Source organism: Paenibacillus sp. NPDC057886, from assembly GCF_042796655.1.
Lineage (GTDB): Bacteria > Bacillota > Bacilli > Paenibacillales > Paenibacillaceae > Paenibacillus.
Map to the genome: position 1 here is coordinate 461,371 of NZ_JBHVMZ010000003.1, position 57,671 is coordinate 519,041.

Here is a 57,671-nt window from a genome sequence, read left to right on the forward strand (position 1 = left end):
GTTTATCAAAAACCAAGCTATGACGACCCATCTGCCTATACAGAGCAAGATATTACCGTTGGTCAGGGTGATTTAGCTTTGCCAGGGACATTAACTTTGCCCAAGGGAGAGGGACCTTTTCCAGTTGTCATTCTGGTACACGGATCTGGGCCTAGCAATCAAGATGCTGCCATTGGTGGTGCAAAGCCATTTCGCGATCTTGCGGTAGGGTTAGCTTCACAAGGAGTTGCTGTATTAAGATACGATAAGGTCACATATGAGCATACCTATAAGGTCGCTTCTCAGCCCAAATTCACATTAAAACAAGAAAGCGTAGATCAGGTAACCGATGCAGTAGAATTACTCAAAAAGAATGAACATATTGATTCTACAGCGATTTTTGTAGCTGGACATAGTCAAGGCGGGTTTGCAGTGCCGTTAATCATGGCTGAGGATAAACAACATGATATTGCAGGAAGTATTCTACTTGCTGCACCAAGTAGTAGCTTTGTGGATGTGCTTACCGAGCAGCAGGACGAATTGGTCGATCGGATGAAGCAGCTTGGATTGGACACGGAGATCATTCAAGGACAAGCTGACTTTTATAAAAATGTTGCTGCGATTGTTAAAGATTCTAAATTTTCTGTAGATCATCTTCCTGAGGCGTTTCCACTTCAACCTGCTTATTGGTGGTTTGAGCAGAGAGATTATGTGCCTGCTGAACTGGCTAAAACACAAAACACCCCTATGCTTATTATCCAAGGCGAAAATGATGTGCAAGTGTCTATGAATCAATTCGAAAACTGGAAATCGGCTCTTCAAGATCATTCCAATGTAACGTACAATAGCTATCCAAAGGTAAATCATCTTTTATCTAGCTATGACGGACTTTCGATTGGTCAAGAATACGCTGAGCCATCTAATGTCTCCAAAGCCATTATCGATGATATTGCGAAGTGGGTATTAAAATAACATGGAGAAGAGTAACACATTGAGCCAGAAATAATAAGAAGAGGAGCACTTACCAATATAGGCAAGTGCTCCTCTTCTTATTTATAAAGTTGCTTTATTTAGCCCAATTGGATTCTTTCTCGTCTTCATCGGTGTAGTCGGACATGGTCAGTGGTTCCTTAGGAACAACGGCGACTTTGTAGAAGCGATTTTTGTCTTTTTCCAGCAAAACGAAGGTCAGATTCTCGAACTCATATTCTTCCTGTTCATTCATCTCTGGACGATGGCTATAAAGCCATCCGCCAATGGTATCCCATTCGTCAGCATCCAGGTTTGACGTGAACATGTCGTTAACCTTGGACAAGGACACCTTGCCATCCATAATGACATAGTTTTCATTGATGACCTGAATATCCTCGACTTCGTCTGCGTCGAACTCATCCCGGATTTCACCGACAATCTGTTCAAGCACATCCTCAATCGTTACAATCCCGGAAGTACCTCCATACTCATCGACCAGCACGGCAATATGCACGCCATCCTTCTGCATTTTCTTGAGCAGATCCTTGACCGGGGTCGTTTCGTGGACAGCCGATACCGGCTGAATGAGGGAAGACAGATCGACAGGTTCGTCGTTTCCGTACAACTCCAGGAAAAATTGTTTGGTATTAATGATACCGATAATATCGTCTTTGCTCTCATTTACCACTGGAAAACGGGTGTATTGTTCTTGACGGATAATATCCAGGTTTTCCTCGTTCGATCTATTGACATAAAGGCAGACCATATCAGTCCGGGGTACCATGATTTCTTTGGCAAGCATCTCATCAAAAGCAAAAATCCGGCTTACATATCCGAACTCAGCTTGGTTGATTTTGCCGCTCTCAAAGCTTTCATTGATGATAATCTGTAATTCTTCTTCGGAGTGCGCATCTTCATGCTCCGATGCAGGTTTGATTCCGAACAACTTGACCAGTTGATTCGCTGAGCTGTTTAACAGCCAGATAAAAGGATACATAATTCGGTTAAACCAGATGATAGGTGTAGACGTCAGCAGAGCAACGGCTTCGGCTTTACGGATTGCAATCGTTTTAGGAGCAAGTTCACCAACTACCACATGCAAATACGTGATGGCAACAAATGCAATAACAAACGATAAGAATGAAGAAACTGCCTCTGGCATGCTCATGCTTTCGAACACAGGGTGGAGAATTTTCTCAACCGTTGGTTCTCCCAACCAGCCCAGTCCCAGGGATGTAATCGTGATACCCAACTGACAGGCGGACAAATATCCATCCAGGTTGGCAACGGCTTGTTTGACAGCCAGGGCACGCTTGTTTCCTTCTGCAATCATTTGGTCAATCCGGCTCGGGCGAATCCTTACGAGTGCAAATTCCACCGCTACAAAAAACGCCGAAAGTCCTATCAAAAACGCAACCAATAGTAAATTTAACGCATACCTCTCACTGTCCATTAACTAGTCTTCTCCTTTAAGTAATAAGTTTTTAACGAATATTATATCTAATTTTACGTAAGAAGACCACCTGCTGGTCAAGAAAAGAGGAAGAGTCTGGAAGGCTGTGTGTTCGAAATGGCGATGGAATGCTGATCCTCAGACTGGAATGAATCATATGTAGAGAGGAACACAGTCAGAATATACAACGCCGAAGTATGGAGTGAACTGGTTGAGCGCCGCTGCAGATAAATGTTGTATGTAAAGTTTTATCTAAGCAAACGTTACGAACAGTGCATACATTGGGTATCTAATGATTAGCTAAAGGTTTTATCGTCAAAGCTTGTACAATGAGAGAGAACGGCAAGGTTACACCTTGCCATGAGGAGGAAGCCGAATGTTTTGGCTGGTCATTATATTGCTCGTATTTACTTTTCAGGCAGCCACCATTCTGTTACTGGAATTCCGCAATCCGGCGAAAGCTGTGGCATGGCTTTTTATTTTATTCTGTGTACCCTTGATCGGTTTTGTTGTGTATTACTTTGTCGCTCAGGATTACAGCAAACGTAAGAAGGTCCGTAAAGGCGGTTCGCGAATCTTTCGGGAAATAAGGGAAACAATCTGGGAACAGGCTCATATTGTGGATCATGCCGATCAGATGTCGGGCAGTCGATATAACCATCAGCATCGTTTGTTTAACCTGCTGTCACACCTGTCTGAGAGCCCAATTACAGGCTGCAACCGGAGTGAAGTACTAACAAATGGTGAAGAGACATTTGAAGCCATGTTGAGGGCAATGGAACAGGCAGAGCACCATCTGCATGTTGAATTTTATATTTTTCGGGATGATGTCATCAGTACGAAGTTTCAGGACGTGATGATTCGCAAGGCGAAAGAAGGCGTCAAAGTGCGTTTGATCTGTGATGGACTCGGCAGTCACAAGATGAGTTGGAGCTTTATCCGCAAATTTCAGGACGCAGGCGTTGAGTTTCATTATTTTCTGCCGCCGCTCATTGCAACGATTGATCGAAGAGTGAACTACCGGAATCATCGTAAAATTGTTGTGGTGGATGGAATGATTGGATTTGTAGGTGGGATTAATGTAGGTGATGATTATCTCGGAAAATATCCAGAGGTTGGATTCTGGCGCGATACCCATGTACAGATCGAGGGAGATGCCGTATATTTCCTGCAAAATACGTTCTTGAACGACTGGAAGCTGGCTTCCGGCGAGCAGATTACAGAACCTCAACTCACAGAACTGTTCCCGCCACATATTTGCAGCGGGGAAGAGCGGATTCAGATTCTGGCCAGCGGGCCGGATCAGGACTGGGATGCCATTCAAGAAATGTGCTTTGGGGCGATTTCCGTGGCATGTGAACGCATATACATCACAACACCCTATTTCATTCCGGATCCCGCATTGTACGAAGCAATCAAAACGGCTGCCGTCAGTGGGGTGGATGTGAAAATCATCATTCCGTATCAATCGGATTCCCGGCTTGTGCATTTGGCTTCTATGTCCTATGTGGAAGAATTGTTGCGAGCGGGGGTGAAGTTCTATCAATATCGCAAAGGTTTTGTGCATGCCAAGGTCCTGATTGTGGATGATTTGCTTGGGACGGTAGGTACAGCCAATATGGATATGCGCAGCTTTTTTTGCAATTTCGAGTTGACCGCCGTGTTGTTCGAGACATCATCCATGGAACAGCTGACCGAGGATTTTGAGCGTGATCTGGATGAATGCAGCCAGATTGATGTGAAGGTGTTTCAGCAGCGTTCACGGTGGCAAAAAGGGGCAGAAATGCTTTCTCGCATGCTTTCTCCGCTGCTTTAGCCGTTATAGGGCGGATTTCTCAAGATAAGTTCACTTTTTGTGAATTTATCTTCTTTTTGCTAACTATTTTGCTCAAATTTGATCTTTTATGATATAATGTTTATATAAATTATGTCTTGGCGAAGGAGGGGAGTCTGCGGGAAAACAGGCTCCCTTTTGCTCTCTTTTGGAAGTGTCAACCGGAATTAAGACATACTTGAATACATTTCATATAGCCTTTAGGTGCTTTTATAACGGGGTGCATATAGCGTTGGAACGGTGTAGTTCCTCTGTATGCAGGGTTCCTCTGGGGTACTTAAATGATTTATGAAATGGATTCACATATTGATCAAAACGGGGGGGATACCATGTCCAATGTATCGGTTAAAGAACTAACATCCAAGCCGGACCGCAATGTGAAGAGCTCGGTGTTTTCACTGAAGCTTCTGCAGCGCATTGTGATGATTCTGGTCGGTGCTGCACTGATGGCTGTGTCACTCGAAGTATTTCTCGTGCCGAATGGCGTTATTGATGGGGGAATAACAGGGATCTCGATTATGGTGTCAGAGCTTACACATCTGCCACTCGGAATTTTTCTGACCTTGCTTAACTTGCCTTTCCTGATTTTGGGGTATAAACAAATTGGTAAAACGTTTGCTTTGTCCACACTGCTCGGGATCGTTGTAATGTCCATTGGAACGTCATTGTTACACCACGTTCCTGCATTGACGCCAGGTGAACCACTACTTGGAGCTGTATTTGGCGGATTGATTTTGGGGGTTGGTGTTGGTCTCGTCATTCGTTCCGGCGGTTCACTCGATGGTACGGAGATTGTAGCCATTCTGTTAAGCGAGAAGTCACCATTGTCTGTAGGTCAAATCGTACTATTCATTAACGTATTTATTTTTGCTGGTGCAGGTTTTGTGTTTGGCTGGCCAAACGCCCTGTATTCCATGATTGCCTATTATATTGCAATGAAGATGATTGATATTGTGAATGAAGGATTGGATCAATCCAAATCGGTATGGATTATCAGTGAGAAGTACCGTGATATTGGTTCAGCTTTAACCGACCGTCTTGGTCGTGGCGTCACTTTCCTGGATGGAGAGGGCGGCTTTAGCGGAGACGAGAAGAAAATTATTTTCGTGGTTATTACCCGTTTGGAAGAAGCGAAGCTGAAGTCCATTGTTGAAGATTGGGACCCGCATGCCTTTGTGGCAATAGGTAACATTCACGATGTGAAGGGCGGACGTTTCAAGAAAAAAGGTATTCATTAGCGAATCTCATCGCTCATAAACGAAAAGATAGCCGGTACCCTTGGTTTGAGGGTGACCGGCTATTTTTGTTTTAAATGCTGGATGATCAGTTCAACAGGCTGGGGTTCGACAGCTGCGATCAGATCCCCGGTCTGCATCAGGCGCTCCACGATGTTCATCAAGTGGTAATCCTTGACCGAAACGTTGTTCCGAACCTCATCCCATGTAAGTGGAGTAGACACTGTACCTCCTGGTTTGGCGCGGGGAGTATAGGGAGCTGCGAGCGTTTTGCCACCGTAATGCTGGAGGTAATCAAAATAAATGCGATCCCCCCGGTCTTTTTTAAGACGTTCCAGTGTAAATAAATCTGGATGTTTTTGAGTGACGTATTTGCCTACAAAATAACCGATGTCCCTTAATTCATCGAAGGTTATACCTTGGCGGATCGGAACAATAATCTGTACACCTGTGGCACCGGAGGTTTTCGGTACAGATCTCAGCCCAAGCGAAGTCAGCGTTTCCCCCACGATCAAGGCAGCCTGCATGATGCGAGGTTCTTCTTCCTGCGAAGGGTCGAGATCAATCATCCACTCGCAAGGCAGATGGCTGCCTACGGCATGCAAGGAAGGATGAAACTCAAGAGCGGCCAGATTGCCAAGCCATAACAGATTAGGAAGGTCGTTCATCACCACATATCGTATTCCGTCATGCATCTCGGTTCGTACAAACTCCGGAACGGGCTCCGGGGCATTTTTCTGATAGAAAAACTCGCCGCCTGCACCATGTGGATAACGTATCGTGGTAAGCAGCCGATTGCGGGTGTACGTAAGTAGATAGGGAGCCAGTGCCGCCAACTTTTGCAAATAGATGGCCTTGGTTACACCTGCTTCCGGCCATAACAGCTTGTCCGGATTAGTCACGGTAAGCTCCATTCCATTAATCGTTATGGTTCCCTTTATTGAATGGGCCATGAAGAACACCTCCTCTGGTCTACAAGTATGTTATAAATGGAGAGTCTTTTTACTATATTCAGGCGGATGGAAAAGGTGGTTTATTGTTCTGGGATAAGATGACTGATCTGGCTGATCGGACACTCATCTCGCTTTACCGAAGCAAAAGCCTGGATACTTGGGTGACGTAGCGTGAAATGGTGGGTCAATTCCATGAATTGCACTTTGACGCCGATCCTTGGTTCGACCCATGTCGTCTCCGTGCTTCTCTCAGGAATGTTATGAAAGGGCCTATCCTTTCGGATGAGAGGCTGTACTTCTTCGGTTAGTTTACGCCAGGAGTCCGAGTTCAGTTTACCAGTGCCGACATGACCAATATAGACAAAGTTAGGCCCATCATATACACCGACTGCGATTGCATTGACGATACCACTGCGGTAGGTGACCCCGCCAATCCTCGCATATAGATCGTGGAAAATCTTGACCTTCTGCCAGCGTTGATCCTTACCGTTGATTCCATAGGTACTGGAAAGGTCTTTACATACAATTCCCTCCATCTGGTGCTGTCTCATTACAGTGAGCAGGGCGTCCGGATCTGACGTGTTGGTCACCTCCTGAACATGGGGAGCAGGATTCAGAACTTGATGCAGCAGACGCTGACGATCTGCAAGTGGTTGATCTGTGACCCATACCCCATCGCAGAAAAGAATATCAAATACCATATAAGTCACCGGAATCTGGTTTATAGCTTGGGCAATGCCATCCGGTCTGCTCATGCGATCTCGCCGCAGCACGTGATAGAAGGACGGTTTGCCCGTATCCGGGTCAAGGGCAATAATCTCTCCATCCAAAATATAAGAAGGAACGGAGCACAGATTGCGTGGCTGGACCAGCTCGGGATACTGTGCAGTTCGGTTGTGCAGTCTGCGGTTAATCAACTGAAGTCCCTGTCCGTCCTCGTAAGCAAGCATGCGGACCCCATCCCATTTGATTTGGGCAATCCAGTTTTGCCCGGTAGGGATCACATCTCGGGATATAGGTTCAAAAGGAACCAGCGGATTGAACATGTGCTTAAAACTCCTTTCCTCTTTCAAATCTGTCCGGAGGTTGCTCCCCTATGTTGAGTGGTGCAAGTTTAACCCTTCCGCAGCCGTGCCTTCAGTTTATGTACCACAATAAGCAGCAAAGGAATCCCGATGCCACAGGTCAGGTCCCAATCAATCCAATACGGAATAACAACTTTGAGATAGAAATTTTCGTTGGGAGCCAGAACAATGGACATGGCCAGAATCAGTAGGGCACCCGGCAAAATGAGTGGACGATAGCTGGACAGTTTGAAGAGATGAGTGATTCCAAGTATAAAGCTATAGAAGAACAGAATGCTCTTGAAAAAGACGGCAATAATCCAGACGGTAGCCATAAAGGCCTCAATACGCTGCAAAAAGTTGCCTATATTGATCTTCAGCGACAGATTAAATGCTGCGAACCAATGGTGCTGCGTCATATATGGCCCCATGACCAGCAGACAGATGGTTAGCGTTAGGGTAAGCATCAATCCCCCTATGATGGCTACCAGAAGGATATCCTTTTCCCAATGAGCTTCCTTTTTGGCATAAGGAAAGAGCATAAGAAAGATGCACAATTCACAATAAGGATAGGTAAGCACAGCGACAAAGCCTTTAAATGGATTCAGAAAGCCTTCCGCAAGAACGGGCTTGATGTTGTCCAGATGTGAATGAGGGAACAGACAGACGGTCAGAATGAGCAGAAACAGCACGATCAGGGGAAGAAGTACCTCGGCACTCCTGCCTATGGGTTCCAAACCGGAAAAGAGTCCCCAGACAAGAGTACAAACAAAGAGCAAACTTACAATGAAGAGGGGAGATTCAGGCAGGATCTGGGTCGTCATGAAGTCCCCAATTTCTCTTATGAACGCGGAGGTACCTATTAGAAAATAGAATAAATAAAAACAGCTGATAAAGGCACCGATCCAGGGCCCAAGAGTATGCAGTGCATGTTGAATCAGATTCATTCGGGGCTGCAGTTTGTATACAACGAGCATAATGGACAAAACCCCTGCTCCTCCAGCAACGCCCAATAGTGCGGACAACCATGCATCCTGATGCGCATATGAGGTGATCATCGAGGGGAAGACGATAATCTGTTCACCAATCGTGCATAAGAACATCAGTGAGCCCAGTTGTCTTACAGTTAAACGCCCCTTTTCAATCATGTGGGTTCTCCTTCGCATGTCGATCTAGATATTTGGTTAGGATGCGCCAATTGCACCAATTTTATTAGGAAATGGATAAAGGCATATGTGAACCTAAAAAAGGTAGGCAAAAAAGCCCGGACAACTTCATTTCCCCCTATGGAACGAGAAAAATTTGTGTCCGGGCTAGTCGGAAAACTCAATTCACAACATTACGTCACGGATTTCCCGTGTTAGCTCGATGTGGTTAAGCGAATGCGAATATTCTGTGGGTCTACAGTAAACCAGTCCTTACCTTGCTGTTCGATAGATGCGTTGGATTGACGCAGCTGCTCTACAGCTTGTTCCAATTGTTCTTTTCCGTCATAAATGATGGTGAAGTAGTCAATCCCTGTCGCATTGTCCGGATTCACAGGCGCGCCTGTACCAGCCCAAATGTTCAGCCCGATGTGATGATGATAACCACCTGCGGACACAAACAGGGCGGACATGTTGGCGAAGTTACCAACGATATCGAATCCAAGCACTCCTGTATAGAAACGGCGTGACTCTTCCAGACTGCGTACATGGAAGTGAACATGACCAATGACCGTTCCGGCAGGCAATCCCTGCCAAGGCTCGTTCGCGGCCAGAGCGAACAGGCTGTCTACATCAACGGGATCACTTGACATAATGTAGTTATTATCTGCATCCCGCTTCCAGGTGTCCCGGGCACGGTCTGCGTAGATTTCGATACCGTTCCGATCCGGGTCGGAAATATAGAATGCTTCACTGACCAGATGATCACCCTGACCAATTTCGATACCGGATTCAGCCAGATTACGAAGGGCAAGGCCCAGCGATTTGCGGTCTGGCAGCAGGATAGCGAAGTGATATAGGCCTGAAGTGGAGCGAACAGGCATCGTCACTGCATCGGTTAACTGCTCAAGGCGCAGAAGGGAGTGCTTTCCATCGGCTGTCATTGTAGCGACTTTTTCGCTGCGTTCAAGCAGTTTCAGTCCGACCACCTCGGTATAAAATTGAATGGATCGATCCAAATTGCTGATTCGCAGACTTACTTCACCCAGATGGGTTGTAGCAGGAATTTGATAAGTTGAAGTCATAAGGATTTCCTCCTGTAAACAAGTTTTGAGTTGGATTGTTGCGGTTCTCTCAATGGCAATGGAATAGCGCTATTGTAATGTCATAGCTCATGTAAATATAGGCTCAACTGTACATTTATAAATAAGTTACTTTTCATAAGTTAATATAAAATATAAATCAACTTTCGTCAATTGTAATTTTGACTTTGGTGTGCTCATTCTTGGTGAGTATTGTTGCAATTATGGAATACAAAACAAAAATCCGGCTTCATGGCCGGATCTCCAATGTTGATGTTGATGACAAGCGAATCTCCTCGTTGCTTGCCGTTTACGCCTTGGGCTTAGGCGCAGCCTTCTTTCTTTTCACAGGAGCAGGAGTCTCTGTTTCTCCCCCAGCTGTTGCTTGTACAGAGGTTTTCTTCGGAGCACGTTTCTTGGGTTTGGCTGTGGTGGTTCCGGGATCGCTCGGAATGGGCTTTACAGCTTCAATACTTGCTTGCAGCGCTGCCATGAGATCCATGACATTCGCTTCCGGCTTGGCCGGGGCAATTTTGATTTCTTCACCCGCTACTTTGTGATTGATCAGATCCAGCAGTTTGGCACGGTAGTCGTCTGTATATTTACCAGGTTCAAAAGGAGTAGATAACTGATCGATCAGCAGCTTGGCCATCGTCAATTCCTTCTCGTTTACGTTCAGAACCTCGGGCAGGTTGGGAACCTGAGAGACGGGACGGATCTCGTCCGGATAGAAAATGGTTTCCATGGAGAGGCAATCATCCAGCACGCGGATGGCAGCCAAACTGCTTTTGGAACGAATGGATATTTTGGCGATGCCAATCTTGCCTGTATCCCGCATGGCAGTCATTAATAGCTGGTAGGCGTTTCCTCCCGCTTGATCGGGGGAGAGATAATATGTTTTTTGAAAATAAATGGGATCAATCTCCGTTAAATCCACGAAATCCAGAATGGTAATGGTTTTGCTGCTGGAATCATTTAACGCTTCAAGCTCGTCCTTCTCGAACAAGACGAATTTGCCTTTCTCATACTCATATCCTTTGGTGATCTCTTCCCATTGAACCTCAACTTCGCAAGAAGGACATTTACGTACATAAGCAAGTGGACTGCCGCAGACTTTGTGAATATAACGCATGGAGATGTCTTTGTCTTCGGTAGCCGAAAACATTTTGACAGGAACATGAACCAGACCAAAGCTAATGGCACCTTTCCAGACCGTATGCATGAACGGCTCCTTTCCGAGAACATTTTATGTATAGTATGGGCATTTCACGGGCGGGATAACCCTATTTCCCGGAAGCGGTATGCTTCAGGAAGAGTGGGGGATGATAACAGAAACATCCTTAAGATCTGCGCTGTAAAACGCTGGTTTTAAAAGAGGATGATGTTAGTTATCAACTATCACGTCAGGAGGTACTCCTATGAAGAACAAACGAGACGAAGCTGAAGCTCACGCCCATACATTTTCTCCGTATCCTCGTGCCGAGTCGGAAGGGTCTGAAGGTTTTCATACGCCTGCAACAGCGATTAACTGGGAGGCTATCACCTCAGAAGAGCTGCCGCTTGACAGGGAGTCGTTCATGCTGGACATTGACCGGATGGTGAATGAGGGTCTGGGTGGTGGACAAGTTACGGAAGATAACGGTTATATCGGTGAGAGTACAACAGACAGCATGGTGCGGGAATCGCATGATGATCCGGAAGGGGAATATGAATAATAATGATGGATGTTAAACGGGCGAAAGCTATTTATGATTCAAAAGATACGATTGCAGTTACATTGGAAGGAGATCCGGTCTGGATCGAAAATGTGGATGAAGCCAATGGCATGGCAACAGTGCAGGTGGGCAGCAGACCGGGGAATACCCAGACGGTGCGTGTAGACCGTTTGGAAGAGTAAAAGAGAAAGTACTGGTGAAGGATGTCTAGGAAAGGCCGGTGCCGTCAGGTGCCGGTTTATTTGTCGTTCGTGTGAATGGTGGCCTGCTTCCGTTCTGCTTCTGATCCTTCGATGTTGCGGGGGGAGAATGGGACCGATATAATAAAGTTCAAAGTGAACTCAGGCGGCTTGACCGCCAAAGGTGGGGCGTATATTGAATCAGACGCATGAGCAGTGGGTGTATCACTCCCATGGCATTGCAGATACAGAAGTACTCGCGTCCGCACTCGCTGAACAGGCAACCGCCGGCATGGTGATTACCCTGGACGGTGATCTGGGCGCGGGCAAAACGGCATTTTCGCAAAAGTTTGCCTGGCATTTGGGTGTACGTGATGTGGTTAACAGCCCTACGTTTACACTGATTAAGGAATATGAAGGGCGTCTGCCCTTATATCACATGGATGTCTATCGCATATCACTCGAAGAAGCGGACGAGCTTGGATTGGATGAGTATTTCTATGGAGCCGGAGTCAGTCTGGTGGAATGGTCCAGCATCATTCCCGAATTACTGCCGCAGGAACACTTGCATGTGCAGATTGAGACGACGGGTCCAGAGGATCGAACGATTACGCTGGATGGGTATGGCGAGACTTATGCTGCCATGTGCCGACAGTTCAGACAGAATGGAGTCAAATGATGATGGAAGATTTACAAAAACAGCCGCGCCAGCGGTTTTTGGCGTTGGATACCTCGACTGCGGTGATGGCAGCCTCAGTTATGGAAGGTCACGCCCTTCTGGAAGAACGCAATGAACGGGCAGAACGCAACCATTCGGTACACGTCGTGCCTGTAATGGAGCAGCTGCTGGAAGCCAGCGGCACGAAGCCGGGACAGCTGGACGGCATTGCCGTCGGCATTGGCCCGGGATCGTACACGGGCATCCGCATTGCGGTGACCGCGGCGAAGACGCTTGCCTGGGCGTGGGACATCCCCGTTGTCGGGGTGTCCAGCCTTCAGGTCCTGGCCTGGGGCGGCTGGCACAGCGGCCTCGCCGCCAAGGCCGAAGCTGCGGCAGAGGATGCCGCAGCGGGGGCTGGCGGAACGCCATCCGCGGACCAGAGCGGCACAGGTGCCGCCCCTGTCCACTGGATCGTTCCGCTGGTGGATGCGCGGCGCGGTCAAGCTTATACCGCGCTGTTTGCCTCCGCCGGGAGCGCTGCGCCCCGGCGGCTGGCACCAGATGCCATCCGCCTGGTGGACGGATGGCTGGAAGCCCTCGCCGCCCGCATGGCGGAAGCGGCGCCGGAAGAGCGGCCCGCTGCCGTCTGGATTGTCGGCGAGACGGGCCCGCATGCGGCAGCAGCGGCTGAGCTTCGCTGCCCCGCAGGAACGGCGCTCCAGCTCGTACCCTATGAGCTGGAGGGCCGCTGGGTTGGGCGCTTAGGCGCCGAGGCGCTGCTTGCAGGTCAGCGAGATGATGTGCATGCGCTCGTGCCTAATTACACCCAGCTGGCTGAAGCGGAAGCCAACCTGCTGCGCAAAGGCTAAAGGGGGAGGGGAAGCAGATGGACAACGTGGAGAATGACGAGCAGGAAGCAGCGCTTCAGTTCAGGTTCATGACTCTGGATGATATTCCCGATGTAATGATTATTGAACATGAAGCCTTCACCCTGCCCTGGACGGAAGAAGCATTTCAGAATGAATTGACACACAATCATTTTGCTAAATATATGGTCATGGAATTGGAAGGTACAGCGATCGGTTATGCCGGAATGTGGACAATCATGGATGAAGCCCACATTACCAATATTGCAGTCCGGGAAGCCTATCGTGGGCGAAAGCTCGGCGAGAAGCTGCTGGACGAACTGATGAGAACGGCGGCTTATCTCGGGATGGAACGAATGACGCTGGAAGTCAGGGTTTCGAATTGGATTGCCCAGAGCTTGTATCAGAAAAAAGGGTTTGAATCGGCTGGTCTTCGTAAAGGGTATTACTCCGACAATGGGGAAGATGCGATGATTATGTGGGCGGATTTGCCGCCTGCGAGCCGGGGCGGCGAAGAGGAAGGAAGCGTAACGGATTCATGAAGGATTTCAATGAAAAGATAAGTTCAGCACCATCTTATATATTGGCCGTGGAGACAAGCTGTGATGAAACATCCGTAGCGGTAGTCAAGGATGGACGGGAAGTGCTGTCCAATCTGATCTCCAGTCAGATCGAGACACATAAGGCATTTGGCGGGGTTGTGCCTGAAGTGGCTTCGCGTAAACACGTGGAAGTTATTACATTGATGTTGGAACAGGCTATTGAGCAATCCGGCATCCGTCCGCGTGATCTGAGTGCGATCGCCGTGACGCAAGGACCTGGACTGGTTGGTGCCTTGCTGGTCGGTATCGTGGCCGCGAAAACCATGGCCATGGCACTTGGTAAACCGCTCATTGGCACACATCATATTGCGGGACATATCTATGCCAACAGACTTACCCATGAACTGCAATATCCAGCAATGGCACTGGTGGTTTCAGGTGGTCATACCGAGCTTGTGCATATGGAATCCGAAGGCAAGTTCAAACTGATCGGACGTACGCGTGACGATGCTGTAGGTGAGGCTTATGACAAAGTGGCGCGTGCACTGGGTTGTCCCTATCCGGGAGGACCACATGTGGACCGGATGGCTGCTGAAGCAGAGCAGGCGGTACCTTTGCCGCGCGTCTGGCTTGAAGCAGATTCGTATGATTTCAGCCTGAGCGGTCTGAAGTCTGCTGTACTGAATGTACTGAATCAAGCCAAAATGCGCGGAGAAACGCTTGAACCATCCGCTGTGGCACGGGGCTTCCAGGAAGCTGTTGTTGAAGTTCTGGTAGAAAAAGCGGTAAGAGCTGTCCGTGAATATGGATCACGTCAGTTGTTGTTATGCGGTGGCGTTGCGGCAAACCGGGGATTGCGTTCAGCTTTGCAGGAGCGTTGTGCAAAGGAAGGCCTGGAATTGTTGATCCCTCCAATGGAATATTGCACCGACAATGCAGCGATGATTGGAGCTGCGGCGTATTTGAAATGGCAGCGGGGAGAAATCTCGGAATTCGATGCCAAAGCTGATCCTGGACTTTCACTTGAGGCATGGTCTGTTCAATCGCTATAGAATGATTCATGTATATGAAGACTTGACAGCCTCAAGTGAAGACTGTATATTAATTACAAATTAAAACAGGAATTCAGATTCCTGAACTGAAAACGCAATGAACAGGAACAGTAGGGTAATTCCCGGTCTTAGAGAGCTGCGGGGTGGTGCAACGCAGTCAAAGGAAACCTGAAACTCACCTGGAAGCGGAACGATGGAACACGGTAACTCCCTGGGAGAAGCCGAAGGCCGATGATGGCCCAAAGTACATGGTTACGGGTTGCCTCCGTGAATGGGCCGTTGTTGATGGAATACGGATGAAACATATCGGTAGAAAATCAACAATAACTGAGGGGGCTTTTGTCACTTTGGGCAATGATAACGGTATGGACGCATACAGGATCAGCTCGAAGGAAATGAAAGTCAACAAGAGTGGTACCGCGAAGGTGAACAGCCTGTCGTCTCTTGCAATATTGCAGGAGATGGCAGGCTTTTTTGATTTTCAAAATGGTGATGAAATTCATGGTCACATATCATAAATGTAATGAACGGGAGCAGTAAAACGATAAGGCGCACAGAGAGCTGCGGGGTGGTGCGACGCAGTGGCTGGAATCGTTCGAATCTCGCCCGGGAACGGAGCTGTGGAAACAGGTGAGACCCTGTCTCATTCCTTGTCCTTGTAACCAATGGACATTGTAGTACACAGCAACGGCTAACCTCCGTTATAGGGTGTTTCTCCGGCTGGATCGGTTGTGCGTGCTGCGTGTACGCAGCTGCAATGGATCTGGGCCGGAGACGACGAGGTGGATGGTGCCTGGCGCAAGCCTGGACCATCAAGCAAGAGTGGTACCGCGGAGGGATAATAACCCGCCGTCTCTTAGATGAGATGGCGGGTTATTTGTGTTTGCTGCCGGCAGCAGGGTGGGCAATGGGAATCCATAATCATGGTGAAAAAAAGAAGTACGCCTGGTGTGCAAGTCGACGTGCACGCCGGCATGGAATGCGAAATGAATAAACATAGAAAACGGGAAATGAACGCCTCGTTCCGATCCCCAAAATCCAATATACATTCAAATTTGATGGAGGTTGATGAATATGACAACGAACAATAACAAACGCATGATTGAGATTTTTGATACAACACTGCGCGATGGAGAGCAAGCACCGGGAGCGAGTCTGCAGCCTGAACAAAAAATTGAACTGGCACATCAGTTGGCTTCTCTGGGTATTGACGTCATCGAGCCTGGATTCCCGATCTCAAGTCCAGGTGAGTTCGCGGCGGTTCAGGCGATTTCCAGACAACTGCAAAACGTGGAGATTTGCGGATTCGCGCGTGCGGTCAAAGGGGATATTGATGCAGCCGTTCGAGCAACGGCTGACGCAGCGCGCCGCCGAATTCATCTGTTTATCTCCTCTTCGGACATCCATATTGAGCATCAACTGCGCCGTCCGCGCAGTGAAGTGGTGGCTACTGCCCGGGAGATGGTCTCCTATGCACGTCAGTTCACGGATATTGTGGAGTTCACCGCCATGGATGCGGCTCGTACGAAGATGGACGATCTGATCGAGATGGTTGAAGTGGCCATTGAAGCAGGAGCAAGTATTATCAATTTGCCAGATACGGTCGGGTACGCACTGCCGCATGAATATGGAGAGATGTTCCGTCAGGTACGTGTGGGTGCAAGAGGCGGAGATAAGGTTCGTTACAGCGCACACTGTCATAATGATTTGGGGCTTGCGGTTGCCAACAGTCTGGCTGCGATTGCCAACGGTGCTTCTCAGATTGAAGTAACCATCAACGGTGTGGGAGAACGGACGGGCAACTGTGCACTGGAGGAACTGATTATGGCTCTGGAGACGCGTGGAGACGCCATTGGTGCAACGACGAATATCAAACTGAACCAGATGTATGAGACTTCCCGTCAGATTAGCCGTGCGATGCATTTCCCGATTGCCTACAACAAACCGGTGGTAGGACGCAATGCCTTCCAGCATGAGTCTGGTATTCACCAGGATGGTTTGCTCAAGAATCGGAGTACGTATGAGATTATGGACCCGGAAGCGCTGGGTATTCCACGCAGCATGATTATTCTGGGCAAACATTCCGGGCGTCACGCTTTGAAAGATCGGGTTCGCAAATATGGCTTTGAACCGGATGAGCAGCAAATGGAACAACTGTATGAGATTTTTAAAGAAACCGCAGATCAACAGAAAGTGGTTAGTGATGACCAGTTATTGCAGATGGTAAGCCAGACCATGAATATTCCTGCGCAGGATTATGAACTGGTTGAACTGCAGGTTACGGCAGGCAGCATGACGGATCGAATGGCAGCAGTTCGTATTCGCACGAGCGCAGGGGAGCAATCCTATTCTGCGGTTGGCGGTGGTCCGGTAGATGCGACTATTCGTGCGATTGGTCAGAGTATTTCGGACGATATTACATTTGTCGATATGGAGATGCATGCACTGAGCGGAGGAGAGGCTGCGAGCGCGGAAGCTGCAGTTACCGTGGAGCGTGCAGGACGTGAATTCAGAGGAACCGCCACGCACAATGATATTGTCATGGCAGCGGGTCTGGCGTATGTTGCAGCTTGCAATGCGGCCGGACTGAAGGCGGAGTCTTCCGAAAGTGATGAGCCTGTGCACGCGTAAATAGCAATGCCTTTCAGCGCATCACATGATTTTATGCTTACAAAAAAGAGCAAAGCAGGCCTTGACACTATAGAGGTCTGCTTTTGTCCTTTTATAGGACAAAAAATTGAAAGAACGAATCCGTTTGTCAAGGTGTGATTATAGTTATCCACATATCCAGTGTAAATTGTGGGTAACTATCTCAAAGTCAAACCAGTAATGTTTTCGAAAATAAAAGGCTTTAGGGGATAGGATAGTCGGGTTGTATTCACAAAGTTGTGGATAACGTGGATAACTCGGTGGATAAATATGGTTTTTATGTGTGAAAAGCTATTCTACCGCCGTATAATTAAGTTGAATTGAATGCTTGCTATATTGTTTTCTTGTGGATAAATGAGAGGCTGTACAACGCAAAAATATTTTACTTGATTCGAGTGGATTTGACAAATGAGGAATCATTCTACTCAAATCTGTCTTACTTTATGCTCAACAAAAAAAGCTGCTCCCGTTAAAGGAATCAGCTTTTGATATATAAAGTCCATTCTATTTTGCTATTTGTTTCTTATTCCAAAGCTAATTCTTCCCACTCTTCATAAGCCTTGGCAAGTTGAAGCTTGTGATCCTCGGCTTTCTCCTGGAGTTCTTGCAGCTTCATGTAGTCCTGATATATTTCAGGCAGAGCCATCTGAGCCTCAAGCTCCGTAATCTCCGTTTCCAGCTTCGCAATCTGTTGTTCCAGAGCCTCCTGCTTGCGCTGGCGGTTTCGTTCTTCGCGCTTGGCCTGCTTGTCCGCTTCGAATGAGGCGGCACCGGATTTTTCAGTTGCGGATAGGCCTGGATCAGATTTGGCCGAGTTTTTGGAAGAGGCCTGACGTGCTTCCGCAGCTTCGCGCGCAATATCTTCAAGCTCCTGTTTCTTCTCCACATAATCATCATAATTGCCGAGGTAGTGCTCTGTCCCGCCGGGGTGCAGTTCAACAATGCGCTCAGCCATTTTATTGAGGAAATACCGGTCATGGGAGATGAACAGCAATGTGCCTTCATAGTCCATCAGCGCTGCTTCAAGCACTTCTTTGGCGAACAGGTCGAGATGGTTCGTAGGCTCATCCAGGATGAGCATGTTGGCTTCCTTGAGCATGAGCTTGGAGAGGGAGACACGTGCTTTTTCTCCACCGCTGAGCGATGAGATCTTTTTGAGTACATCATCTCCACTGAACAGGAAGTTGCCGAGCACCGTACGAATCCGTGCTTCCTCCATGCCTGGATAGGCACTCCACAGCTCTTCCAATACGGTATTGGAAGGATTAAGTCCCGTCTGCTCCTGATCATAATAGCCAATCTGCACCTTGGTACCCCATTGGATCTCACCGCTTACAGGACGCAAACTTCCAATGAGGCATTTCAGCAGGGTTGATTTACCAATACCGTTTGGACCAATCAAAGCAACCGTTTCCCCGCGTCTTAGATCAAAAGATACATTGCGGAACAACGGCGAAGCCTCATCGTAGGCAACGGAAAGCTGATCCACACGGAGCACTTCCTTGCCGGACATGACAGCCGTTTCAAAAGAGAAATGAGCTTTCTTCAGATCTCCCATCGGTTTGTCGAGTCGATCCATCTTATCGAGTGCCTTGCGGCGGCTTTGTGCCCGTTTGGTTGTTGAAGCACGCACGATATTCTTCTGAACAAAGTCCTCCATCTTGGAGATTTCATCCTGTTGTTTCTCGTATTGCTTCATCTGGCTTTCGTACTCGGCAGCTTTCAGTTCCATGTACCGGCTGTAATTGCCCGTATATTTTTTGGAGCGGTGCCGTTCGATCTCCACGATGGTCGTTACAAGCCGGTCAAGGAAATACCGGTCATGGGATACAACCAGCAGGGCGCCGGAATAACCTCTGAGGTAATCTTCAAGCCACGTGAGGGTTGCGATGTCGAGATAGTTGGTAGGCTCGTCCAGCATGAGCAAGTCAGGGGCCTGAAGCAAAATGCGAGCAAGTGCAAGACGTGTCTTTTGCCCACCGCTCAGTGTGGCAATCTGGGTATCTGGAGAGAATTCACCAAAGCCCATCCCGTGCAGTACACTGCGAATGCGGGTCTCCATCTCATAACCGCCATGATCCTTGAACCAGTCCGAGCGTTTGGCATAACGTTCAAGCAGATCGGCATACTTTTTTTCATCTTCCATCTGCGCGGGATCGGCAATATCCTGTTCCATCTGACGCAAATCCGCTTCAGCCTGGGTCAGATGGGCGAATACGTTCATCATTTCTTCCCATATGGAGCGATCGGATTGCAGTCCGCTGTTCTGGGCGAGGTAACCAAGCGTTGTTTCCTTGGATTTGAAAATCTGCCCACCATCGAAGGATATCTCCCCAGCTACGATTTTGAGCAAAGTGGATTTTCCTGCGCCGTTAACACCAACGAGGCCGATGCGCTCGCGTTCTAATATTTGTAAGTTCACGCCGTCCAGGATTGGATCGACACCAAAACGTTTGATAATTCCGGATACTTGCAGCAGCATAAAATTAAGTTCCTCCATAGGTCCAGTTCTTGAATTGACAACTACATCCCAGTTTACATGAAATACAGAGCAAATGCACCGATTAGGAGTGCCTGGGGCGTGTAGTCTTTTTGGTCAATCAATGATAAACTGAAAGAAGGCATGTTAATACATGAGGATTTTGCAGAAAATGAATCATTTTAACGATTCCAACACGATGACAACTGGTGCATAACATATAAATGGTTTTAAGTGAGAGCTAGTTTACCTTCCCGATCAACAGGAGGTTATTCAAGGACATGCAGGATCATACGGAACAGAAAAGCCGCCTTCGTTCCAAGCTGAGACAGAGCCGGGATCTGATGGATGAAAGTATGCGTCAGCAGGTGATGACTGAGATTAATGATGTGACGAAGCGGGAGCTGGAGCGCCTTAGACGGGACAAATGGAAGCTGGGGAACAAGCGGCTTATGATTTTTAGCTATTTGTCTTATAGAAGCGAAGCATCTACGGCCTTTTTATTTGAAGAAGGCTGGAAGCATGGAGATAGGATGTTCGCACCGAAAGTGCTGGCGAATCCGGCTCGCATGGAATTGCGGCGTGTCATGGGTGAACAGGATATTCAGCCGGGAATATGGGGGATACCTGAACCAAAGGATTCCTGTGAAGTGCTGCAACCTGATAGCTGGCCGGATATCGATCTTGTCATCGTACCGGGGCTGGGCTATGACCTTCACGGAGGGCGCATTGGTTATGGCGGCGGTTATTATGATCGTTTTGCCGAGACACTTGCAGCGAAATTTGCGATGACGGACAAAAGACCACGGATGGCTGCATTGGTATTGCCGGGCCAGCTTCAAGATGAAATTCCGATGGACCCGCTTGATCTGCGGATGGATCTGTTGATAACAACCGAAGGTATATTACATATCGAATAAAGGGTTGTGATGTGATTGAATTCAGAAACGAATAACGACCAGGCTTCCGGCAGTAAACTGACTCATTTTAATGAACAGGGACGAGCCCGGATGGTTGATATTTCGGGTAAGGAAAGTACCGTGCGTACAGCTGTGGCGGTATCCAAAGTGACGATGAATCCGGCTACGCTTGAAGCCATTCGGGAGGGCCGCATCGGCAAAGGTGACGTTCTGGCTGTGGCCCAAATTGCGGGCATTCAGGGCGCCAAGAAAACGTCGGACTGGATTCCGATGTGCCATCCATTGGCATTGACGGGTGTGGATATTCGTTTTCATGACAACGGTGTCGATGAATTGCAGATTGAAGTTACGGTCAAAACCGAAGGAAAGACAGGTGTCGAGATGGAGGCGCTCACGGCGGCGTCGGCTGCGGCACTGACGATCTATGACATGTGTAAAGCCATGCAAAAAGATATGATTATCGGTCCAACCATGCTGAATTCCAAGAGTGGTGGCAAAAACGGCGATTTCAGCCGATAAGGGACATTTATTTTCATAGAGGAGAAGGGTGATCTTTATGGTGTGGAGAACAGCAATCCTGACAGCCAGCGACAAAGGGGCCCGCGGGGAACGTGAGGATACGAGTGCCCAAGTGATCCGGGAACTTGTGGAAGAAGAACTGGGTGGGGAAATCGTGGAGTACCGCATCGTTCCGGATGAACCCGATGAGATTATCGCGGCTTTGATTGAGATGACAGATTATTTTCACGCTGATTTGGTATTGACCACAGGGGGGACGGAGCTTGCGATTCGTGATATTACTCCGGAAGCGACCCGGCGGGTTATTGAACGGGAAGTTCCAGGCATGGCTGAAGCCATGAGATACAGTGTCATGGGCAAGAATCGTTCTGCCATGCTGTTCCGTGGCGTATGCGGCATTCGCGGACGTACATTGATTGTTAACCTGCCTGGTACCCCGAAGGGTGTGCATGAGCATTTGGCGGCTATTATGGACCAGCTTCCGGAAGCGCTGCTGATGGTTACGGGTCAGTTCAAGCAATAAGTGTAAACACATAGTAGCAGGTGTGAAATCAAGCGGGAAAAATGATTTGGATGTCGAGGTCTCTTTTGTGAATAATGTGGGTTATGTAAGTGGTTACATCTATGGTATGATTGACATAATTCAAAATGAAGCAAAGACATCCATGAGCTTATGGCCTAGCGTGTGCATCTTTGAAGCTTGAAACGAGGAGGAATAATATCAATGTTTAGTTCCATTGGACCAACAGGTTTTATTTTGCTGGCCGTTATCGCGTTGCTTTTGTTTGGACCGAACAAGCTTCCGGAATTGGGGCGGGCAGTCGGACGCACTTTCCGTGAATTCAAAGAAGGCGCACGTGAGATTATTTCGGATGATGATTCATCCAGTCGCAAGGAGCAGGAAAAGGCGAAGCCGGTGGCATCTGAGACTGCATCTGCAGACAAGCCTGAGGATAAACGCCTGCCGGAATAACTTTGACGGCAATGAAAGAGAAATCCCTTCCTGCCGGAAGGGTTTTGTATTTTAAGCTGGCAACAATGGGGGGCAGGCATGACGCAGCAGAAGGAAGAAATGACGCTTACAGAACATTTGAGTGAGCTGCGCAAGCGGTTGATTTATGTGTTGAGCATTTTTATTTTGGGGCTGGTGGCAGGCTTTCTGGTGGCGGACCCGGTGTATCAATATCTGACGAAGGCAGAGACTGCTCAGGGGTTTGTGCTGCATGCATTCTCGTTCTGGGACGGGATTGGCATCTACATGAAGATTGCCGGTCTGTTCTCACTGGTCATTACGCTGCCGTTTACGGTGTTTCAGCTCTGGAAGTTTGTCAGTCCAGGTCTCCGGCCGCGTGAGCGGAAAGCCACGCTGAGGTATGTACCTTATGTATTTCTGTTATTTCTGATCGGGTTAGCTTTTTCGTATTATGTTGTTTTCCCGATGGCACTTTCTTTTACTTCATCGATTACGGAAAAAATGGGGCTGGTCGAGACATACGGAATGAAGCAGTATTTCAGTTTTTTGTTTGGCATTGTACTGCCGGTATCCCTGTTGTTCGAACTTCCGTTAATCATTATGTTCCTGACAGGACTGCGGATATTGAATCCCATCCGGCTTCGCAAAATGCGCAGAGTCGCTTATTTTGTACTGATCTTCATTGCGGTTGTGGTCACACCGCCTGACTTTATTTCCGATTTTCTCGTGATGATTCCCTTGCTCCTGTTATATGAGATCAGTGTGTTTCTGTCTGGCTTTGTGTATCGCAAACAGCTTGCAGCTGATGCAGAGGCCGAATCCCGTTACATCCGTGCCGATGATAAGCAGAGCGCAGTATAACAAGAGAGATTCCATACGATTTTTGTACTGTGATAATCTTGTATGGTCCCGGCCCCCGGGATAAGGAGACCAGTTCTTACCCGGGATATAAGGGGCGACAAACTTTTACGGTTTATATATTCTGATGGACGGGACAAGCAGGCATATTATGTTCAACAATGGATACAATGGAAAAGGGCTGCCTGAGAACGATGCAGGAGGACTTACGGATTCTGTGGAATAAGTTAATAAGGTATTATGGCATTTACGCAGGCAAATCGGGAGTTTTTTGGCTGGGTTGGTGTAAATACAACGTAAAATCTCGCAGGAATTCATGAAAAGGACTTGAAATCATGCTTCAAGTTGAAGTATCATAAAGTTGGTTGTTAGCACTGAACACTGTCGAGTGCTAATACATATGGCTACAACCTACAATGTAACGTTATATAATTTCAAAAGGAGGCTATTTTTCATGATCAGACCTTTAGGTGAACGCGTATTGGTAGAACCACTGGAGCAAGAGCAAACAACTTCTTTCGGGATCGTACTGCCGGACTCCGCTAAAGAAAAACCGCAAGAGGGTAAAATTATTGCTGTTGGCGCTGGAGTATTGAAAGACGGAGTACGTGTAGCTCTGGAAGTGAAAGAAGGAGATCGCGTTATTTTCTCCAAATATGCCGGTACAGAAATCAAATTCGAAGGTAAAGAATATTTGATTATGAAAGAAAGCGATATTCACGCGATTCTCGACTAATTCAAATTTAATCGGTTAACCGAACCATATAGCAACACCATTTTACACAATATACTAGGGAGGTTTTCTTACCATGGCTAAAGACATTAAATTCAGTGAAGACGCTCGTCGCTCCATGCTTCGTGGTGTGGATGCATTGGCTAATGCAGTAAAAGTAACACTCGGTCCTAAAGGCCGTAACGTGGTTCTGGAGAAAAAATTCGGAAGCCCGCTCATCACGAATGACGGTGTAACGATTGCTAAAGAAATCGAACTGGAAGATGCATTTGAGAACATGGGTGCACAACTGGTTAAAGAAGTAGCAACCAAAACAAATGATGTTGCCGGTGACGGTACAACAACTGCAACTGTATTGGCTCAAGCGCTGATTACAGAAGGTTTGAAAAACGTAACTGCAGGCGCTAGCCCAATCGGTATCCGTAAAGGGATCGACAAAGCGGTTAAAGCTGCTGTGGCTGAACTGCAATCCATCTCCAAACCAGTTGAAACCAAACAATCCATCGCACAAGTTGCAGCAATCTCTGCAGCTGACGAAGAAGTAGGCGAACTGATCGCTGAAGCTATGGAAAAAGTGGGTAAAGACGGTGTTATCACTGTTGAAGAATCCCGTGGATTCGCTACAGAGCTGGAAGTGGTTGAAGGTATGCAATTCGACCGCGGTTACATCTCTCCATACATGATCACGGATACGGACAAAATGGAAGCTGTTCTGGACAACCCGTACATCCTGATCACAGACAAAAAAATCTCCAACACGCAAGAAATCTTGCCATTGCTTGAAAAAATCGTTCAACAAGGCAAACCGCTTGTATTGATCGCTGAGGATATCGAAGGCGAAGCACTGGCGATGCTGGTTGTGAACAAATTGCGTGGTACATTCAACGCTGTAGCTGTTAAAGCTCCAGGCTTTGGTGACCGTCGTAAAGCAATGCTGCAAGATATCGCTGCCCTCACTGGTGGCCAATTGATCACGGAAGAACTGGGTCTGGACCTGAAATCCGCTGTTGTGGAACAACTGGGTACAGCTCGTCAAATCCGTGTAACTAAAGAAAACACAATCATCGTTGACGGTGCTGGTAACAAATCCGATATCGATGCACGTGTAAGCCAAATCCGTACACAACTGGAAGAAACAACTTCCGAGTTCGACAAAGAGAAACTGCAAGAGCGTCTGGCTAAATTGTCCGGTGGCGTAGCAGTAATCAAAGTCGGTGCGGCTACTGAAACAGAATTGAAAGAACGCAAACTGCGCATCGAAGATGCCCTGAACGCAACTCGCGCTGCGGTTGAAGAAGGTATCGTATCCGGTGGTGGTACAGCGCTTATGAACGTATACAACGCGGTTGCAGGTGTAGCCCTGTCCGGTGACGAGCAAACGGGCGTAAACATCGTCCTGCGTGCTTTGGAAGCACCAATCCGCACAATCGCAGCTAACGCTGGCGAAGAAGGTTCCGTAATCGTGGAACGTCTGAAAAAAGAACAAACTGGCGTAGGCTTCAACGCTGCGACTGGCGAGTGGGTTAACATGATCGAAGCGGGTATCGTTGACCCTGCGAAAGTAACACGTTATGCATTGCAAAACGCTGCTTCCGTAGCAGCAATGTTCCTGACTACTGAAGCGGTTATCGCTGACAAACCAGAACCTGCAGGCGCTGCTGGCGTTCCTGACATGGGCGGTATGGGTGGAATGGGCGGCATGATGTAATAAAGGTGTAAAAACCTTTTAATGCCGATAGATGAAAGGCTCCCGGGAGGGAGCCTTTTTTCTTTAAATTAGGTAGGGTGCTTTGAATTTATGTTTTAATTGAGGAGGAAATGAATTGAGAAAGAGTACAAAGTGGACATTGTGGATTCTCGGCTTGATGCTCGGTGCAATATTTATCAATTTTTACATGAATCTATATAGTTTCGCTTATGCTTTGATTACCGTGCTTTTACTTGTATTTATGGGGTGGGGATTCTTAGCCAAGTTAAAGAACGACGTTCGTCAGCATGAAGATCATCATAGAAGAGAGCATCAATCTGCGATCGATGACATTGATCGATATACGAGGTAGTAATCAATGAGCATACCATACATAGCTTTGTTGTTAACAGGAAGGTTAATATCTTTTATTAGGCCGTTACATATCACACGTTAAGTCGTTCCTCAATGAAACGACTTGTTTGCACATTCGGAACTCATTGAACTGCGATTATTCCAAATGTAGAAATATTGTCTTGGATGCTGAAGCGATATTCAAATCCATTTCGAACCGTCGCTTCATCAAAATCACTCTGACTTACATCGCGATCCAATATGCCAATATCCTGAATCACGTCTTGCGCATCATTATACGTGTACTCGTTATTGGTTGTCAGAATAAGTGTAGCGATAGCGGTCAAAAAGATTCCACCCGTTGGTTCGCTGACATTACCAGTCCCGTACAACCTGACTTCTTGTACTTTTTGATCTGAATTTAAGTTACCAACCAATCGTAATTCATCACTGAATACATACTCGAAAGCGCCAGTACCCTGCTCCGAAGAGTCTTTCATATTCAAGCGGGTAATACTCAAACCATTCAGTCGGTATTTGCCCACGGCGCCATTAAACTTGTTTTTGAATTCCTCCGTTGTCATATGGAAGCCAGAGGCATTCGTTTGAGTTAGAGGTGTGTGATCTTCCTCTGTTGTAGCAGCGCCAGATTCGTGTTTCTCCGTCTGATCTGTCCTAGATGATTGCGGAGAATTTGAAGGTAAAGCTAGCATGCCATACATTCCTATCGAAGTACTTGCAAGACATGCCGCCGTTAGCATAACATGCCTTATCGGTATCCGGTTATGTTTCCTCAAGGATAAGACCATCAAAACAATAAATACGAAGAAAGCCATAAAGCCTAGGACGAATAGTATTGTAAACAGATATTGCAAATTCTCACCTCGTAATGCATCGTTATTTCGTACTCTCATTATAATGTTCCTTTTGGAAACTTTAAACCGGCACTCGTCTCTTTAAAAAAAAGCGCTGCTGGCATACGGCCAGCTAATCGGTACCCGTACACTGGACTTAGTGTATGGGTGCTTTTTATATACTGGAATGAACAGTGGAGCGAGTAGACTAAAGAGATGACCCCTGTGCAGTGTGTGCAGTACAGGAATCATCTCTTAAGTCTGGTCTAATCCTCGATTTTAAGAGGTGTTCGGTTCATTAGCCCTCAATCGCTATTTAGTCAGCCATAATCCAGACGATTTCGGCAATGCGCACGAAGAATTTTTTGTTTCTTTCCTCCAGTACGACATGGTCATGTTTAACAGCTACCACACATCCATCCAGTCTACCGCGAGTCGTTTCCAGGATGACCACTTTGCCAACCAGGGACATCAGACTTTCGACTACGCAATGATCTACAGGATGCACGACAATGTTATGGGGCATGTGGGGCATATAATGTGAGTTAGCCATAGGGTGCATCATTGGATAATTATTCAAGAAAAAACCTCCCAAATCATTTATACGGTATCCTATGCGATCGCCTAACCGAACGACTGGGCGTTTGACCTAAAATACATTCTTTGGGAAAATTCGAATGAGGTAGTATGTTTGTCAGCCACTCGCAGAGAGTCAAGTTTACAGTGAAATGAATGAAGCACTGCCGGCGTTTTAACCAGCAGTGCTTTTTTTTTCTTATCATCGCTTGGACTTAATCCAGCAAGGAAAGTGTGACTCGAATCGAGTTATCTATAAATGAACGATTGGGACGGGATTTCATGAAAACGGTCAGTCCAATTAACGATACAATGAGTGCTTGCGCGACAGCCTTGGCGTCCATGGAAGGGTTAAGTTCACCTGACCGCATTCCTCGTTCAATATTTTCTTGAAAGATGATCGACAGGTACATCTGATGTTCCCGGGTGAGAATTTCAAATTTCTCATCATGGGGTGCAAGCTCAACCATCGTATTGATGCAAAAGCATCCACGACTGAGTCGATCCGCGTTGTATTCTTCGTCCGCGATTTCTGCAAAAAAAGTACGAAAAGCCTCTTTTACGGATGCAATACCCGCCAGTCTGGTCCGCATCTCTGCGGCACGGGCCATCGTGTATTTTCGTAGCGACGTTTCGAACAGTTCTTTTTTATCTCCAAAAGTGGAGTAAATACTGGGCCTTTGGATACCCATCCTCGAAGTCAAATCACTTAATGAAGTGGCCTCATAACCTTTTTCCCAAAAAAGCTGCATCGCTGCATCCAGTACTTTCACTTCGTCAAATTCGCGAGTTCTCGCCATAATAAATACTCCTTGTTACTTATATTTTCTCAAGTATAGATATTTCGCATTGGATCATGTAGATCGTGTTTTGCTATTTATATTTCTTACTCATCAGTATGATATATATTATAAAACTCTCAATAATTTGTCAAACGAATGTCTTTTTTGATGATGTAACAAGAAATAAGATACATATTTAATCAAAATAAATAGATTGACAATAAGAGAAACACTGAGATATATTAACTACCTGAATAACATACCGATCGGTAATTTATTTTGATGCTAGCATCCCAATTTTGAATAAGGAGAAATCAGTTATGGAAATAGGAATTACTTCGTTTGTGGAAACCACACCCGATCTTCAGACAGGTGAGGTGATAAGTCACGCGCAGCGATTACGTGAAGTGGTGGAAGAAATTGTACTAGCCGATCAGGTGGGGTTGGATGTATTTGGCGTAGGAGAACATCATCGTAAAGATTATGCGGCTTCTTCCCCTGCCATGGTGCTGTCCGCAGCTGCATCCCTGACCAAGCGTATTCGGCTGACGAGTGCAGTGACGGTACTTTCCTCCGCTGATCCAGTACGTGTGTTTCAGGATTTTGCCACACTGGATGGCATTTCGAATGGACGTGCGGAGATTATGGCAGGGCGGGGCTCCTTTACCGAGTCATTCCCTTTGTTTGGATATGAACTAGGGGAGTATGATGAGTTGTTCGATGAACATCTGGAACTGCTGCTTAACCTGCAAAAGTCCGAAATAGTCAACTGGCGAGGCGGGCACAGACCAGCAATACATAATCTGGGCGTATATCCACGGCCTGTGCAGAGCCCTTTGCCTATATGGATTGGCAGCGGGGGTAATCAGGAATCGGTGGTTCGTGCAGGATTGCTGGGACTACCGTTGACGTTGGCTATTATTGGCGGGAGCCCGGAACGTAATTTTGGACCCCTTGTGCAGTTGTACAAACAGGCAGCGGCACATGCCGGACATGACGCCTCGAAGCTTACCGTAGGGTCGCATTCGCTCGGATTTGTGGCTGAAGATACAGAGCTGGCGGCTGATCTGTTCTTTCCTTCTACCCAGGCGGGCATGAACAAAATCGGCAAGGAACGCGGATGGGGGCATTACAGTCGTGCCAGCTTTGATGCTGCACGTAGTTATGACGGTGCTCTGTATGTAGGTGATCCGGAGACGGTTGCCCGGAAGATTGTTCACCTACGCAAGAATGTGGGCATTACACGTTTCATGATGTACGTTCCCATCGCAACGATGCCACATGATCAGGTGATGAGAGCGATCGAATTGCTCGGAACAGAGGTAGCACCACGGGTGCGGGCAGAATTGGCCGAGTGGGAAGTTGAGAATGACAAAAATCATAGAGATCATACATTGAAGGAGGAATTGTAAATGAGTTATGTAGATCGGGTGGTACCTGAATTAAGAGATACATTAACCCAGTTTCCGGGCTTTAATTTGAAGGGGGGATTGCAGGTTAGCCGGGCGATGCTCGTAAACCCGCCGATTGAGAAGTCGGACGACGTACGCACCACAAAGCGAATTATTGCTGGGGCAGCAGGAGACATGTTAGTCAAAATATATGAACCGTCTGAGCGTACTGGAGATAAGCTGCCAGCGATGCTGTGGATTCATGGAGGAGGTTATGTGCTGGGACATCCGGATATGGATGATGCGTTATGTGAACGTTTTGTACAAGCGGCTCATTGCGTAGTCGTATCGGTTGATTACCGCCTGGCCCCTGAGCATCCTTATCCTGCTGGTCTTCATGACTGCTATGCAGGTCTGGTATGGATGACGGACGAAACAGAGTCGCTCGGCATTGATCTCAGCAGGGTCGCAATTGCAGGAGCAAGCGGAGGGGGAGGGCTGACTGCAGCGCTTGCTCAAATGGTCCGTGATAAAGGTGGACCGAGCCTGATCTTCCAAATGCCGTTGTACCCCATGCTGGACGATCGGAATATTTCGGCTTCGAGCCATGAAATTACGGACCGAAATGCCACATGGAACCGGACTAATAACCTGGAGGCATGGAGTATGTACCTTGGAGGAGAGAGGGAGGGATTGGGGGAAAACGAAGAATACCACAAGCCTTCTTACGCTGTACCAGCTAGAACTGAAAATCTGGCAGGGTTACCTCCGATGTATACATGTGTTGGCCAACTTGATCTATTTCGAGATGAGACAATCGAATATGTGACACGCCTTGCGGCAGCGGGAGTGGATGTCGAAATGCACCTTTATCCCGGTGCTTATCATTGCTTCGAAGTGTTTGTGCCTGATGCGGAAGTTAGCCAGCGGGCTAGCCAGGATTATATCCGGGCCATGGCTAGAGCGCTTAATCCTTCATGGGAGCAATGAATATCTCCAACAACATTGCCCATAAAAATTGATGTTCTTTTCATCTCCATTTCAGATTCCATTAAGGTAGCAGAGGTAAGATAAGTCTTGTAAACCCCTTCTCGTGTTAAATAGATGTGTGACTAGCCCCGTCGGATCGTCCGGCGGGGCACTTTTTTTCTACATTTCATCGGTTGATGGTATGATAGAAGAATACATAAATGCTAGTAACGGAGGGATGGTTCGTGGACCCCAGCCTACATCCGCTGTTCAGACCCATTCAGATGAATGGGACGGATAGGAATACGTATTATATTGAGCAAATACCATCTGTTTCCCTGATGGCTCATGTAGCCTGTTATTGGGAATCGGGTTCTATTCCGCATGAGGGAGAGCGAGATCAGGAACCTATATCAGTGCCCGCTCGGGTATTACCGGATGGCTGCACGGACATGCTGATTACATACGACTCGGTCCGTTCGGCTCATTCCTATGCGTACTGTGGGAATTATTCGCATCCGTTCGCTGTGCCCGAGGCATCCGATGTAAGTCCTTCCGCAGATTACACATTTGGCGTACGTTTTTTTCCGGGTGGGGCGTACGTCTTTCACGGTTTGCCATTGGAAGGATTTACGGACATGCGAATTCCGCTTGAGGAATGTTGGTCGCTCAGATTGAATGAGCTTCAGGAACGGATAGCTGGAACAAAAACCTTTGAAGAACGGGTGCAGGTAATGAATGCCTATCTGATTCCATTATCCGTGCAGACCAGTACATATGAGAATGATCTGATGAAAAACGCACTGCATCGCATCTTTATCGATGGGGGACGCATGAGCGTCAGCGAGCTGGCAATGCGAGAAGTTGTCAGCGAACGCCAGCTGCATCGGAAGTTTGCAGAATGGATCGGAATCAGTCCGAAGCGATTCAGTGAGGTGGTTCGTTTTCACCGTGTCCTAGGCAGTATTCATCAGGGGCATACGGCGGATGGGGTAGCACTGGCCGTGAATCATGGTTTTTTTGACCAAGCCCACTTGATTCGTCAATTCCGCAAGTTTTATGGAGAAACTCCGCTGACCGCTGCCAAAGAACATCAACAAAGGTTGTCCGATTTGTACAATAACTCGATTGCCTCTTCCGATATACTGAAATCGTGAGAATAATAGTAAAGGAGATATCATATATGAATGGAACATTGCAAATGCGGGATCATCTGCTCCATGAATTGGAGACGGGAGTACGTACGGGGGCGAGCCTGATCCGCCTGATCCGTCCAGAGGACTGGGCATACCGCCCGCAGGACAATATGCGTTCACTGGTGGAACTGGTCCATCATTTTATTCAGATCACGGCATCGGACCTCGCCATTATGCAGGAGAAGAGCGAAGCGGAGGTGGGTGTGGTAGAGAATAGCCTGTCAGGGATCGAGGATATTGAAAAACTAGAGGCAACACTTTGGAGCAATTTAGAAGCCTACAAAGCTTATATTGTATCCCTGAGCGAAGAAGATCTGTTGAACCGCTCAACCAAAGCTTTCTATATGGAGCATGGTCATCTGCAGGCTCAATGGCAGATTGAAACGTTAACACATGTGTTCCATCACCGTTCACAGTTGTATAATTACCTCAAACAGCAGGGGCATGAGTTAAACTTTTTCATGTTGTATGCTTAATAATCTTAAAATATAAGTTTCATGTAAGAGCTTCGCCGGATGATCTGGCGGGGCTTTTTGATTACTTTAGTCTAGCATCTCTATCAAAATGGACGTTATCACACGGTCATTTTACCGTTACATTAATAGATTCCAAGCATAGAATACCGTATCAAAGCAAAAGGAGGTGATTTCCATGGCCATCCTTTTACCACAACAGTTTTATGCCTTAGCGGCTAGTGTGGGTAAATCGTATTATGAAAACCTTGCTGGAGGCACGAATGCCAGCATCACAGTGAACAATTTTGGTCCTTTTCCGGTAGACCTGGTTGTGACTCGTGTTAACGCTCCAGTGATCACGTATTTGATCCCTGCTGGCAACAGCCTTACGTTGTCTGTTGATTTGCTGCTCGTAGCTGCTCTGCTGACTACTCCCGCAGGTGCTTCAACAGGCACGATTCAAATCGCAACAGCTGATTTCTAATGAATGTCGCGTGCTTTGTGAGCCTTTGCCGGACATGTTGTCGGCAGAGGTTTTTTTCTTTTTTTATGGATGCATCATATCGATTCAATCAAGAAGCAGCCTCAGAAATTGATGTACGACCCCAGTGATATAATAGGTTTAGATCATATTTTTGTTTACATAGGCTACCATTCGAGTAATTTATATTAAGAACAACACGTAGACTGATGTTGTGAAACAGGAGGGTATTGGACGATGAACAGAACAACGTTTCTTGAAACCGAGCGGCTTGTATTCTCGACATGGAATGAAGAAGACCGTGCTCTGGCGTCAGCTCTATGGGGAGATCATGAGGTATCGAAGTGGATTAGTAGCAAAGGATTTCTGAGCGAGGATGAAGTGGAAGCTCGGTTGACCCAGGAAATAAAAAGGCAGGAGGAAGCGGGGGTGCAATATTGGCCACTCTTGGAGAAAGAATCGGAAATGTTTGTTGGTTGCTGCGGCTTGCGCCCGTATTCTTCGGAAGAAGATATATATGAACTGGGATTTCATCTTACCCGGGATCACTGGGGCAAGGGCTACGCCATGGAGGCGGCACGGGCGGTGATTGACTATGCATTTGGCGAACTGAAGGTTAAAGGGTTGTTTGCCGGGCATCATCCGGACAATGAAGTGTCGCGTCACATGTTATCCGAGCTGGGCTTCGAATATGTGCGGGATGAGCGATATGAACCGACAGGACTGATGCACCCGTCTTATTTGCTGAAAAAGAAATAAATAATTTGCACATTCAGAGCAGCACAAAGTCTTTAAACATATAGCTTGATTGAATGAATAGCAGCGGTGACCGTCATTTTTTGGTAAATGGGTTTTCATCGTTTTTTTATTTCATTTTCAGCTTCTATTAAGGTAGCAGAGGTAAGATAATTCTTGTAAACCCCTTCTCGTGTTAGATAGATGTGTGACTGACCTCGCCGGACGCCGGTGAGGTATTTTTTTGTTTTATTTTATAAAAATACACAAAACAAACATAAACAAAAATAAATAAAGTGAATATATCTGTGTATCATTGACTTATAAAGATAAACAAAGGTATAATGAATGTGAAAAAAGGAACTTATTATGTACGTGACGGCCATTCTATTTTTTATCATAAGGAGAGAATGATGATGAACGTGACCCTTACTAATGAAACAACGCAGGCTGCTGGCTTCCATATCCCATTTGTTCGTGAGATGGCGGAGATTACTCAACATATGTGGAAAAACGGGTGGGATGAACGCAATGGCGGTAATGTCAGCTATTTGCTGGAGGAAGAGGAAGTCGCCCAATATATCGATATCAACCATGTTATTCGCAAGATCAAACCTGCATTTTCGATGCATGAGCTGGCAGGCAAGTATGTTATCGTGACTGCTTCGGGCAAATATTTCAAAAATGTACTGGCTGATCCAGAGAGCAATCTGGGGTTGTTGCGTGTAGCGAATGATGGACAGGAGCTGGAAGTGCTGTGGGGGCTAAAGTCGGGGGCGAACCCAACGAGTGAATTGCCTACGCATTTCATGAGTCATATCGAACGTCTGAAAGTCGACCCGAAACACCGGGTTGTGATGCACAACCATGCGACCAACGTCCTGGCGATGACATTTATCCACGAGTTGGATGAACTGAAATTTACAAAGACGTTGTGGCAGATGTGTACGGAATGTGTTGTCGTATTTCCTGACGGTGTTGGTATTATTCCGTGGATGGTGCCTGGATCGAATGAAATTGGACGGGAAACGGCTGAGAAAATGAAGGATTACCACGCGGTCATTTGGCCGCAGCACGGAATTTTTGGAACGGGTACAACGATCGATGAAGCTTTTGGACTTATCGAAACCATTGAGAAGGCGGCCCAGGTGTATATGCTGGTTGCAGGCCATGAGATCAGACAGCGAATTACGGATCAGCAGCTAGCTACATTGGCCGAGGCTTTCAGTGTCACTCCACGTCCTGGTATATTGGGTACGGAGGTTTAACGAGTCGAAATTGTATAAAAGAAAGAGCTCCAACACAGCCTAATATGAATGGTCTTTGGTTTATTAAACCGAAGGCCATTTCCTTTTTTTCGGCGAACAAACGCCGTTTTGGTTCAAAAAAGTTCAAAATGCGGATAAAGCACGGCTTTGTTATCGATTATTGAATCGTAGAATGCATTATCACACGCTGGCGAAATTCGGGTGAAATGACGTATTGTCAATGGCTCAGCGATTTTGCATAATAACAATGCTTCACAGATGAAAGACGGAAGGAAGTTATGATCATGCTTGGCAAAATGAAGAGAATCTTAATAGGCAAGCCCATGAAATCGGCTGAATTGGATGCAGAAAAATTGGGGAAATGGAAGGCGCTCGCCATTCTGTCCTCCGATGCACTATCGTCCGTTGCCTACGGTACGGAGCAGATCTTACTGGTGCTCGTTGCGGCTGGATTCGCCGCCTTGTGGTACTCTGTTCCAATCTCCATCGCCGTGTTGGGATTACTCGTCATTTTAATTTTTTCCTACCGCCAGACGATTTTTGCTTATCCAACGGGAGGCGGCGCGTATATCGTAGCCAAGGATAATCTCGGTACGGCTCCGAGCTTGATTGCCGGAGGATCTCTGCTGGTCGATTATATTCTGACGGTTGCGGTAAGTTCGTCCGCAGGGACTGATGCGATTACATCTGCCTTTCCGATGCTTCATGATTACAGCATAGTCATTGCACTGATCATGATTGTATTTCTGACCATTATGAATTTGCGGGGGGTGACGGAATCTGCTTCCGTACTGGCGATCCCCATATATCTGTTTATCTTTTCGATTGCGATTCTGATTATATCCGGGGGTATCAAATTTCTCGCTGGTGGCATGGAAGCTGCAGCCCCTGAATTCGGAACGAGTATGTCTCATGTGAGTCTGTTTCTGCTGCTGAAGGCATTCAGCTCGGGTTGTTCGGCCTTGACCGGGGTTGAGGCGGTGAGTAACGCTATTCCGAACTTTAAGCAGCCTGCCGAGAAAAATGCAGCAGGAACCTTGATGCTTATGGGATGTATTCTGGGAGCCATGTTTATCGGGATCACGTTACTTGCTTATGGTTACGGGGTGAAGCCTGATCCGAAAGCCACAGTCATTTCCCAGATTGCCGAAGCTACATTTGGCAGGGGCACGATGTATTTTATTATTCAGGGTGTGACGGCCTTGATTCTGTTCCTGGCGGCGAATACGGCGTATTCTGCATTCCCGCTGCTGTCCTTTATGATGGCAAAGGATAAATATATGCCGCATATGTTTATGGTTAGAGGAGACCGCCTTGGCTTCTCGAACGGTATTATTTTTCTCAGTGTGATGTCTGCCTTGCTGGTTGTCGGATTCAAAGGAAATACGGAAAGCCTGATTCCGCTCTACGCGGTGGGCGTGTTCATTCCATTCACTCTGTCACAGCTGGGTATGATGATTCGCTGGATCAAAGTCAAACCAACCGGCTGGGGTGTGAAGCTGCTCGTCAATACGATTGGGATGCTGACCACGCTGTCGATTACATTGATTTTTATATTCACCAAGTTCACGCAAACATGGGTTATCTTTATTTTCCTGCCACTCGTCGTCTATGTGTTCATGCGCATTCATCGTCATTACTGCAACATCGCGGATGAATTGCGGATTGATATCCAGCTGGAGAAACCGGTGAGAAAGGGCAATACCATCGTCATTCCGGTGGCTGGCATTACGAGGGTGGTGATGAACACCATTTCTTACGCCCAGACGATGTCAGATCACGTGGTTGCCTTGTATATCGGGTTCGATGATGAAGCCATCCGCAAGATGGAGCAGAAGTGGGAAGAGTGGAATCCTGGCGTTCGCCTGGTTGTCATTAAATCGAGATACCGCAGTATTATGGGACCGCTCAAAAAGTTCATTGATACCGTGGAATGGAAGACGGCCGAGACGGACCATATCACGATTCTAATTCCGCAGTTCATCACCAAGCATTGGTGGCAAAATGTACTGCACAACCAGACCAGCTTCATGATCCGCGCTTATCTGATTAATTATAAAGACGTGATTGTCACGACTGTGCCGTATCATCTCAATCGTTAAAAGGATTCTTCTACAATGGGCAATGGCATGAGAAGAGTATGTAATGTGCTTACATGCCATCCATTTTCTTAGAAAATCTCAACTGAACATTTTGCGTTAACGTTAAATATCCAGTTTTCTGTTAAATTTATTGAGTTGATATCTAATCGTTGTTCATCTTCCCTTAACACATTAAGCCGCACGAACTCCCGAATCAAGGGAGTTCGTGCGGTTTTTTTTACTGTTCACTGACCCTGATTTGAAGTCTATTTAACGTCCCTTGTTTGGTAAAATCGCTTGTCCACGATTAACGCTGCGTTGATTCAGAACGGATGCTGCTGTGACAGTTGGCTTATACACTAGATAACGTGGGTGATGAAGTTCGCACACCGAATGCGTAGATCAAGGGGGAAGAAAATCCGATGAGTGAGCTTGATAACCGGATCGGCTTGCCTGCTGCCAGACGGCGCGTATGGGGTACAAGTCAGCGCCGGACAGCTTCGCTGCGTGTGCAGCGGATGCGGGAAAATATGCTGGCCTATGGTTTCCTGGCACCATCGCTGCTTTTATTTGCAGTGTTTCTGTTTTATCCGATGTTCAAGTCGGTGTACCTGAGTCTGCATTCCACTGACCCTACCGGCCAGATTGCAGCTTATGTAGGACTGGACAATTTCAAGGCGGTATTCCAGTCCGGACTGTTCCTGCAAGGCATGAAAGTGACGTTGCTATTTGTTCTGTTTACCGTGCCAACCGGCATGCTGGCAGCTCTGATTTTAGCGGCATTAACACACAACCGTTTTAAGGGAATGCGTATATTCCAGTTTGTATTCTCTCTGCCCGTGGTATTGTCTGTCGGTTCGTCGGCGGTCATCTGGAAGTTTCTGTTCCATCCGACCTTGGGCATGCTGAATTATTTATTAGGAAAAGTTGGAATCGATCCAATTCCCTGGCTGACCAGCCCGGATTGGGCATTAATATCGATTTCCATTATGACGATTTGGATGAATCTCGGATTTAATTACATTATACTATCCAGCGGATTACAGGGTATCCCGGATGAAATTTATGAGAGCGCGAAGATTGATGGCGCAGGTCCTTTGCTTACTTTTCGCAAAATCTCGATGCCGCTGTTGTCGCCAACCCTGTTTTTCGTCACCGTGGTATCAATCATTGGTGCGTTCCAATCATTTGGACAGATCAACATTCTAACCCGGGGTGGTCCGATGGACAGTACAAATGTATTCGTATATTCCATCTATCAGGAAGCCTTTGTTAATTTCCGCTTTGGGACGGGCAGTGCGCAGGCGCTTATCCTGTTCGCGGTCATTATGCTGCTGACCCTGATTCAGTTCAAATGGGTGGAAAGGAAAGTGCATTACCAATGAGAACACCATGGACCCAAACATTGCTGTATGTGTTGCTTACAATCTGTGCGGCACTTGTACTGTATCCGGTGCTGTACACCTTTTTCATGGCAGTGATGACGCCGGAGGATGCCAGTGCGTATCCGCCTCATATCATCCCGCAATCTATAGACCTGTCCAATTTCACGGAAGTATTCGATATCGTTCCGATTGGTTCGTTTATCGGCAATACGTTCCTGGTCGCAGGACTGACGATGCTTGGTCAGCTTGTTACAGCGAGCATGGCGGCCTATGCATTCGCGAAAATGGAGTTTAAGGGCAAGAACGTCATCTTTAGCATGTTTGTGGCGACGATGATGATTCCTTGGGAAGTGACCATGATCCCGAACTATCTGACGGTGCGCAGCTGGGGCTGGCTTGATACGTATCAGGGGCTGACCATACCGTTTCTGGCAACAGCGTTTGGTACATTCCTGCTGAGACAATTCTTCATGCAGCTGCCCAAGGAACTGTTTGAAGCGGCGAAGATCGATGGCTGTGGGCACATCCGATATTTTGTATCCCATGTCCTACCATTGTCCCGTCCGGCACTTGGAACATTGGCGATCTATTCATTCCTGAGTATGTACAACTCCTATCTGTGGCCGCTACTCGTTACGAATACGCCGGAGATGAGAACGGTACAGATCGGGATCTCGATGCTGGAGTTCCAGGAATCCACAGCATGGAATTTGGTGTTTGCCGGCACGGCACTTGTTATTTTACCGTCGCTGCTGCTTCTGGTTTTCGGTTTGAAGCAGCTTGTCCGCGGTATGGCCGCAGGCGCGCTGAAGGGTTAAGGTACTAAGGTTTGTTTTAAGGGTTAGAAGGTTGGCGGTTTGGATACCCAGGAGCGAATAAACAAGGCTCACTCTTGAAATAAGATGTTGAGAAGATAAACCACGTAGTAGTGGAGGGGACGAAATCGATTCTGAAGAAGCGAAGCGTTCGCCTTTATCCCCGGATTTTCCCCTTTGAAGGGAAATGAAAAAATCCGGGGATAACAGCGATCGAAAGAACGATTTGTAACCGTAACGGCTACTGCGTGTCATCTCCAAGATTTTATTGTGACGTGAGCCCAAAAAAAGGAGAGCGATTATGATCGGGTTTCGTTTGAAAAAAAGAGGAACATTTGCATTGATGTTGGCTGCACTTATGCTGGTATTGGCCGCTTGTGGCGGAAAAACCGAAACGACAAGCACCACGGGCGGAGCGCAGGCTGATGCCGCAGCTGCTGAGCCGGTACAACTGACATGGTGGCATTCGATGTCGGGTGCAGGGGAGAAAGCCATTAATCAACTCGCTTCCGATTTCAACGCAAGTCACCCGGACATTCAGGTCAAGGCAATCTATCAGGGGAAATATGATGAGAGCCTGAACAAACTCAAAGCTTCCATGGGATCGGACAGTGGTCCGGATATTATCCAGGTGTACGAGATCGGCAGCAAATTCATGATCGATTCGGGCATGATTACGCCGGTACAACAATTCATTGATAAAGACAAGTTCGACCTGTCTCAACTGGAACCCAATATCATCCGTTATTACACCATCGATGGCAAATTGAATGCAATGCCGTTTAACACATCGAACCCGATTCTGTATTACAACAAAGATATGTTCAAAGCAGCTGGTTTGGACCCAGAGAACCCGCCTAAGACATACGAAGAGTTTGAGCAAGCAGCCAAAGCACTGGCGAAAGACGGTAAACCAGGTGCGTCCATGGCTATCTATGGCTGGTTTATGGAACAGTTCTTCGCGAACCAGAATGCAGATTATGTAAACAGTGGTAACGGAAGAACCGGTGCAGCGACTGAATCCATGCTGAACTCCGAAGCTGGAGTGAAGACTTTGACATGGTGGAAAAAGATGATGGACGAGAAAATCGTCTCCAATCTGGGACGTAGCACGGACGATACGACAGCTGCATTCACCGCACAGCAAATCGGTATGACGCTGGATTCCACCGCTGGATTGCGCAAAATTGTAGAGGGCGCTGGTGGCAAGTTTGAGCTGGGAACAGGCTTCCTGCCACGTCCGGCAGATGCCAAAGAAGGCGGCGTTGTTGTTGGTGGCGCAAGCTTGTATATCATGAACAACAAATCCGAAGCAGAGCAGCAAGCTGCTTGGGAATTCATCAAGTACCTGGCTACACCTGAGGTGCAAGCCAACTGGAGTGTTGCGACAGGATACTTCCCAATTACGACAGCAGCCTACGATGAGCAAGAATTAAAGGATAATATGGCGAAGTACCCGCAATTCCAGACAGCAGTCGACCAATTGCACGCTTCCGCGGATTCGACAGCAACATCCGGGGCCGTTATGGGTGTATTCCCCGAAGCCCGCCAAATTGTCGAAGGAGCGATCGAGACGGTCCTGAATGGACAAGGAACTCCGCAAGACGTATTAGATGCAGCAGCGAAGCAAATTACAGACAAGATTGGGCAGTATAACAGCACGGTGAAGAAGTAACTTATTGGCTTGCAGCAGGACAAACTTCACGCTGGGTATTGAAAATTGAAATGTATGGCTTAACTTGGGATGCATAACGAGTGAGACGTATGCGATGGTCAACCCTGACTGTCGCATCGTTTTGCTGTGAAAAGATCTTGAGCAAAATCGCTTTAAGGCGAATTGGCTATAGGGATATCTATCAATATATGTCGAATACAGAGATTTGGGTCTTTTGTATGTTAGTTTAAGTTACTCAATATAGGCTGTTATACACATGTTTTTGATGTGAAAGTGATAAATATGACATAGGAAAGCTGAAATATAGTACTTTTTTACGTTTTTTTATTTTTAGTTATGATTTTTGTGATGTATATGTTCTATTTTATATCATACAAAAAAGAATATTGTTTACATCGAATAGAACTTCAGTTATCTTATATTTGAACTAATGTACAAGCCTCATGAACAAATGATTACAAATTTAAAACATGGAGGTAGGTAAAAGATGCATGTTCTGCAAATGAAGAGGTGGCTCAGGTTGTTCCTGGCCATGATCCTGCTCATCACGGGTGCCAGTCCGGCTGGATTGTTCAGCAGTAAGGCAGCCGCGGCGGATGAGCCTTTAACGGTTGCTCAGGCGATAGCTCGCAACAATGATGGATTACCGGGGACAGTGGAAGGATATGTTATCGGGTATTTTAACAATAACTCTAAAAACCAACTTCAAACCGAAGCTCCGTTTAGCGGAGGAAGTAATTTCGGACTTGCCGATACTCCAGGGGAAACGGATTTAAGCAAGATTATGTCTGTTCAAATTCCCAATGATACCTCAGTGCGTGACATATTTGGATTAAATAAAAATCCCGAGCTTTTTGGCAAAAAAGTCAGGATAACCAATGGAACGCTAGCTTCCTATCTTGCTCTTCCTGGCCTCAAATATGACTCCACTTCAACAACCTTCCAACTGATCGATGAAACTCCTGTAACTAAAGTGGCAAACGTCACAGCCAATCCTACTTCAGGCGCTGTTCCAGCAGGGACCAAGGTGACCTTGGAAACAACCACAGTTGGTGCAACTGTATACTACAAGCAGAATACGGACGCTGATTATCTTCCCTACACTGTGCCCATCACGGTAAATGATGCAACTCACATTGAAACCTACGCAGCTAAAGAGGGGATCGACAATAGTGATGTTACCAGTTTTGACTACACCCTCGTCGACACAACCCCCCTTTCAATCTCTGATGCAAGAAAAGCAACTGAAAATACGACCGTTACCGTTCAAGGTATTGTAACCTACAGCGAGTTGTCCGGAAGTGTATCGAATCTGTATATTCAGGATAACGATGCCGGAATCGTTGTGCGCGGCAATGCTTCTGGTGTGGAAGTTGGAGACTTGATTGAAGCCTACGGCCCAATTACGATCTACAACGGCCTTGTCCAGGTTGAAGCAAGCAAATCCGGATTTCAGGGTGGCTATATTCGAACTGTCGAAAAGTCACAGGATATACCTTCCCCTGTACCGCTCAATTCTTCCCATTTTGCTCCAGGTGCGGGGGGAAGCAAGGGTTCTGGAGGGCAGTATGAAGGGATGCTTGTCGAAGTAAACAATATTCAAGTGACAAAAAGCAACACGCCCACTTACACTGCGACAGATGTACATGGCGGGGAAATGCTGGTTTATGCCAAAAACAGCCCGTCTGCTCTCTCCGTTGGCAAATCGTATCATAAAGTGACAGGAGTCTTGACTTACCATTCCACTTACGGTCTGGAGCTAATTCCTCGAACGGCGTCGGATATTCTGGAAGATCTGCTCTCCGTAACAGCGAGCACACCTTCGGGTGGCATTGTAAAAGGAACGGAAGTTACGTTGACTTCTCCTTATGTCGGTGCCCAAATATTCTATACACTGGACGGTTCTGAACCAACTGTGAAATCAACGGAATACACACAGCCTATTAAGATCAATCAAAATCAAATGATTAAAGCTGTTGCCACTGCTGATAGCAGAGTAAGCACCATTTTTTCTTTTGAGTATACTGCGGTGGATCGAGTGGATGGTGTACGTATTCACGAAATTCAGGGGGCAGGCCATTATTCCATTTATGACGGACTGAAAGTACAGAATGTAGAAGGGATTGTTACATCTCTAGTTAATGCAGATTCATTCTATATGCAATCCATTCCTGGTCAGGAAGATGGAGATCCGGCAACTTCTGAGGGGATTTTAATCTATAAGAAAGATCATGGAATGAAAGTCCAGCATCAAGTAAAGGTTTCAGGTCAAGTCAAAGAGTATGCAGCAAGCGCAACAGACCTGCCAACCACTGAAATTGTAGCTTCTGAGATTGATTTTCAACATGCCAATGCTGAATTGCCGCAACCCGTAATTATTGGAAAAGGCGGCCGTGTAATCCCTAATATCATTGATTCGGATGGATTGGGCCAATTCAACCCGGACGTGGATGCTATAGACTTTTATGAAAGTTTGGAAGGCATGCGCATTCAGTTAGATGATGCTACTATTCTTGGACCTTATTCCTACAATCCTGGATTAGGAGTGACGGTAGACAACGGACCTAATAATCCATTGCAGACTCCGGCAGGAGGATTAATCTTACGTGGAGACGGAGCAGGAGAGTTTGAAAGTTCTCTAAATCCTCAACGCTTGTTCATTAATAAAAAACCTTCTCAAGCTGTGACCACGGGTGATAAATTTGCAGGCCCGATTAATGGTGTGATTTCTTATTCGAGTGGTAATTATAAGGTCACCTTGGAAGGCGATTTACCTCCGATTACATCCAGTGGTTTGAAACAGGCAACAACCTCAATTGAACCACAACAAGACAAGTTGACTATTGCTACATTCAACGTAGAGAACTTCAGTAAAAAGGATGCAACACGTGGAAATAAAATCGGCAAGATTATCGTTAACAATCTAAAAAGCCCTGATGTTATAGGGATCATGGAAGTTCAGGATAACGACGGAGCAACAGATAGCGGAAACACAGATGCGAGTGAAAGCTTCAAAACGCTTCTTGATGCAATTAAAAGCAATAATGGACCAAGTTATCAGTATACCGATATTGCACCGCTAAATAATATGGATGGTGGAGCAACCGGAGGTAACATTCGTGTAGGGTTCCTGTACAATCCGGATCGGGTATCCTTAAAAGCAGGTACCAAGGGTGATGCAACAACAGCGCTGGCCCTTGATGCAAGTGGAAATCTGTCGCTGAATCCAGGGCGCGTTCAACCCAATAATGTTGCTTTCAAAACTTCAAGAAAACCGCTCGCGGCAGAGTTTGAATTTAATGGTGAACGTGTGGTTGTTATCGCTAACCATTTCAATTCCAAGGGTGGGGATTTAGCCCCATTTGGTAATGTCCAGCCTGTAACCCGCAGCAGTGAAGTACAGCGTGCGCAGCAAGCAACGATTGTCAATGAATTTGTAACTGAATTAATCGACAAAGATCCTGATGTAAATGTCGCTGTTCTTGGAGACTTCAATGACTTCCAGTTCTCCAAAACATTGAACATTATTGAAGGTAATGAACTGGACAATCTGGTAAACAAACTGCCAGAGAACAAGCGTTATTCATACATCTATGATGGAAACTCTCAAACACTGGATCACATTCTGGTGAGCAAAAACCTGTCTGAAACTGCAGCCATTGAAGCTGTTCATGTGAATGCTGACTTCGAAGATTCACATGGGCGTGTCAGTGACCATGATCCGTTGCTTGCACAGCTAAGCATTGGAAGCACGGCAGAAGAGGGCGACTTCAACCTGCGTGTATTGCACACCAATGATACGCACGCGCATCTGGACAACATCCCGCGCCGCGTAACAGCTATTAAGGAAACACGCAATGATAACACCCTGGTGCTGGATGCAGGGGACGTATTCTCGGGTACATTGTATTTCAATCTCTTTAACGGTCTGGCGGATCTGGAGTTCATGAACATGATCGGATACGATGCCATGACCTTCGGAAATCACGAGTTTGATAAAGGCCCAAGTGTGCTCAAGGCGTTTATTGAACAAGCGAAATTCCCATTTGTGAGTGCCAATATTGACTATACCAAGGATGCGAATTTGGGTGGCTTGTACAACGATACCATCGGAAATCCAGGCGAGAATTCGCAAATCTATCCGGCCGTTATTACTGAAGTAAACGGCGAGAAGGTCGGAATCTTTGGCTTGACGACACCAGATACCGTATCCCTGTCCTCGCCGGGAGATGATCTGAAGTTTAAGGATTACAAGGCAAGTGCTCAGGCAACAGTGAACATGCTGCAAGATGAAGGCATCAACAAAATCATCGCGCTGACGCATCTGGGTTACTCGGAAGACCTGAAACTGGCAGAAGCAGTAGAAGGTATCGACATCGTAGTGGGTGGTCATTCACACACCATTCTGAACAAACCGGTGGTTGTAGATACGCACACCGATCCGACGCTGGTCGTACAGACGGGAGAATATGACGTTTCCCTGGGTCAACTGGATGTAACGTTCAACGAAGCAGGCGTACTGAAAACATGGAACGGCAAATTGTTGAACCTGGATGCGAAGGATGCCTCCGGTGCATACGTCTACGCCAATGATCCGGAAGCAGCGGAGAAACTGGCAAGCTATGCGAAACCTCTGGCCGAGTTCAAAAAAGAAGTTATCGGTAAAACGAATGTATTCCTCGATGGAGAACGCGGCACTGTGCGCAAGCAGGAAACCAACCTCGGAAACCTGATGACAGACGGCATGCTGGAGAAAGTGAAATCCATTGTGAAGGAGAACGACGTTAAAGGATATGTCGCCATCCAAAACGGTGGAGGCATTCGGGCTTCATTCCAAACAGGAGATATCACGTTGGGTGATTTATTAACCGTAATGCCATTCGGCAACAACCTGTCTGCGCTGAAAATGACAGGTAAGGAAATTACGGCTGCGCTGGAAAATGGCGTTAGCGGCGTGGAAACAGGCGAAGGACGCTTTCCGCAAGTTTCAGGCATGCGTTTCTACTACGATTCCACGAAGCCGGGCGAGAAAATTGATGCCATAACCAATACGGTGACCCAAGTCGGTCAACGCGTGCTCAAAGTACAGATTAAAAATGCCAATGGCACATACACAGACATCGATCCAAAGGGATACTACATCGTAGCGACGAACTCGTTTATGGCTAACGGTGGAGACTTCTACCGTGCCATGAGAGCGGCAAAGGATGATAACCGTTACTATGAACTGAATTTGGTCGATTATGAAATCTTCCATGAACATCTGGACCGTGTAGGTACGGTAAATCAGACAACAGAAGGACGCAGTACCGATCTGAAGGGAGCTCCACTTCCGGGTGATGGGAATGGAAGCAATCCTGGTAATGGTGGTGGAGACAACGGAAGTAATCCGGGCAGTGGTAATAGTGGTGGAGGTACAACGACACCAACCACACCTGTAACACCAACGAATCCAACAACTCCGATCACGCCTACGACACCTTCCGTTCCGGGTAATGGGAATGGTGGCGGTACTACACCAACCAATCCGGGTGTGATTTTGAAAGATATCGGCAATCACTGGGCAGCAGCAGCCATTGAGCAGGCCATTTCCCGGGGAATTGTGAATGGATATCAGGACGGTAATTTCCGTCCAAATGCACCAGCAACGCGCGCCGAGTTCATTGTGATGCTGGCAAGAGCATTTGAACTTCCAGCCAGCAGCAAGGCGTTGACGTTTAAGGATGCTTCCAAAATTCCAGCATGGGCACAATCCTTTATCGCTCAAGCTGTAGAACAAGGGATCATCAGTGGCTATACGGATGAGACGTTCCGTGCATCCGGCAAAGTATCCCGTGTAGAGATGACGGTTATGCTCGTAAGAGCACTCGGACTTCCAGTTGAATCGAATGCCACATTAACCTTTGCAGATGCGAATAAAGTACCTGCATGGGCCGTACCTTATATCGCAGCTGCATATGATGCAGGATTGGTGAAAGGCACAGGCAAAAACATGTTTAACCCGCTCTCTGAAGCAACTCGTGCTGAAGTTGTAACCTTATTGATGTCAGCGAGTGAGATTCAGGCGAAGTAATAAAAGATTGATCATCCACTACTGGAGCAGGCTGAGATCCGTTTTATCCTGAAAGGTTAACTCCGTTTCTCAAACGAAAACGGCTTGCAGACTCTCATCTGCAAGCCGTTTTTTTACTAATTACTGACTGTTTATTTTTACCAGAGGAAGGTATAGTAGACAGGATTAAATTGAAGGAGTGTTGACATGCAAGATCAACCGGTTTTAATCGCACTACTGGCTATTGCCGCAGGGATTTTCAGTTTGTTGGGTGGAATCAACAATTGGGATTGGTTTATGAAGAGTTTTAGAGCAGGTCTCTTTGTGAAAACCATTGGACGCCAGGGTGCAAGATTGGTGTATGGCATTTTAGGTATTGTGCTGATTACCATTGGCGTATTATTGTTGCTGATTGGGTAAGCGTAGAAAAAGAAAAGAAATGTGCAGAGCCTACGTACATAATTCAGTTTCACAGCCTTTAATGTAGAAGGTAACGATTAGTATGTTTAGATTTATCCTTGAGATTTTCGAAGTTAGTTAGGGTTCGTCCTATTCTGGGGAATGGGTAGACGATTTTCTAAGGAACTCAGGACGTCTTATTTCGCCTTCAGCTCCTCTTTTTACAAAGTAAGGAACATCAGACACGTTATTTACTGAAATCCCTGACAAAAACACTGCAAACGACTGTTTTATTCTGACATAGCGTGTCTCAGGTTCCTTAGATTTCTGCAATCACTTCAAATCCTTGAATAAGACGTCTCCGAATCGTTAGCGGTTGCACCATGCTCTGGACACGTTCAGGTACACTTCGGCTTGCAGTAGGTTTGAAGACACGCCCAAGTAAAAGTTACACTAAAAAAGACCACCGACAAAATTTCGGTGGTCTTTTTACCAAATTCAGGTTTATCCATCGCAATCTGGTTTAATTATCTTTTAAATCTTCAATGGAATTGATGTCCATATAGGTTGGTACAACCAGACCTGTTTTGGCACCGTCCATATTTGGACCGAGATCATCGATCTGATCCTTGTATTTGTTGAAATAATCTGCAGAGGTGAGCGGCAACCATGCAGCTGGAGTTGCATCTACATCACCATTGGCAATGCCGGTCCACATTGGACCGATTTCCACTTGAAGGGAGGTTACTTTGTAACCCAGTTTTTCTTTCAGAATGTACTCCAGCAAGTTGGTACTTGCAATCTCGGAGTCCCAGGCTACGTAACTCAGTTTAATGGAATCTCCATTCACCGGGGTCAGACCTTTGGTCCATTCAGCCACTTTGTCGCTATGCTTCTCGGCAAAAGCTGCTGCGGCTTTTTGGGGATCTTCTCCGTTTTGAATGGCGACCATGATTTCACCCATATCCTCAGGTGTCCAGGAGAAGCGATCCAGGAATTCATAAGCGACAGGTTTGTCTTCCTTTAACCCTTTACGGGCAATCGTATGAATTTGTTCTGCTTCACCGTAGACGCCTTCCGGATCGTCTAGGTATTTGAGGTCATATGCGTTAAACATCCAATGCGGTGTCCAACCGGTAACGATAATCGGTTCCTTATTCTTAACGGCTTTATCCAGCGTAGCTGTCATTGCCGCTCCTGAACCTTCAACCAGTTTCCAGTCAGACAAACCGTATTTCTCAATGGCACTGGCTGTGGATTTCATAATTCCGGCACCTGGATCGATACCGATAATTTGGTGATTCACTTCATTTCCCACATTGGCATTCGCCGATGGAGTAGAGGAAGAAGCGCCTGTTTCCAGGTCTGCAATCGAATTAACGTCTGTCATGTACGCAGGAACAACGAGCCCTGTGCGTACACCGGTCATGTTGGCACCCAGATCATCCACCTGGTCTTTGTAACGTTCCCAGTAGTCAGCGTGAGTTAATGGCAGCCAGGCTGCTGGAGAGGCATCTACGTCGCCTGAGGCGACACCCGTCCACATGGGTCCAGCTTCAACTTGCAGGGCGTTAACTTTATAGCCAAGTTTGCTTTCCATGACATATTTCAACAGGTTGGTACTTGCAATCTCAGAATCCCAGGCTACATAGCTAAGTTTAAATGCATCACCGTTAACTGGCGTCAGACCTTTGGTCCATTCGTCAATCTGGTCTGCATGTTTCTCAGCGTAGTCTTTTGCGGCTTCCTCTGGAGATGTACCATTTTGGATGGCACTCATCATTTCGCCCATTTCATCGGATGTCCATTGGAAACGGGACAGGAATTCATAAGCAACCGGGTGAGCCTCTTTCAAGCCTTTACGTGCGATGGTGTGAATTTCTTCTGCATCACCGAAAGATTTTTCGGGATCATCCAGATATTTTAGATCATATTTGTTGAACATCCAGTGTGGAGTCCAGCCTGTAATAATGATCGGTTGTTCCGCTTTAATCGCTTTGTCCAGTGTGGCAGTCATCGCTGCACCAGATCCTTCAATCAGGGTCCAGTCCGTCAGATGATAATCTTCGATGGCTTTGGCAGTGGATTTCATAATGCCTGCACCTGGGTCAATACCAATGATCTGATAATTGACTTCTTCACCTACAGCATTCGCTGGAGTGTTGTTACCGCCGGCAGAAGTACTGTTGCCGCCAATAAAGTATTGTGAGAAACCAGCTACGAGCACAACGAATGTTGCTGCAGCAGTAATCCAGGCTTTTTGTTTCGCTGAGAAGCGTGAGCTTTTCTTGCAGCCTGGCATAAACAGATTTTGAGTGAAACGGTCAAGTACGATCGCAAGAACCACGACAGCCAAACCTGCTTCAAAACCTTTACCAATCTGCAACTGTGTTACCGCACGATAGACTTCCGCACCAATACCCTGTGCACCGATCATGGAAGCAATAACAACCATGGACAGCGACAGCATGATGGTTTGGTTAATCCCTGACATTACGGTAGGCAATGCGAGTGGAAGCTGTACTTTGAACAACTTTTGCATGGACGTGGAACCAAAAGCATCCGCTGCTTCGACCAGTTCGCCAGATACCTGCTTAATTCCGAGGTGAGTCAGGCGAATCGTTGGTGGAATCGCGAATATGACGGACGCGATAACACCGGGAACCACACCAAGGCTGAAGAAGGTTACCGCTGGCAGCAAGTAGACAAATGCAGGCATGGTCTGCATAAAGTCAAGCAATGGTGTGATAATTCGAGCTGCAGTTTTGCTGTATGCAAGCCAGATACCGATGGGAACACCAAGCAGAATGGAGATTAATCCTGACGTAATAACAAGGCCCAAAGTATCCATCGATTGGGACCAATATCCGAGGTTATCTACAAGCAAGAAACCGACAACCGTAAACAGGGTCAGTGGTATTCGGCCAACAAGATATGCCAATACACCAAGTATTACAATAAACAGGAGCGGATGGGGGAGCATGAACAGCCCGGAGAAAAATCCGACAACCTCCTGAATAACAACAGAAATGACTTTAAATAATCCGGAGAGCGAGGAGCTCATCCAGTCAACAATCGCTTCAATCCACGATGCTAGTGGTATTTTGGGAATCATTCGCAAGTTCCTCCTTTACTGCAACTTCACCGCTTAATGCTCCAAGCAGGGCACCGCGGACGATAACACCTTGCAGACGGCCAGTTTCGCCAACAACAGCGAGCGGCACATGGGCTGAACTTACAATTTCGAACAATTCATGAATCAGGGTTTCAGGCGCTACAGTCGGCCCATCCGTAATCAGAATGTCGTTCAACACTTTGTTTTCACGCATTGCGCGGGTTGCATCTTCTGCTGTAATAACACCAAGCAGCTTTTTCGAACGGTCAATGACAAACAGGTTGGAAATACCACGTTCGCGCATTAATTCGAGGGCAACACGAGGACCACGGTCAAGCGTAATCGTTTCAGGACGTCGCATAACATGAGATGCGGTAAGGACCTTGGACAAGTCCACGTCTTCGACGAAGCGGGCCACATATGAGTTGGCCGGTTGAATCATGATTTCTTCCGGAGTACCGATCTGCACGACTGCGCCGTCTTTCATGAGGGCAATACGATCGCCGATGCGCAGCGCTTCGTCCAAGTCATGGGTAATGAAAATAATGGTCTTTTTCATTTTATCCTGAAGCTCAATCAGCTCATCCTGCATATCACGACGAATCAGTGGATCAAGTGCACTGAATGCTTCATCCATTAGCAGTACTTCCGGGTCATTCGCCAGCGCACGGGCCAAACCTACACGTTGCTGCATCCCGCCACTTAGCTCATCCGGCATTTTATCTTCCCAGCCTTTAAGGCCAACCAGTTCAAGCGACGTTTTTGCTTTTTCCCGACGTTCATCCTTATCAACCTTTTGAACTTCGAGCCCATACTCCACATTATCAAGAACGGTACGGTGCGGGAATAACGCAAACTTCTGGAATACCATGCTGATCGTTTTCCGACGCACTTCGCGCAATTGTTCTTTGTTCATCTTACGTAGGTCTTTGCCATGGACAAGAATCTCTCCGGATGTCGGTTCAATCAGTCGATTGAACATCCGAACAAGTGTCGACTTCCCACTCCCGGACAGTCCCATAATGACGAAAATTTCACCTTCCTGAATTTCCATGTTGACCCGGTTGACACCAACCGTTATCTGTTTTTCTTTGGCCAACTTTTCTTTGCCCCAACCTTGCTCCAGTAATTGCAGACCTTGCTCGGTTTGGGGGCCAAACAGTTTACTTACATTCTTTACTTCAAGTATGGTCATGTTTTCACCCCTTCTGATGTGTTGTGCACTTCGAACGGCTTTCAGCACCCACAAGCCCATACACTTGTGCGCCCAGCCACGAAATCCGGTAATCGTTGCTTCGCTTCCCGTCTTTCTGGGTAACGTTTTGTATTCTAACAATACTTAACCCGTATAGCAACCGAATAAACAGTACATAATGTTTGTACAGTAAAAACTGTACAAAGTTTTCCGTCCATATGCTCCGTCATTCTCCTTATTCTGGCTAAGAAGACACCTTTACATTTGATATCGCTTTTCCTACAATAGAAAATGTGCTGAATCTAAGCAGTTTTTTTGGTTAAAAGATAGTCGTAGGCGTTTGCAACTTGGTAAAGCTCCCATGATATACATGGTGTAACCTAAAGCCCGTTGGCATATAGGATGTCCTGCCGGATACTTTCCCATGTAAGCAGGATCTTAAACAGTTGCAATTATATTGCCGAGACTGGGAATGTTCAGAATGGAGGTTGCAAGCATGAGCTTGGACCATTTACAAGAGGAACAGCAGGCAACCGTTCTTAGGATCCGTAAACGCGTCATTGAAGCCATTGGGCGTAATATGGATCTCTACGGCGTTACGCTGTCCACGGGACACTTATATGGATTGCTTTTTTTTGCAGACAAACCTATGACCCTTGACGATATGGGCCGGGAAATGGAAATGAGCAAAACGAGCATGAGTACCGGCGTACGTACACTGCTGGATCTAAAAATGGTGAATAAAGTATGGAGCAAAGGCTCCCGGAAAGACCTATATGAAGTGGAGTATGACTGGCATCAGACGTTTACGGATTATTTTGTGATTAAATGGAGAAAAGCCGTGGAGAGTAACCTTCAGGTACTGCGAAAATCCGTTGATGAACTGAATCGTTTGATTTCTGATCTGGATGAACAAGCGGATGCTGAACTTCTTCACATTCTTAAGGAAGACAAGCATAAGGTTCTTCAAGCTGAGGCCTACTACAAATGGCTGGATCGCTTGATTGATACCATGGAAGATGAGGAAATATACAAACTGGTTCCGAAGGAAGAGATCAAGGAACATTAATAACTGCAAAGCAAAAGGCCCTTTCCGAATCGGAGAGGGCTCTTTGTTTTGGTTGATTATGCACTTGTACATTTATAATGAAGAAAAACACATGCTTTACAATTGTCCGATTAATCCCACACGTGATAAGGTCACAAGCTGCTGAACGATCTGTTCCAGTTCGTCCATGATCTGATGGCGTCCGCTTGGGGTCCAGGATAGTACGGACCAATCGGATATATCGTGTACGTTGCCTTTCAACACGGCTGGAGAGCGATTCCAGGCGGTAGTTTGTTTCATGCGCCGAAGCAGTTTCTCATTTGCAGGAGAATTGGAGACGCGGTTCATGAACAGATGATCCGTGTCCAACATGGGGATGCTATCCGCCGCATACTCATCTGTTATTAAATCCGTAGATATGAACTGTGCAGGATTTAGTCCGAGTTCACCGTACATAAGGCGATGTAATGGACGCTCGGCATTTTCCTGGAGCCGGATAGACTGATTCGTAACCTGCATAAGCATAATACGTTCTTGCCCGAAGTGATGCTTCAAACGGAGTCTGATATCAAGATTGCGAAGCGCCAGCTGTTTGAAATTCTGCAAGGCCTGTTGCTCCCTTCCGACCAGTTCAGCCAAGCGTAAGTGATTTTCTTTCCAGTCATGGGCCTGATCCAGAATAACTGTAGGTGCAATACTTTTGAGCTTATCGTAAAAGGGTTGATGATAAAAGTCACCGATAATAAGGTCCGGCTTGGCCTGACGTAGTTTCTCCAATTGTGTGGCTAGCCGCTGCTGCTGCTCGACTTCATTAAGCTCCCAATTATGGAATCCGTCCATTGCAGCTACGGGATGTAATCCGAGCGAAGAGAGGTTCTCATGAAGTCCCATCATGGACGCCGTAGCCACGCGAATTTGGTCTTTTTTCATATATAGGCTGGGTGCGATCCCCAAGGTTTGTTTGAATTTGCGGCTAAAATAATATTCATTACCATAGCCAACAGATACGGCGACGTCTTTGAGTACACATGATTCCTGCTTAAGCTGTTTTTTGGCTTCGTCAATCCGTAAACGATTCAGATAATCGGTAGGTGACATGCCTTTGGCTTTTTTGAAACTGCGAGAATATGAGCTTGGCGTCAATCCGGCAATTTTGGCAAGTTGATCCATGCTGATGCCATCATTCATGAACCGTCTCATATACATAATGCTGCGTTCAAGTGCTGGATCGACCTTCTCATAATTTTCTTCAAGCCGATTCTCCGAGAGATACTGCAAGAGCTCATGCAGCTGGCTATGTATACTGATAAAGTGATCGGGGTTTACGCCGCGATAGGCTTCATACAATTGTTCAAATCGTGCTCTGGCTTGTTTGTCATGGCGAACCATCAGTCTGCCTGTCTCCCAATCCAGCGGGAAACCAGAGGAGGAGGACATTTTCCATTGACCGCGCACTTGCTGCAAACAGACCGTATCCATGCGAAGTATTATAAACTCCGTAACAGCCGAGCGTGCAGCCGCTTCAATCATTGTTCCTGGCTTCAGAACATACAGTTGATTGGCTTCGGCGGTATAGACCGTATCGTTCAGGACCAGGACACCGTCTCCTTGTAAAATAAGACAGAGCATGGGCCGGGACACCGTCTTGCCTTGCACACGGAAATGCTCCCCGCGCCGTACACGGCACATGGAAGAGAGTAGCGGTAGAGATGAGGTTTCAGAAATGAAGGGAAGCTGTTCAGTCATACGGACCATCCTTTTGTCTTATTTTCTTAATGATAACAATTATCATTCTCATATGGAAGATGTTTTTGAAAAATAGTTTTGGACATGAAAAAAAGAGGATACCCAGAGCCGTTATAGCTTCAGGGTTATCCTCTTTATTTTGGACAAGAATGTTGAGATAGCTATAAGCCTATACCCACATGCGTGGGGTTAGTTTGGCACGACCAACAGGATATCATCCAGGAAAACGTCGCTTAGCACCTTTTTGCCTGTGCCATTGGCTTGCACATGGTACAGACGATAGAGATCATTTGCGTTGATGTAGAACATGCCCGGAACATCGTCATGAAGCTGGAACGTTGCCCATTCCTCTCCAGCAAGCTTGGATACTTTGAGGGCTGTGCTCACGGAATAAAGACCATTTGTACCGGATAGATATGCAATAGTTGGTGTTCCGTTGGTCAGCTGAGCAGTTACGAAAGTGACACTGTTCAAATTCAAGTTGGCAGATTTGGATACCTTGTTCCCGGCGATGGTTTTGGCATACGCCTTTTTGTCTGCATCCACAACTACAACCTTATCTGTACCCAGTGGACTGACCTCCCGGATGCTCTTACTATGAATCTGAAGTGTTTTGCCAGAAGTAGTTAATGCAAAGGCTTTGCCTGTTGAATAATCATAATCCTTGTTGCTGTCCAGCTTGATGCCTTTGTTATACACATAAAGATTGTTGCCCCAGCCGCCGGCATAAACAGCGTTCACATCCAGCTTTGCTTTTGGATTAACAGCTGTACCTTTGCCTGTATTGTAGTTTACCTTGTACATGATAATGGCGTTGGTAGAGTAGTACTGCTCGTACGGGTCAGTGTTCACCATCAATTGCAGTTCGTTTTTGGCCACGTTCATAAAATAACGACTCTCCACTGCACCAGCAGCAATCCGCTCTACGGCTCCGCTGCCATTGGATGCTTTGGAAACGATCCATGGGTTTCCATTAACGAGCCCGTTATAATATACACGGCCTTTTGTTACGGCGAGCAGCGGAAAATCTGTATCCGCTTTGTCTGCAATTTTGGTGGCAGCGGAAGCTTCGCTATTGCCATTTGCACGATAGATCGTTCCATTGTAATCCATATAATAGATGAACCCGTTATCCGTAAAGTAGCTCAATACATTTGTCGCGTACGTTTCAGCCGAATCGCTGGAACCGTCATTGGGAACGCGAAGCAGCGTTGTGGAAGACTCGGAACGGGTGTAATAGAGATAGGATCCTGCCGCAGCCAGACCATCTCCTTCAAAATCAAGCAATACCTCTGTGGTTCCGCTTCCGTCACCGGATACTTTGTACAATACACCATCGGAATCATAATATACCGTAGTTTGGCTGAGGGAAGCTGCTTGAGCATTGGCTCCGCCTCCAAGTATTGCTGCCGCGATCAGTGTGAACAGCAGCAAGGTGCAAACCGTGCGTTGCATGTGTGTAGACCATTTGTTCATAAATCAATCGTCACCCTTCTTCTTTATGTATGTAAGTAACACATTAACACCTTAAGTTATATCGGTAAACTATGGAAAATATGTTATACATCTCAGTCGGATAAAATGGACAGATATGAAATTGAATTTCATTAAAAATCCATATTGGAATGCATCTGCGCATGCTGCTGCCAATCCCGTCCAAAAGCATTCCCGAAGCGTTATGAGCGTGATACCATACGCTTTAACCAGAGCAGAGGAGTGGATGTTGATGATGAATATTGCCATCGTGGGATTTGGAAACGCGGTTGTGAATTATCATTTGCCTTACCTGGAAAGAAGGGATGATATCCAGGTGAAGATGATCTTCCGTCGTGAGGAGGATCGGATGGGGGATACGGAACGTGAAGCGTATTATCCCGAGATTACGTTTACAACGAATATAGGCGATGTGCTTCAGGATTCGGAGATTGAATTAATTGTGGTAGCGACCCATGTGGACAGCCATGTGGAATATGCAAATCTGGCACTGGATCATGGTAAACATGTTTTGGTGGAGAAACCATTTGCCTCAACTTCGGCTGAAGCAAAGGAAATTTTTGACCTTGCCAAACAGAAAAATCTCATCGCCATGGCGAATCAGAACCGCAGATTTGACGGAGATTTCCTGACCATGAAAAAAGTAATCGAGAGTGGCAAGCTGGGCAATATCGTTGAGATTCAGTCGCACTATGATTATTTTCAACCGAAATATAACCGGAAAGGATTTGGGCTGTTGCATGGCTTGGCTGTGCATACCATCGATCAACTGATCTCCCTTTATGGCAGAGCAGACCGAATCGATTATGATGTGCGGAGTCTTGTGGCGCCGGGTGAATCAGACGATTATGTCGATATTGATTTTCGGTATGGAAGAATGAAAGCGACCGTGAAGTGCAGTCTGCTTGTGAAGATTAGCCATCCCAAATTCATTGTGCATGGAGACCTGGGAAGCTTTATCAAATATAGCAGCGGCCATCAAACGAAAAATGAAAACGGGCCAACGGTCGTATCATTTGAAGTTGAATCGGAAGATAACTGGGGCACGTTGAGCTACGTGGATGATGAAGGAACTTCCCATACAGAGAGAGTCCCTTCGGAGATTACCGACTATGGGATTTTATATGAAAAATTGATTCAGGCCATCCGAAATAACGGAGAGAAGCCCGTTAAGGACGACGAAGTGTTATACGTGCTGGATATTCTGCACGACGGTGTGGAAGCTGCCAAAAAAGCCAAATAACAATAAAGCAGTCAACAAAGAGATGACAGGAGCGAAATACCATATGAAAATAGCAACCATCGGCACAGGTTTTATTGTGGATGCCATCCTTTCGGCGGTTCAGGCATTAGATCATGTGACTTGCACCGCGATCTATTCCCGGAAAAGAGAAACAGCACAGCCGCTTGCAGACAAATATGCTATAGACACCATCTATACAGATCTCGATTCCCTTTACACGGCCTCCAATGTGGACTTTATTTATATCGCTTCGCCTAACAGCATGCATTATGAGCAGGCCTATCAGGCACTGCAACACGGCAAACATGTGATCTGTGAAAAACCGTTCACGTCTACACGTCAGGAGGCGGAAACATTAATCGCTCTGGCGAAGGAAAAAAATTTGATGTTGTTTGAAGCCATATCCAATATCCATTTGCCGAATGTACAGATTGTACAAGAACAGTTGCCCCGACTGGGCGAGCTCAAATTCATCCAGTGCAACTATAGCCAGTATTCGAGCAAATACAACCAGTTGCTTGCAGGTGAAATCCCGAATGTATTCAATCCGGAATTCTCCGGCGGCGCCTTAATGGATATCAATATTTACAATCTTCATTTGATCCAGAAGCTGTTCGGCAGCCCCGAATCTGTGTCTTACACTGCGAACAAACATGCCAATGGGATCGATACGTCAGGTGTGTTGGTGCTCTCCTACCCGACGTTCATTGCCGAAAGTGTAGGCTGCAAAGATACCAACAGTATGAATTTTGTTCTTATCCAGGGAGAGAACGGTTATCTGCATGTGGTGGGCGGAGCCAATGGCTGCAAGG

Annotated in this window: 49 protein-coding genes and 1 other annotated feature (2 of these 50 only partly in view); of the genes, 35 read left to right on the forward strand and 14 right to left on the reverse strand. The window is 46.8% G+C overall.

The genetic code is table 11. From position 1 onward, the window contains the following. Nucleotides 1–951: the 3' portion of an alpha/beta hydrolase family protein gene (locus ACFVQB_RS12675; protein ID WP_379439064.1), read on the forward strand. It extends 636 nt beyond the left edge of the window; 951 of the gene's 1,587 nt are visible here — the last part of the coding sequence; its start codon lies off the left edge, out of view; the stop codon is at nucleotides 949–951. A gap of 94 nt (nucleotides 952–1,045) precedes the next feature. On the opposite strand, the gene ACFVQB_RS12680 is transcribed toward ACFVQB_RS12675, so the two are convergent. Beyond that, the gene (locus tag ACFVQB_RS12680; RefSeq protein WP_379439066.1) at nucleotides 1,046–2,404 is read right to left on the reverse strand and encodes a hemolysin family protein; all 1,359 of its coding nucleotides are present in this window, start codon (nucleotides 2,402–2,404) and stop codon (nucleotides 1,046–1,048) included. A gap of 376 nt (nucleotides 2,405–2,780) precedes the next feature. Between ACFVQB_RS12680 and cls the strand changes: the two genes are divergently transcribed. Further along, complete coding sequence (gene cls / locus ACFVQB_RS12685) at nucleotides 2,781–4,220, forward strand: cardiolipin synthase (RefSeq protein WP_379439069.1); 1,440 nt, start codon at nucleotides 2,781–2,783, stop codon at nucleotides 4,218–4,220. A 347-nt stretch (nucleotides 4,221–4,567) separates the two neighbouring features. Continuing rightward, a complete protein-coding gene (locus ACFVQB_RS12690) occupies nucleotides 4,568–5,476 on the forward strand; it encodes a YitT family protein (protein WP_053783466.1) in 909 nt (302 codons plus the stop codon). 59 nt (nucleotides 5,477–5,535) lie between these two features. Here ACFVQB_RS12690 and ligD read toward each other — a convergent pair whose 3' ends face one another. The 5 genes from ligD to ku form a co-directional block, all read right to left on the reverse strand. Further along, entirely contained in the window at nucleotides 5,536–6,426 is an 891-nt protein-coding gene (ligD, locus tag ACFVQB_RS12695; RefSeq protein WP_379439073.1) for a non-homologous end-joining DNA ligase, read from the reverse strand. Nucleotides 6,427–6,506: 80 nt separating this feature from the next. After that, nucleotides 6,507–7,472, reverse strand: a complete 966-nt coding sequence (locus ACFVQB_RS12700) for an ATP-dependent DNA ligase (RefSeq protein ID WP_379439076.1) — start codon at nucleotides 7,470–7,472, stop codon at nucleotides 6,507–6,509. A gap of 68 nt (nucleotides 7,473–7,540) precedes the next feature. Next, nucleotides 7,541–8,638, reverse strand: a complete 1,098-nt coding sequence (locus tag ACFVQB_RS12705; RefSeq protein ID WP_379439079.1) for a GerAB/ArcD/ProY family transporter — start codon at nucleotides 8,636–8,638, stop codon at nucleotides 7,541–7,543. A gap of 212 nt (nucleotides 8,639–8,850) precedes the next feature. Continuing rightward, the gene (locus tag ACFVQB_RS12710; RefSeq protein ID WP_379439081.1) at nucleotides 8,851–9,720 is read right to left on the reverse strand and encodes a VOC family protein; all 870 of its coding nucleotides are present in this window, start codon (nucleotides 9,718–9,720) and stop codon (nucleotides 8,851–8,853) included. A 307-nt stretch (nucleotides 9,721–10,027) separates the two neighbouring features. Further along, nucleotides 10,028–10,939, reverse strand: coding sequence for a non-homologous end joining protein Ku (gene ku / locus ACFVQB_RS12715; RefSeq protein ID WP_379439084.1), 912 nt, complete (start codon nucleotides 10,937–10,939; stop codon nucleotides 10,028–10,030). A 196-nt stretch (nucleotides 10,940–11,135) separates the two neighbouring features. Between ku and ACFVQB_RS12720 the strand changes: the two genes are divergently transcribed. The 8 genes from ACFVQB_RS12720 to ACFVQB_RS12755 all read left to right on the forward strand — a co-directional run bounded on the left by ACFVQB_RS12720 (nucleotide 11,136) and on the right by ACFVQB_RS12755 (nucleotide 17,363). After that, nucleotides 11,136–11,432 (forward strand): hypothetical protein, encoded by a 297-nt coding sequence (locus ACFVQB_RS12720; protein WP_379439087.1) that lies wholly within the window; start codon nucleotides 11,136–11,138, stop codon nucleotides 11,430–11,432. 5 nt (nucleotides 11,433–11,437) lie between these two features. Beyond that, complete coding sequence (locus ACFVQB_RS12725) at nucleotides 11,438–11,614, forward strand: H-type small acid-soluble spore protein (RefSeq protein ID WP_053783520.1); 177 nt, start codon at nucleotides 11,438–11,440, stop codon at nucleotides 11,612–11,614. A 193-nt stretch (nucleotides 11,615–11,807) separates the two neighbouring features. Next, nucleotides 11,808–12,290, forward strand: a complete 483-nt coding sequence (gene tsaE / locus ACFVQB_RS12730) for a tRNA (adenosine(37)-N6)-threonylcarbamoyltransferase complex ATPase subunit type 1 TsaE (RefSeq protein ID WP_379439089.1) — start codon at nucleotides 11,808–11,810, stop codon at nucleotides 12,288–12,290. A gap of 2 nt (nucleotides 12,291–12,292) precedes the next feature. Next, entirely contained in the window at nucleotides 12,293–13,141 is an 849-nt protein-coding gene (gene tsaB / locus ACFVQB_RS12735) for a tRNA (adenosine(37)-N6)-threonylcarbamoyltransferase complex dimerization subunit type 1 TsaB (RefSeq protein ID WP_379439743.1), read from the forward strand. A gap of 17 nt (nucleotides 13,142–13,158) precedes the next feature. Continuing rightward, nucleotides 13,159–13,680, forward strand: a complete 522-nt coding sequence (gene rimI / locus ACFVQB_RS12740) for a ribosomal protein S18-alanine N-acetyltransferase (RefSeq protein ID WP_379439092.1) — start codon at nucleotides 13,159–13,161, stop codon at nucleotides 13,678–13,680. Further along, on the forward strand, nucleotides 13,677–14,732 hold the full coding sequence (tsaD, locus tag ACFVQB_RS12745) for a tRNA (adenosine(37)-N6)-threonylcarbamoyltransferase complex transferase subunit TsaD (protein ID WP_379439095.1): 1,056 nt from the start codon (nucleotides 13,677–13,679) through the stop codon (nucleotides 14,730–14,732). The genes rimI and tsaD overlap by 4 nt, the downstream gene beginning before the upstream one ends. Nucleotides 14,733–14,878: 146 nt before the next feature. Continuing rightward, nucleotides 14,879–15,250 carry a hypothetical protein gene (locus tag ACFVQB_RS12750; protein WP_379439098.1) on the forward strand — a complete coding sequence of 124 codons (372 nt, stop codon included), beginning with the start codon at nucleotides 14,879–14,881 and terminating at the stop codon, nucleotides 15,248–15,250. Beyond that, nucleotides 15,247–15,592, forward strand: a binding site (T-box leader). (Overlaps the previous gene by 4 nt.) A 214-nt stretch (nucleotides 15,593–15,806) precedes the next feature. Continuing rightward, nucleotides 15,807–17,363: a 2-isopropylmalate synthase gene (locus ACFVQB_RS12755; protein ID WP_379439101.1), complete on the forward strand. Its 1,557-nt coding sequence runs from the start codon at nucleotides 15,807–15,809 to the stop codon at nucleotides 17,361–17,363. Nucleotides 17,364–17,904: 541 nt separating this feature from the next. Here the strand turns inward: ACFVQB_RS12755 and ACFVQB_RS12760 are convergent. Then, nucleotides 17,905–19,863, reverse strand: a complete 1,959-nt coding sequence (locus tag ACFVQB_RS12760) for an ABC-F family ATP-binding cassette domain-containing protein (RefSeq protein ID WP_379439104.1) — start codon at nucleotides 19,861–19,863, stop codon at nucleotides 17,905–17,907. 278 nt (nucleotides 19,864–20,141) lie between these two features. On the opposite strand from ACFVQB_RS12760, the gene ACFVQB_RS12765 reads away from it, so the two are divergent. The 8 genes from ACFVQB_RS12765 (at nucleotide 20,142) to ACFVQB_RS12800 (ending at nucleotide 25,923) form a co-directional block, all read left to right on the forward strand. Next, complete coding sequence (locus ACFVQB_RS12765; protein ID WP_379439107.1) at nucleotides 20,142–20,780, forward strand: 5-formyltetrahydrofolate cyclo-ligase; 639 nt, start codon at nucleotides 20,142–20,144, stop codon at nucleotides 20,778–20,780. 15 nt (nucleotides 20,781–20,795) lie between these two features. Beyond that, entirely contained in the window at nucleotides 20,796–21,299 is a 504-nt protein-coding gene (gene moaC, locus ACFVQB_RS12770) for a cyclic pyranopterin monophosphate synthase MoaC (protein WP_082935190.1), read from the forward strand. A gap of 37 nt (nucleotides 21,300–21,336) precedes the next feature. After that, nucleotides 21,337–21,822 carry a MogA/MoaB family molybdenum cofactor biosynthesis protein gene (locus ACFVQB_RS12775; RefSeq protein ID WP_024630749.1) on the forward strand — a complete coding sequence of 162 codons (486 nt, stop codon included), beginning with the start codon at nucleotides 21,337–21,339 and terminating at the stop codon, nucleotides 21,820–21,822. A gap of 201 nt (nucleotides 21,823–22,023) precedes the next feature. Then, entirely contained in the window at nucleotides 22,024–22,272 is a 249-nt protein-coding gene (locus ACFVQB_RS12780) for a twin-arginine translocase TatA/TatE family subunit (RefSeq protein ID WP_379439113.1), read from the forward strand. A 78-nt stretch (nucleotides 22,273–22,350) separates the two neighbouring features. Next, entirely contained in the window at nucleotides 22,351–23,133 is a 783-nt protein-coding gene (gene tatC, locus ACFVQB_RS12785) for a twin-arginine translocase subunit TatC (RefSeq protein ID WP_379439116.1), read from the forward strand. A gap of 451 nt (nucleotides 23,134–23,584) precedes the next feature. Next, nucleotides 23,585–23,866, forward strand: a complete 282-nt coding sequence (gene groES / locus ACFVQB_RS12790; RefSeq protein ID WP_024630746.1) for a co-chaperone GroES — start codon at nucleotides 23,585–23,587, stop codon at nucleotides 23,864–23,866. Nucleotides 23,867–23,939: 73 nt separating this feature from the next. Beyond that, complete coding sequence (groL, locus tag ACFVQB_RS12795; RefSeq protein WP_063564477.1) at nucleotides 23,940–25,571, forward strand: chaperonin GroEL; 1,632 nt, start codon at nucleotides 23,940–23,942, stop codon at nucleotides 25,569–25,571. Nucleotides 25,572–25,686: 115 nt separating this feature from the next. After that, nucleotides 25,687–25,923, forward strand: coding sequence for a hypothetical protein (locus ACFVQB_RS12800; RefSeq protein WP_090894311.1), 237 nt, complete (start codon nucleotides 25,687–25,689; stop codon nucleotides 25,921–25,923). Nucleotides 25,924–26,047: 124 nt separating this feature from the next. On the opposite strand, the gene ACFVQB_RS12805 is transcribed toward ACFVQB_RS12800, so the two are convergent. The 3 genes from ACFVQB_RS12805 to ACFVQB_RS12815 all read right to left on the reverse strand — a co-directional run bounded on the left by ACFVQB_RS12805 (nucleotide 26,048) and on the right by ACFVQB_RS12815 (nucleotide 28,134). Next, complete coding sequence (locus tag ACFVQB_RS12805; RefSeq protein WP_379439121.1) at nucleotides 26,048–26,617, reverse strand: hypothetical protein; 570 nt, start codon at nucleotides 26,615–26,617, stop codon at nucleotides 26,048–26,050. A gap of 457 nt (nucleotides 26,618–27,074) precedes the next feature. Further along, nucleotides 27,075–27,338, reverse strand: coding sequence for a DUF2642 domain-containing protein (locus tag ACFVQB_RS12810; RefSeq protein ID WP_379439123.1), 264 nt, complete (start codon nucleotides 27,336–27,338; stop codon nucleotides 27,075–27,077). 211 nt (nucleotides 27,339–27,549) lie between these two features. After that, entirely contained in the window at nucleotides 27,550–28,134 is a 585-nt protein-coding gene (locus tag ACFVQB_RS12815; RefSeq protein ID WP_379439126.1) for a TetR/AcrR family transcriptional regulator, read from the reverse strand. A 302-nt stretch (nucleotides 28,135–28,436) separates the two neighbouring features. Between ACFVQB_RS12815 and ACFVQB_RS12820 the strand changes: the two genes are divergently transcribed. The 13 genes from ACFVQB_RS12820 (at nucleotide 28,437) to ACFVQB_RS12880 (ending at nucleotide 47,039) form a co-directional block, all read left to right on the forward strand. Further along, nucleotides 28,437–29,528: an LLM class flavin-dependent oxidoreductase gene (locus ACFVQB_RS12820; RefSeq protein ID WP_379439128.1), complete on the forward strand. Its 1,092-nt coding sequence runs from the start codon at nucleotides 28,437–28,439 to the stop codon at nucleotides 29,526–29,528. After that, nucleotides 29,529–30,497, forward strand: coding sequence for an alpha/beta hydrolase (locus ACFVQB_RS12825; protein WP_379439131.1), 969 nt, complete (start codon nucleotides 29,529–29,531; stop codon nucleotides 30,495–30,497). A 200-nt stretch (nucleotides 30,498–30,697) separates the two neighbouring features. Next, nucleotides 30,698–31,633: a helix-turn-helix domain-containing protein gene (locus ACFVQB_RS12830; protein ID WP_379439133.1), complete on the forward strand. Its 936-nt coding sequence runs from the start codon at nucleotides 30,698–30,700 to the stop codon at nucleotides 31,631–31,633. A 26-nt stretch (nucleotides 31,634–31,659) separates the two neighbouring features. Further along, nucleotides 31,660–32,148: a DinB family protein gene (locus tag ACFVQB_RS12835; RefSeq protein ID WP_379439135.1), complete on the forward strand. Its 489-nt coding sequence runs from the start codon at nucleotides 31,660–31,662 to the stop codon at nucleotides 32,146–32,148. 175 nt (nucleotides 32,149–32,323) lie between these two features. Continuing rightward, nucleotides 32,324–32,611, forward strand: coding sequence for a hypothetical protein (locus tag ACFVQB_RS12840; RefSeq protein ID WP_379439138.1), 288 nt, complete (start codon nucleotides 32,324–32,326; stop codon nucleotides 32,609–32,611). A gap of 234 nt (nucleotides 32,612–32,845) precedes the next feature. After that, nucleotides 32,846–33,367: a GNAT family N-acetyltransferase gene (locus ACFVQB_RS12845; protein WP_379439141.1), complete on the forward strand. Its 522-nt coding sequence runs from the start codon at nucleotides 32,846–32,848 to the stop codon at nucleotides 33,365–33,367. A gap of 392 nt (nucleotides 33,368–33,759) precedes the next feature. Continuing rightward, nucleotides 33,760–34,611 carry a rhamnulose-1-phosphate aldolase gene (gene rhaD / locus ACFVQB_RS12850; RefSeq protein WP_379439745.1) on the forward strand — a complete coding sequence of 284 codons (852 nt, stop codon included), beginning with the start codon at nucleotides 33,760–33,762 and terminating at the stop codon, nucleotides 34,609–34,611. 284 nt (nucleotides 34,612–34,895) lie between these two features. Then, nucleotides 34,896–36,713, forward strand: coding sequence for an APC family permease (locus ACFVQB_RS12855; protein ID WP_379439143.1), 1,818 nt, complete (start codon nucleotides 34,896–34,898; stop codon nucleotides 36,711–36,713). Nucleotides 36,714–37,210: 497 nt separating this feature from the next. Then, a complete protein-coding gene (locus ACFVQB_RS12860) occupies nucleotides 37,211–38,077 on the forward strand; it encodes a carbohydrate ABC transporter permease (protein WP_371129256.1) in 867 nt (288 codons plus the stop codon). Then, the gene (locus ACFVQB_RS12865) at nucleotides 38,074–38,895 is read left to right on the forward strand and encodes a carbohydrate ABC transporter permease (protein ID WP_379439146.1); all 822 of its coding nucleotides are present in this window, start codon (nucleotides 38,074–38,076) and stop codon (nucleotides 38,893–38,895) included. Before ACFVQB_RS12860 ends, ACFVQB_RS12865 begins: the two co-directional genes overlap by 4 nt. 298 nt (nucleotides 38,896–39,193) lie before the next feature. Then, on the forward strand, nucleotides 39,194–40,567 hold the full coding sequence (locus ACFVQB_RS12870; RefSeq protein ID WP_379439149.1) for an ABC transporter substrate-binding protein: 1,374 nt from the start codon (nucleotides 39,194–39,196) through the stop codon (nucleotides 40,565–40,567). Nucleotides 40,568–41,054: 487 nt separating this feature from the next. After that, the gene (locus ACFVQB_RS12875; protein WP_379439152.1) at nucleotides 41,055–46,640 is read left to right on the forward strand and encodes an S-layer homology domain-containing protein; all 5,586 of its coding nucleotides are present in this window, start codon (nucleotides 41,055–41,057) and stop codon (nucleotides 46,638–46,640) included. Between the two features lie 186 nt (nucleotides 46,641–46,826). After that, a complete protein-coding gene (locus ACFVQB_RS12880) occupies nucleotides 46,827–47,039 on the forward strand; it encodes an immunity 17 family protein (protein ID WP_379439155.1) in 213 nt (70 codons plus the stop codon). Nucleotides 47,040–47,541: 502 nt separating this feature from the next. Here ACFVQB_RS12880 and ACFVQB_RS12885 read toward each other — a convergent pair. Together ACFVQB_RS12885 and ACFVQB_RS12890 are read right to left on the reverse strand one after the other, a co-directional pair. Next, nucleotides 47,542–50,133: a glycine betaine ABC transporter substrate-binding protein gene (locus ACFVQB_RS12885; RefSeq protein WP_379439158.1), complete on the reverse strand. Its 2,592-nt coding sequence runs from the start codon at nucleotides 50,131–50,133 to the stop codon at nucleotides 47,542–47,544. Continuing rightward, nucleotides 50,099–51,328, reverse strand: coding sequence for a quaternary amine ABC transporter ATP-binding protein (locus tag ACFVQB_RS12890; protein ID WP_379439160.1), 1,230 nt, complete (start codon nucleotides 51,326–51,328; stop codon nucleotides 50,099–50,101). Before ACFVQB_RS12890 ends, ACFVQB_RS12885 begins: the two co-directional genes overlap by 35 nt. Before the next feature lie 496 nt (nucleotides 51,329–51,824). On the opposite strand from ACFVQB_RS12890, the gene ACFVQB_RS12895 reads away from it, so the two are divergent. Next, nucleotides 51,825–52,397 carry a GbsR/MarR family transcriptional regulator gene (locus ACFVQB_RS12895; RefSeq protein ID WP_379439163.1) on the forward strand — a complete coding sequence of 191 codons (573 nt, stop codon included), beginning with the start codon at nucleotides 51,825–51,827 and terminating at the stop codon, nucleotides 52,395–52,397. A 96-nt stretch (nucleotides 52,398–52,493) separates the two neighbouring features. Here ACFVQB_RS12895 and ACFVQB_RS12900 read toward each other — a convergent pair whose 3' ends face one another. After that, the gene (locus ACFVQB_RS12900; RefSeq protein ID WP_379439165.1) at nucleotides 52,494–54,122 is read right to left on the reverse strand and encodes a helix-turn-helix domain-containing protein; all 1,629 of its coding nucleotides are present in this window, start codon (nucleotides 54,120–54,122) and stop codon (nucleotides 52,494–52,496) included. A 189-nt stretch (nucleotides 54,123–54,311) separates the two neighbouring features. Next, nucleotides 54,312–55,598: a DUF5050 domain-containing protein gene (locus ACFVQB_RS12905; protein ID WP_379439168.1), complete on the reverse strand. Its 1,287-nt coding sequence runs from the start codon at nucleotides 55,596–55,598 to the stop codon at nucleotides 54,312–54,314. Between the two features lie 250 nt (nucleotides 55,599–55,848). Between ACFVQB_RS12905 and ACFVQB_RS12910 the strand changes: the two genes are divergently transcribed. Both ACFVQB_RS12910 and ACFVQB_RS12915 read left to right on the forward strand, forming a co-directional pair. Further along, nucleotides 55,849–56,859 carry a Gfo/Idh/MocA family oxidoreductase gene (locus tag ACFVQB_RS12910; RefSeq protein ID WP_379439171.1) on the forward strand — a complete coding sequence of 337 codons (1,011 nt, stop codon included), beginning with the start codon at nucleotides 55,849–55,851 and terminating at the stop codon, nucleotides 56,857–56,859. A 43-nt stretch (nucleotides 56,860–56,902) separates the two neighbouring features. Then, nucleotides 56,903–57,671, forward strand: partial view of a Gfo/Idh/MocA family protein gene (locus tag ACFVQB_RS12915; RefSeq protein ID WP_379439174.1) — the 5' portion only. 218 nt of this gene lie beyond the right edge of the window; only the first 769 of its 987 coding nucleotides appear in the window; the start codon lies at nucleotides 56,903–56,905; its stop codon lies beyond the right edge, outside the window.

Excerpts from the sequence above, each read along its gene's own strand:
- ACFVQB_RS12680 (WP_379439066.1), bottom strand. The coding sequence starts at position 2,404 with ATGGACAGTGAGAGGTATGCGTTAAATTTACTATTGGTTGCGTTTTTG.
- cls (WP_379439069.1), top strand. The coding sequence starts at position 2,781 with ATGTTTTGGCTGGTCATTATATTGCTCGTATTTACTTTTCAGGCAGCC.
- ACFVQB_RS12690 (WP_053783466.1), top strand. The coding sequence starts at position 4,568 with ATGTCCAATGTATCGGTTAAAGAACTAACATCCAAGCCGGACCGCAAT.
- ligD (WP_379439073.1), bottom strand. The coding sequence starts at position 6,426 with ATGGCCCATTCAATAAAGGGAACCATAACGATTAATGGAATGGAGCTT.
- ACFVQB_RS12700 (WP_379439076.1), bottom strand. The coding sequence starts at position 7,472 with ATGTTCAATCCGCTGGTTCCTTTTGAACCTATATCCCGAGATGTGATC.
- ACFVQB_RS12705 (WP_379439079.1), bottom strand. The coding sequence starts at position 8,638 with ATGATTGAAAAGGGGCGTTTAACTGTAAGACAACTGGGCTCACTGATG.
- ACFVQB_RS12710 (WP_379439081.1), bottom strand. The coding sequence starts at position 9,720 with ATGACTTCAACTTATCAAATTCCTGCTACAACCCATCTGGGTGAAGTA.
- ku (WP_379439084.1), bottom strand. The coding sequence starts at position 10,939 with ATGCATACGGTCTGGAAAGGTGCCATTAGCTTTGGTCTGGTTCATGTT.
- ACFVQB_RS12720 (WP_379439087.1), top strand. The coding sequence starts at position 11,136 with ATGAAGAACAAACGAGACGAAGCTGAAGCTCACGCCCATACATTTTCT.
- ACFVQB_RS12725 (WP_053783520.1), top strand. The coding sequence starts at position 11,438 with ATGGATGTTAAACGGGCGAAAGCTATTTATGATTCAAAAGATACGATT.
- tsaB (WP_379439743.1), top strand. The coding sequence starts at position 12,293 with ATGGAAGATTTACAAAAACAGCCGCGCCAGCGGTTTTTGGCGTTGGAT.
- rimI (WP_379439092.1), top strand. The coding sequence starts at position 13,159 with ATGGACAACGTGGAGAATGACGAGCAGGAAGCAGCGCTTCAGTTCAGG.
- tsaD (WP_379439095.1), top strand. The coding sequence starts at position 13,677 with ATGAAGGATTTCAATGAAAAGATAAGTTCAGCACCATCTTATATATTG.
- ACFVQB_RS12755 (WP_379439101.1), top strand. The coding sequence starts at position 15,807 with ATGACAACGAACAATAACAAACGCATGATTGAGATTTTTGATACAACA.
- ACFVQB_RS12760 (WP_379439104.1), bottom strand. The coding sequence starts at position 19,863 with ATGCTGCTGCAAGTATCCGGAATTATCAAACGTTTTGGTGTCGATCCA.
- ACFVQB_RS12765 (WP_379439107.1), top strand. The coding sequence starts at position 20,142 with ATGCAGGATCATACGGAACAGAAAAGCCGCCTTCGTTCCAAGCTGAGA.
- ACFVQB_RS12775 (WP_024630749.1), top strand. The coding sequence starts at position 21,337 with ATGGTGTGGAGAACAGCAATCCTGACAGCCAGCGACAAAGGGGCCCGC.
- ACFVQB_RS12780 (WP_379439113.1), top strand. The coding sequence starts at position 22,024 with ATGTTTAGTTCCATTGGACCAACAGGTTTTATTTTGCTGGCCGTTATC.
- tatC (WP_379439116.1), top strand. The coding sequence starts at position 22,351 with ATGACGCAGCAGAAGGAAGAAATGACGCTTACAGAACATTTGAGTGAG.
- groES (WP_024630746.1), top strand. The coding sequence starts at position 23,585 with ATGATCAGACCTTTAGGTGAACGCGTATTGGTAGAACCACTGGAGCAA.
- groL (WP_063564477.1), top strand. The coding sequence starts at position 23,940 with ATGGCTAAAGACATTAAATTCAGTGAAGACGCTCGTCGCTCCATGCTT.
- ACFVQB_RS12805 (WP_379439121.1), bottom strand. The coding sequence starts at position 26,617 with ATGCTAGCTTTACCTTCAAATTCTCCGCAATCATCTAGGACAGATCAG.
- ACFVQB_RS12815 (WP_379439126.1), bottom strand. The coding sequence starts at position 28,134 with ATGGCGAGAACTCGCGAATTTGACGAAGTGAAAGTACTGGATGCAGCG.
- ACFVQB_RS12820 (WP_379439128.1), top strand. The coding sequence starts at position 28,437 with ATGGAAATAGGAATTACTTCGTTTGTGGAAACCACACCCGATCTTCAG.
- ACFVQB_RS12825 (WP_379439131.1), top strand. The coding sequence starts at position 29,529 with ATGAGTTATGTAGATCGGGTGGTACCTGAATTAAGAGATACATTAACC.
- ACFVQB_RS12830 (WP_379439133.1), top strand. The coding sequence starts at position 30,698 with ATGCTAGTAACGGAGGGATGGTTCGTGGACCCCAGCCTACATCCGCTG.
- ACFVQB_RS12835 (WP_379439135.1), top strand. The coding sequence starts at position 31,660 with ATGAATGGAACATTGCAAATGCGGGATCATCTGCTCCATGAATTGGAG.
- ACFVQB_RS12840 (WP_379439138.1), top strand. The coding sequence starts at position 32,324 with ATGGCCATCCTTTTACCACAACAGTTTTATGCCTTAGCGGCTAGTGTG.
- ACFVQB_RS12845 (WP_379439141.1), top strand. The coding sequence starts at position 32,846 with ATGAACAGAACAACGTTTCTTGAAACCGAGCGGCTTGTATTCTCGACA.
- rhaD (WP_379439745.1), top strand. The coding sequence starts at position 33,760 with ATGAACGTGACCCTTACTAATGAAACAACGCAGGCTGCTGGCTTCCAT.
- ACFVQB_RS12855 (WP_379439143.1), top strand. The coding sequence starts at position 34,896 with ATGCTTGGCAAAATGAAGAGAATCTTAATAGGCAAGCCCATGAAATCG.
- ACFVQB_RS12860 (WP_371129256.1), top strand. The coding sequence starts at position 37,211 with ATGCGGGAAAATATGCTGGCCTATGGTTTCCTGGCACCATCGCTGCTT.
- ACFVQB_RS12865 (WP_379439146.1), top strand. The coding sequence starts at position 38,074 with ATGAGAACACCATGGACCCAAACATTGCTGTATGTGTTGCTTACAATC.
- ACFVQB_RS12870 (WP_379439149.1), top strand. The coding sequence starts at position 39,194 with ATGATCGGGTTTCGTTTGAAAAAAAGAGGAACATTTGCATTGATGTTG.
- ACFVQB_RS12875 (WP_379439152.1), top strand. The coding sequence starts at position 41,055 with ATGCATGTTCTGCAAATGAAGAGGTGGCTCAGGTTGTTCCTGGCCATG.
- ACFVQB_RS12880 (WP_379439155.1), top strand. The coding sequence starts at position 46,827 with ATGCAAGATCAACCGGTTTTAATCGCACTACTGGCTATTGCCGCAGGG.
- ACFVQB_RS12885 (WP_379439158.1), bottom strand. The coding sequence starts at position 50,133 with ATGATTCCCAAAATACCACTAGCATCGTGGATTGAAGCGATTGTTGAC.
- ACFVQB_RS12890 (WP_379439160.1), bottom strand. The coding sequence starts at position 51,328 with ATGACCATACTTGAAGTAAAGAATGTAAGTAAACTGTTTGGCCCCCAA.
- ACFVQB_RS12895 (WP_379439163.1), top strand. The coding sequence starts at position 51,825 with ATGAGCTTGGACCATTTACAAGAGGAACAGCAGGCAACCGTTCTTAGG.
- ACFVQB_RS12900 (WP_379439165.1), bottom strand. The coding sequence starts at position 54,122 with ATGACTGAACAGCTTCCCTTCATTTCTGAAACCTCATCTCTACCGCTA.
- ACFVQB_RS12905 (WP_379439168.1), bottom strand. The coding sequence starts at position 55,598 with ATGAACAAATGGTCTACACACATGCAACGCACGGTTTGCACCTTGCTG.
- ACFVQB_RS12910 (WP_379439171.1), top strand. The coding sequence starts at position 55,849 with ATGATGAATATTGCCATCGTGGGATTTGGAAACGCGGTTGTGAATTAT.